The sequence below is a fragment of the Sphingobium xenophagum NBRC 107872 genome, assembly GCF_000367345.1.
GTDB classification, from domain to species: domain Bacteria; phylum Pseudomonadota; class Alphaproteobacteria; order Sphingomonadales; family Sphingomonadaceae; genus Sphingobium; species Sphingobium xenophagum.
In genome coordinates, this window is record NZ_BARE01000014.1 from 1 (window position 1) to 56,847 (window position 56,847).

52 protein-coding genes and 1 pseudogene (1 of these 53 only partly in view) are annotated in these 56,847 nt (G+C 63.8%); 28 read left to right on the forward strand and 25 right to left on the reverse strand.

Annotated elements, in window-relative coordinates; translation table 11 throughout:
- Window positions 1–51 precede the first annotated feature (51 nt).
- The 6 genes from SX1_RS08050 to carA all read right to left on the reverse strand — a co-directional run bounded on the left by SX1_RS08050 (window position 52) and on the right by carA (window position 6,420).
- The gene (locus SX1_RS08050) at window positions 52–690 is read right to left on the reverse strand and encodes a rhomboid family intramembrane serine protease (RefSeq protein ID WP_019052569.1); all 639 of its coding nucleotides are present in this window, start codon (window positions 688–690) and stop codon (window positions 52–54) included.
- 23 nt (window positions 691–713) lie between these two features.
- The gene (greA, locus tag SX1_RS08055) at window positions 714–1,190 is read right to left on the reverse strand and encodes a transcription elongation factor GreA (protein ID WP_017184681.1); all 477 of its coding nucleotides are present in this window, start codon (window positions 1,188–1,190) and stop codon (window positions 714–716) included.
- An 80-nt stretch (window positions 1,191–1,270) separates the two neighbouring features.
- Window positions 1,271–4,606: a carbamoyl-phosphate synthase large subunit gene (gene carB / locus SX1_RS08060; protein WP_019052570.1), complete on the reverse strand. Its 3,336-nt coding sequence runs from the start codon at window positions 4,604–4,606 to the stop codon at window positions 1,271–1,273.
- A complete protein-coding gene (locus SX1_RS22470; protein WP_019052571.1) occupies window positions 4,590–4,859 on the reverse strand; it encodes a hypothetical protein in 270 nt (89 codons plus the stop codon). Before SX1_RS22470 ends, carB begins: the two co-directional genes overlap by 17 nt.
- 17 nt (window positions 4,860–4,876) lie before the next feature.
- A complete protein-coding gene (locus SX1_RS08065; RefSeq protein WP_017184684.1) occupies window positions 4,877–5,245 on the reverse strand; it encodes a ribonuclease E inhibitor RraB in 369 nt (122 codons plus the stop codon).
- Window positions 5,242–6,420, reverse strand: a complete 1,179-nt coding sequence (gene carA / locus SX1_RS08070; protein WP_026149583.1) for a glutamine-hydrolyzing carbamoyl-phosphate synthase small subunit — start codon at window positions 6,418–6,420, stop codon at window positions 5,242–5,244. Before carA ends, SX1_RS08065 begins: the two co-directional genes overlap by 4 nt.
- A gap of 157 nt (window positions 6,421–6,577) precedes the next feature.
- Between carA and SX1_RS08075 the strand changes: the two genes are divergently transcribed.
- From SX1_RS08075 to SX1_RS08125, 9 genes are all read left to right on the forward strand, one after another.
- Window positions 6,578–7,030 (forward strand): GatB/YqeY domain-containing protein, encoded by a 453-nt coding sequence (locus SX1_RS08075; protein WP_026149584.1) that lies wholly within the window; start codon window positions 6,578–6,580, stop codon window positions 7,028–7,030.
- Window positions 7,031–7,151: 121 nt separating this feature from the next.
- Window positions 7,152–7,556, forward strand: coding sequence for a GIY-YIG nuclease family protein (locus SX1_RS08080; protein ID WP_019052574.1), 405 nt, complete (start codon window positions 7,152–7,154; stop codon window positions 7,554–7,556).
- Window positions 7,557–9,458, forward strand: a complete 1,902-nt coding sequence (gene dnaG / locus SX1_RS08085; RefSeq protein WP_019052575.1) for a DNA primase — start codon at window positions 7,557–7,559, stop codon at window positions 9,456–9,458. It begins immediately after the preceding gene.
- A gap of 77 nt (window positions 9,459–9,535) precedes the next feature.
- The gene (gene rpoD, locus SX1_RS08090) at window positions 9,536–11,593 is read left to right on the forward strand and encodes an RNA polymerase sigma factor RpoD (RefSeq protein WP_019052576.1); all 2,058 of its coding nucleotides are present in this window, start codon (window positions 9,536–9,538) and stop codon (window positions 11,591–11,593) included.
- A 596-nt stretch (window positions 11,594–12,189) separates the two neighbouring features.
- Window positions 12,190–12,870 (forward strand): DUF6975 family protein, encoded by a 681-nt coding sequence (locus SX1_RS08105; protein WP_019052578.1) that lies wholly within the window; start codon window positions 12,190–12,192, stop codon window positions 12,868–12,870.
- Window positions 12,871–12,957: 87 nt separating this feature from the next.
- Complete coding sequence (locus SX1_RS08110) at window positions 12,958–13,803, forward strand: AAA family ATPase (RefSeq protein WP_026002685.1); 846 nt, start codon at window positions 12,958–12,960, stop codon at window positions 13,801–13,803.
- A 1-nt stretch (window position 13,804) separates the two neighbouring features.
- A complete protein-coding gene (locus SX1_RS08115; RefSeq protein WP_019052579.1) occupies window positions 13,805–14,218 on the forward strand; it encodes a GFA family protein in 414 nt (137 codons plus the stop codon).
- Between the two features lie 91 nt (window positions 14,219–14,309).
- Window positions 14,310–15,332, forward strand: coding sequence for a hypothetical protein (locus SX1_RS08120; protein ID WP_026149585.1), 1,023 nt, complete (start codon window positions 14,310–14,312; stop codon window positions 15,330–15,332).
- Window positions 15,333–15,511: 179 nt separating this feature from the next.
- Window positions 15,512–17,182 (forward strand): MFS transporter, encoded by a 1,671-nt coding sequence (locus SX1_RS08125; RefSeq protein ID WP_019052581.1) that lies wholly within the window; start codon window positions 15,512–15,514, stop codon window positions 17,180–17,182.
- Between the two features lie 31 nt (window positions 17,183–17,213).
- On the opposite strand, the gene putA is transcribed toward SX1_RS08125, so the two are convergent.
- Entirely contained in the window at window positions 17,214–20,813 is a 3,600-nt protein-coding gene (putA, locus tag SX1_RS08130) for a trifunctional transcriptional regulator/proline dehydrogenase/L-glutamate gamma-semialdehyde dehydrogenase (protein ID WP_026149586.1), read from the reverse strand.
- A gap of 98 nt (window positions 20,814–20,911) precedes the next feature.
- Here putA and SX1_RS08135 point away from each other — a divergent pair, with 98 nt between their 5' ends.
- The gene (locus SX1_RS08135; RefSeq protein WP_019052583.1) at window positions 20,912–21,391 is read left to right on the forward strand and encodes an Lrp/AsnC family transcriptional regulator; all 480 of its coding nucleotides are present in this window, start codon (window positions 20,912–20,914) and stop codon (window positions 21,389–21,391) included.
- 6 nt (window positions 21,392–21,397) lie between these two features.
- On the opposite strand, the gene SX1_RS08140 is transcribed toward SX1_RS08135, so the two are convergent.
- The 3 genes and pseudogenes from SX1_RS08140 to SX1_RS22475 form a co-directional block, all read right to left on the reverse strand.
- On the reverse strand, window positions 21,398–22,867 hold the full coding sequence (locus tag SX1_RS08140) for a mannitol dehydrogenase family protein (protein ID WP_019052584.1): 1,470 nt from the start codon (window positions 22,865–22,867) through the stop codon (window positions 21,398–21,400).
- A complete protein-coding gene (uxaC, locus tag SX1_RS08145) occupies window positions 22,864–24,279 on the reverse strand; it encodes a glucuronate isomerase (RefSeq protein ID WP_019052585.1) in 1,416 nt (471 codons plus the stop codon). Before uxaC ends, SX1_RS08140 begins: the two co-directional genes overlap by 4 nt.
- Window positions 24,280–24,282: 3 nt before the next feature.
- Window positions 24,283–25,569, reverse strand: a pseudogene (locus SX1_RS22475) (MFS transporter).
- Window positions 25,570–26,082: 513 nt separating this feature from the next.
- Between SX1_RS22475 and SX1_RS08155 the strand changes: the two are divergent.
- Window positions 26,083–27,174 carry a LacI family DNA-binding transcriptional regulator gene (locus SX1_RS08155; RefSeq protein ID WP_043145434.1) on the forward strand — a complete coding sequence of 364 codons (1,092 nt, stop codon included), beginning with the start codon at window positions 26,083–26,085 and terminating at the stop codon, window positions 27,172–27,174.
- Window positions 27,175–27,266: 92 nt separating this feature from the next.
- Here the strand turns inward: SX1_RS08155 and purB are convergent, their stop codons facing one another.
- Window positions 27,267–28,583: an adenylosuccinate lyase gene (gene purB / locus SX1_RS08160; protein ID WP_026002687.1), complete on the reverse strand. Its 1,317-nt coding sequence runs from the start codon at window positions 28,581–28,583 to the stop codon at window positions 27,267–27,269.
- A 281-nt stretch (window positions 28,584–28,864) separates the two neighbouring features.
- On the opposite strand from purB, the gene SX1_RS08165 reads away from it, so the two are divergent.
- Window positions 28,865–29,305 (forward strand): EF-hand domain-containing protein, encoded by a 441-nt coding sequence (locus SX1_RS08165; protein WP_017184702.1) that lies wholly within the window; start codon window positions 28,865–28,867, stop codon window positions 29,303–29,305.
- A 117-nt stretch (window positions 29,306–29,422) separates the two neighbouring features.
- Here the strand turns inward: SX1_RS08165 and SX1_RS08170 are convergent, their stop codons facing one another.
- The gene (locus SX1_RS08170; RefSeq protein ID WP_019052590.1) at window positions 29,423–29,617 is read right to left on the reverse strand and encodes a hypothetical protein; all 195 of its coding nucleotides are present in this window, start codon (window positions 29,615–29,617) and stop codon (window positions 29,423–29,425) included.
- A gap of 208 nt (window positions 29,618–29,825) precedes the next feature.
- On the opposite strand from SX1_RS08170, the gene SX1_RS08175 reads away from it, so the two are divergent.
- The 4 genes from SX1_RS08175 (at window position 29,826) to pyrF (ending at window position 33,171) form a co-directional block, all read left to right on the forward strand.
- On the forward strand, window positions 29,826–31,238 hold the full coding sequence (locus SX1_RS08175; protein WP_019052591.1) for a sugar porter family MFS transporter: 1,413 nt from the start codon (window positions 29,826–29,828) through the stop codon (window positions 31,236–31,238).
- Window positions 31,235–32,092, forward strand: a complete 858-nt coding sequence (locus SX1_RS08180) for an aldose 1-epimerase (RefSeq protein ID WP_019052592.1) — start codon at window positions 31,235–31,237, stop codon at window positions 32,090–32,092. Before SX1_RS08175 ends, SX1_RS08180 begins: the two co-directional genes overlap by 4 nt.
- Window positions 32,093–32,161: 69 nt before the next feature.
- Window positions 32,162–32,500, forward strand: coding sequence for a lipopolysaccharide assembly protein LapA domain-containing protein (locus SX1_RS08185; protein WP_026149588.1), 339 nt, complete (start codon window positions 32,162–32,164; stop codon window positions 32,498–32,500).
- Entirely contained in the window at window positions 32,497–33,171 is a 675-nt protein-coding gene (gene pyrF / locus SX1_RS08190) for an orotidine-5'-phosphate decarboxylase (protein WP_017184707.1), read from the forward strand. Before SX1_RS08185 ends, pyrF begins: the two co-directional genes overlap by 4 nt.
- A gap of 82 nt (window positions 33,172–33,253) precedes the next feature.
- On the opposite strand, the gene SX1_RS08195 is transcribed toward pyrF, so the two are convergent.
- The 5 genes from SX1_RS08195 to SX1_RS08215 form a co-directional block, all read right to left on the reverse strand.
- The gene (locus SX1_RS08195) at window positions 33,254–33,907 is read right to left on the reverse strand and encodes an outer membrane protein (protein ID WP_019052594.1); all 654 of its coding nucleotides are present in this window, start codon (window positions 33,905–33,907) and stop codon (window positions 33,254–33,256) included.
- A gap of 209 nt (window positions 33,908–34,116) precedes the next feature.
- Entirely contained in the window at window positions 34,117–38,295 is a 4,179-nt protein-coding gene (locus tag SX1_RS08200; protein ID WP_019052595.1) for a translocation/assembly module TamB domain-containing protein, read from the reverse strand.
- Complete coding sequence (locus SX1_RS08205) at window positions 38,295–40,337, reverse strand: BamA/TamA family outer membrane protein (protein WP_026149589.1); 2,043 nt, start codon at window positions 40,335–40,337, stop codon at window positions 38,295–38,297. Before SX1_RS08205 ends, SX1_RS08200 begins: the two co-directional genes overlap by 1 nt.
- Window positions 40,338–40,414: 77 nt before the next feature.
- Window positions 40,415–40,894, reverse strand: coding sequence for a DUF1465 family protein (locus tag SX1_RS08210; RefSeq protein ID WP_017184711.1), 480 nt, complete (start codon window positions 40,892–40,894; stop codon window positions 40,415–40,417).
- Between the two features lie 121 nt (window positions 40,895–41,015).
- Window positions 41,016–41,195, reverse strand: a complete 180-nt coding sequence (locus SX1_RS08215; RefSeq protein ID WP_017184712.1) for a YdcH family protein — start codon at window positions 41,193–41,195, stop codon at window positions 41,016–41,018.
- A gap of 188 nt (window positions 41,196–41,383) precedes the next feature.
- Between SX1_RS08215 and SX1_RS23745 the strand changes: the two genes are divergently transcribed.
- Window positions 41,384–41,542 (forward strand): YdcH family protein, encoded by a 159-nt coding sequence (locus SX1_RS23745; RefSeq protein ID WP_006966541.1) that lies wholly within the window; start codon window positions 41,384–41,386, stop codon window positions 41,540–41,542.
- A gap of 146 nt (window positions 41,543–41,688) precedes the next feature.
- Here SX1_RS23745 and SX1_RS08225 read toward each other — a convergent pair whose 3' ends face one another.
- The 5 genes from SX1_RS08225 to SX1_RS08245 form a co-directional block, all read right to left on the reverse strand.
- The gene (locus SX1_RS08225; RefSeq protein WP_017184713.1) at window positions 41,689–42,063 is read right to left on the reverse strand and encodes a PilZ domain-containing protein; all 375 of its coding nucleotides are present in this window, start codon (window positions 42,061–42,063) and stop codon (window positions 41,689–41,691) included.
- A gap of 68 nt (window positions 42,064–42,131) precedes the next feature.
- The gene (gene dksA / locus SX1_RS08230; RefSeq protein WP_006966545.1) at window positions 42,132–42,596 is read right to left on the reverse strand and encodes an RNA polymerase-binding protein DksA; all 465 of its coding nucleotides are present in this window, start codon (window positions 42,594–42,596) and stop codon (window positions 42,132–42,134) included.
- A gap of 559 nt (window positions 42,597–43,155) precedes the next feature.
- Window positions 43,156–43,725, reverse strand: coding sequence for a hypothetical protein (locus tag SX1_RS08235; RefSeq protein ID WP_019052597.1), 570 nt, complete (start codon window positions 43,723–43,725; stop codon window positions 43,156–43,158).
- Window positions 43,726–43,749: 24 nt separating this feature from the next.
- Window positions 43,750–44,112 (reverse strand): hypothetical protein, encoded by a 363-nt coding sequence (locus SX1_RS08240; RefSeq protein WP_157410125.1) that lies wholly within the window; start codon window positions 44,110–44,112, stop codon window positions 43,750–43,752.
- Window positions 44,113–44,273: 161 nt separating this feature from the next.
- Window positions 44,274–44,714 carry a host attachment family protein gene (locus tag SX1_RS08245; protein ID WP_017184716.1) on the reverse strand — a complete coding sequence of 147 codons (441 nt, stop codon included), beginning with the start codon at window positions 44,712–44,714 and terminating at the stop codon, window positions 44,274–44,276.
- Window positions 44,715–44,807: 93 nt separating this feature from the next.
- Between SX1_RS08245 and serS the strand changes: the two genes are divergently transcribed.
- From serS to rimO, 5 genes are all read left to right on the forward strand, one after another.
- A complete protein-coding gene (serS, locus tag SX1_RS08250) occupies window positions 44,808–46,088 on the forward strand; it encodes a serine--tRNA ligase (protein ID WP_019052599.1) in 1,281 nt (426 codons plus the stop codon).
- Between the two features lie 110 nt (window positions 46,089–46,198).
- A complete protein-coding gene (gene surE, locus SX1_RS08255) occupies window positions 46,199–46,963 on the forward strand; it encodes a 5'/3'-nucleotidase SurE (RefSeq protein ID WP_026149590.1) in 765 nt (254 codons plus the stop codon).
- 72 nt (window positions 46,964–47,035) lie between these two features.
- Window positions 47,036–48,046: a M23 family metallopeptidase gene (locus SX1_RS08260; RefSeq protein WP_019052601.1), complete on the forward strand. Its 1,011-nt coding sequence runs from the start codon at window positions 47,036–47,038 to the stop codon at window positions 48,044–48,046.
- A 62-nt stretch (window positions 48,047–48,108) separates the two neighbouring features.
- Window positions 48,109–49,098 carry a potassium channel family protein gene (locus SX1_RS08265; RefSeq protein WP_019052602.1) on the forward strand — a complete coding sequence of 330 codons (990 nt, stop codon included), beginning with the start codon at window positions 48,109–48,111 and terminating at the stop codon, window positions 49,096–49,098.
- A gap of 46 nt (window positions 49,099–49,144) precedes the next feature.
- Window positions 49,145–50,527, forward strand: a complete 1,383-nt coding sequence (rimO, locus tag SX1_RS08270; RefSeq protein WP_019052603.1) for a 30S ribosomal protein S12 methylthiotransferase RimO — start codon at window positions 49,145–49,147, stop codon at window positions 50,525–50,527.
- A 225-nt stretch (window positions 50,528–50,752) separates the two neighbouring features.
- Here the strand turns inward: rimO and SX1_RS08275 are convergent, their stop codons facing one another.
- Together SX1_RS08275 and SX1_RS08280 are read right to left on the reverse strand one after the other, a co-directional pair.
- Complete coding sequence (locus SX1_RS08275; protein WP_019052604.1) at window positions 50,753–51,589, reverse strand: PdaC/SigV domain-containing protein; 837 nt, start codon at window positions 51,587–51,589, stop codon at window positions 50,753–50,755.
- Window positions 51,589–51,789 carry a hypothetical protein gene (locus tag SX1_RS08280; protein ID WP_017184723.1) on the reverse strand — a complete coding sequence of 67 codons (201 nt, stop codon included), beginning with the start codon at window positions 51,787–51,789 and terminating at the stop codon, window positions 51,589–51,591. The genes SX1_RS08275 and SX1_RS08280 overlap by 1 nt, the downstream gene beginning before the upstream one ends.
- Before the next feature lie 144 nt (window positions 51,790–51,933).
- On the opposite strand from SX1_RS08280, the gene SX1_RS08290 reads away from it, so the two are divergent.
- The 4 genes from SX1_RS08290 to argC all read left to right on the forward strand — a co-directional run bounded on the left by SX1_RS08290 (window position 51,934) and on the right by argC (window position 55,607).
- Window positions 51,934–53,328 (forward strand): leucyl aminopeptidase family protein, encoded by a 1,395-nt coding sequence (locus SX1_RS08290; RefSeq protein ID WP_019052606.1) that lies wholly within the window; start codon window positions 51,934–51,936, stop codon window positions 53,326–53,328.
- A 62-nt stretch (window positions 53,329–53,390) separates the two neighbouring features.
- Window positions 53,391–53,798 carry a MarR family transcriptional regulator gene (locus SX1_RS08295; protein ID WP_017184726.1) on the forward strand — a complete coding sequence of 136 codons (408 nt, stop codon included), beginning with the start codon at window positions 53,391–53,393 and terminating at the stop codon, window positions 53,796–53,798.
- Window positions 53,758–54,666, forward strand: coding sequence for a C40 family peptidase (locus tag SX1_RS08300; RefSeq protein ID WP_019052607.1), 909 nt, complete (start codon window positions 53,758–53,760; stop codon window positions 54,664–54,666). The genes SX1_RS08295 and SX1_RS08300 overlap by 41 nt, the downstream gene beginning before the upstream one ends.
- Window positions 54,663–55,607 (forward strand): N-acetyl-gamma-glutamyl-phosphate reductase, encoded by a 945-nt coding sequence (gene argC, locus SX1_RS08305; RefSeq protein ID WP_019052608.1) that lies wholly within the window; start codon window positions 54,663–54,665, stop codon window positions 55,605–55,607. The genes SX1_RS08300 and argC overlap by 4 nt, the downstream gene beginning before the upstream one ends.
- 27 nt (window positions 55,608–55,634) lie before the next feature.
- On the opposite strand, the gene SX1_RS08310 is transcribed toward argC, so the two are convergent.
- Window positions 55,635–55,844, reverse strand: a complete 210-nt coding sequence (locus tag SX1_RS08310; protein WP_017184729.1) for a hypothetical protein — start codon at window positions 55,842–55,844, stop codon at window positions 55,635–55,637.
- A 235-nt stretch (window positions 55,845–56,079) separates the two neighbouring features.
- Here SX1_RS08310 and SX1_RS24480 point away from each other — a divergent pair, with 235 nt between their 5' ends.
- Both SX1_RS24480 and SX1_RS08320 read left to right on the forward strand, forming a co-directional pair.
- Entirely contained in the window at window positions 56,080–56,253 is a 174-nt protein-coding gene (locus SX1_RS24480; protein ID WP_019052610.1) for a hypothetical protein, read from the forward strand.
- Between the two features lie 60 nt (window positions 56,254–56,313).
- On the forward strand, window positions 56,314–56,847 hold the beginning of the coding sequence (locus SX1_RS08320) for a PQQ-dependent sugar dehydrogenase (protein ID WP_019052611.1). It continues 792 nt past the right edge of the window; 534 of the gene's 1,326 nt are visible here — the first part of the coding sequence; it begins with the start codon at window positions 56,314–56,316; the stop codon falls past the right edge of the window.

Genomic DNA, 56,847 nt, shown 5'->3' on the forward strand with positions numbered 1-56,847 from the left:
GCCACCTCCCCTGCAAGGGGAGGATGGGTAGCTGCGCAAAGCAAACAGACTTTAATTGAGGGGCTGGGGCGGCTTTCGGAAACGCCAGCGCAACAGCGGGCGCGTCAGCACCAGCCCCACAAGAAAGCCGCCAATATGCGCGGCAATGGCGATCTGGCCAAGCTGCCCCATCCCGCCAGCGGTCGCGATGCCGATCATCAGTTGCAAACCGATCCACGCCGCCGCCAGCCAGAGCAGGCGCACGATATTGGCCGAGATCGGCCCAATGCTGCGAACCGTCTGCTGGCTGTATAGCAGGGCATAGGTCGCCATGATCGCTGAGATCGCGCCGCTGGCGCCCACCATGGGATTGGTCGAACCGGGGTCGATCGCCCATTGCGCGGCGCATGCGCCATAAGCGCCGGTCAGATAGAGGCAGAGCGTACCGCCCTTCCCCAACACCTGTTCGACCTGCCGCCCGCAAAACACCAGCATCAGCAGGTTGAAGCCGATATGCAGCCAGCCTGCGTGGATCAGCGTGCAGCTGAGCGGCGTCAGCCAGGCAGGGACAGCCGCCATGCCATCCAGCAGCGCCGGATCGGCAATGCGCGCAGGAATGAAGCCGCCGATGATGGCCGCATCATCCGTGCGCCCGGTCAGATCAAGCAGCAGAAACGCGACGAAGGTAATCGCCGCGATCCCGTTGGTCATCCTGCCTGCAGGTAATCTCACGATCAGATGAAATCGATTTTTTCGACCTGGTAGAATTTGTCGCCCGACGGGACCGACACTTCCACATCTTCACCGACCGTGCGGCCAATCAGCGCGCGGCCAAGCGGGCTGTTATAGGAAATCATGCCCAGCTTCGCGTCCGCTTCGGCCTGACCCACGATCTGATATTTGACCGGCTTGTCATCCTCGTCCAACAAGGTGACGGTCGCGCCGAACACGATCTTGTCGCCCGACAGGCTTTTGGGATCGATGATCTGCGCGCGCGAAAGCTTGTCCTCCAGATCGGAGATGGTGGCCTCCACCTGACCCTGACGTTCCTTCGCCGCGTGATATTCGGCATTTTCCGACAGGTCGCCATGGGCGCGCGCCTCTTCGATGGCGTCAACGATCAATGGCCGTTCAGCCTTGAGTTCGCGGAGTTGCCCCATGAGCTTGTCATAGCCCACCTGCAACATCGGCATCTTCTCAACGGTCGCCATTATGCAAATCCTTCGTCAAAACTTCCCTTTGGCGGCGACCAACATGGTGCCACCCGCAGCGTGTGTCCTTGTGCAGGGGATCAGGCTTGCGACAGGGGATAATAGGACTGGAGCGACCGCACTTCAAGGGGATGGTCCCGCAAAGCCTCGATTGCATCTGCCGCGGCGACGCTGGCGGCGGCCGTGGTGAAACTGGCAATCTTCGCCCGTAGAGCCGATGTGCGGATCGCCTTGCTGTCCTTCAAGGACTGCCAGCCTTCGGTGGTGTTGAAGATCAGTTGCACGTCGCCGTCGGTGATCCGGTCGACGATGTGCGGACGGCCCTGCGCCACCTTGTTGACGGTTTCGACCGCGATGCCATGGTCGGCCAGGAAGGTCGCGGTGCCGCCGGTCGCGATGATGCGGAAGCCCATATTGGCGAGCTTCTTGGCAGCGGGCAGGATGACCTGCTTGTCGCCGTCCTTCAGCGATATGAACACCGTGCCGCCAGTCGGCAACATGGTGCCAGCGCCGATCTGCGCCTTGGCGAAGGCGGTGGCGAAATCGCTATCGATTCCCATGACTTCGCCGGTGCTCTTCATTTCCGGTGACAGGACCGGATCGACGCCGGGGAAGCGGCCGAAGGGGAATACCGCTTCCTTGACCGCGACATGGTTGATCGCGTTGCGATCGATCGTGGGCAGCGTTTCCAGCATCTCGCCCGCCATCACGCGCGCGGCGATCTTGGCGATGGGGGTGCCTATCGCCTTGGCCACGAAGGGGACGGTGCGGCTGGCACGCGGGTTCACCTCAATGAGGTAAACCGTGCCATCCTTGACCGCGAACTGGATGTTCATCAGCCCGCGCACCGACAGGGCATGGGCCAATATTTCGGTCTGCCGTTCGATTTCCGCGATGATGTCATTGCTCAGGCTATAGGGCGGCAGCGAGCAGGCGCTGTCGCCCGAATGGACGCCGGCTTCCTCGATATGCTGGAGCACGCCAGCCACGACGACATCGGTGCCATCGCACAGGGCATCGACGTCGACCTCTATCGCGTCGCGCAGATACTGGTCGATCAGCACAGGCGATTCGCCCGACACCAGAACGGCGGTCGTGATATATTCTTCCAGCTGGGCCTGCCCGTCGACAATCTCCATCGCCCGGCCCCCCAGAACATAGCTGGGGCGCATGAGGACGGGATAGCCGATGCGGTTGGCGACCGCGATCGCCTCTTCCCGGCTGCGGGCAATGCCGTTGGCGGGCTGACGCAGCTTCAGCTTGTCGATCAGCGCCGCGAAACGCTCGCGGTCTTCGGCCAGGTCAATGGCGTCGGGGGACGTGCCCAGGATCGGGATGCCCGCATCTTCCAGCGCCTGCGCCAGCTTGAGCGGGGTCTGGCCGCCAAACTGGACGATGACGCCCTTGAGCGTCCCTTTCGATTTTTCGATGTCGAGGATTTCCAGCACATCCTCGGCGGTCAGCGGCTCGAAATAGAGGCGATCCGACGTGTCATAGTCGGTGGACACGGTTTCGGGGTTGCAGTTGACCATGATGGTTTCATAGCCAACGTCGCTCAATGCAAAGCAGGCATGGACGCAACAATAGTCGAATTCGATCCCCTGCCCGATCCGGTTCGGCCCGCCGCCCAGAATGACCACCTTCTCGCGATCCGTCGGGGCGGATTCATTTTCCGCTTCCCCAAAGATCGGCGCTTCATAGGTCGAATACATATAGGGCGTTTTCGCCTCGAACTCGGCGGCGCAGGTGTCGATACGCTTGAACACCGGGCGCACGCCAAGCTTGTGGCGCAGCGCGCGCACTTCATCCTCGGTCACACCGCCGGTCATCGCCTTGACCGCTTCGTGGATCAGGCCGGAGCCGCGCGCGATGCCGCGTTCCATGCCGCGCAGATTGGCGGATTTGAGCGCGAGATAGGCCAGCCGCTTGTCGGAAAAGCCCATGGATTTCAGGCGACGCATCCCGTCCGCATCGCGCGGCAGGCCGTTTTCCAGAACCTCGCCTTCCGCATCGATAATTTCCTTGATCCGCTCAAGGAACCAGGGATCGAACTTGGCGATATTGTGGATTTCGGTGACGCTCAGCCCTTCGCGCAATGCCTGGGCCGCGACCAGCAATCGGTCGGGCGTGGGCTGCGACAAGGCGGCGACGATGTCATCCTTGGGCGCGCCGACAAGATGATCGACATCGTTAAAGCCGCACAGGCCGGTTTCCAGTCCGCGCAGCGCCTTCTGCATCGATTCGTGGATGTTGCGGCCGATCGCCATGACTTCGCCGACCGATTTCATCGCGGTGCCAAGCAGCGGTTCTGCGCCCTTGAACTTTTCGAAGGCAAAGCGCGGGATCTTGGTCACGACATAGTCGATGGTCGGCTCGAAGCTCGCTGGCGTCGCGCCGGTAATGTCGTTGGTAATCTCGTCGAGCGTGTAGCCCACGGCCAGCTTGGCCGCGACCTTGGCAATCGGGAAGCCGGTCGCCTTCGACGCGAGGGCCGAGGAGCGCGAGACGCGCGGGTTCATCTCGATCACGATCAGGCGGCCATCCTTGGGATTGACCGCGAACTGTACGTTGGAACCGCCTGTTTCGACGCCGATTTCACGCAGCACCGCAATGGATGCGTTGCGCATGATCTGATATTCCTTGTCGGTCAGCGTCAGCGCCGGGGCGACGGTGATGCTGTCCCCGGTATGGACGCCCATCGGATCGACATTTTCGATCGAGCAGATGATGATGCAATTGTCGTTGCGGTCCCGCACGACCTCCATCTCATATTCTTTCCAGCCGAGCAGCGATTCCTCGATCAGCACTTCGGTGGTGGGCGAAGCGTCCAGGCCACCGCGCACGATGGTCATGAACTCATCGCGATTATAGGCGATGCCGCCGCCGGTGCCGCCCATGGTGAAGCTGGGACGGATGATCGAAGGCAGGCCGGTAAACTCCAGCGCCTCCAGCGCCTCTTCCATCGAGTGGGCGATGCGCGAACGGGCGGATTCAAGGCCGATCTTGTCCATGGCGTCGCGGAACTTGATCCGGTCCTCCGCCTTGTCGATGGCTTCGGCGTCAGCGCCGATCATCTGGACGCCGAACTTTTCCAGCGTGCCGTCATTGAACAGCGCCAGCGCGGTGTTGAGCGCGGTCTGTCCGCCCATCGTCGGCAGCACCGCATCCGGCCGCTCCTTCTCGATGATCTTCGCCACGATTTCGGGCGTGATCGGCTCGACATAGGTGGCGTCGGCAAATTCCGGGTCGGTCATGATCGTGGCCGGGTTGGAATTGACCAGGATGATGCGATAGCCCTCCTCTTTCAACGCCTTCACCGCCTGCGTGCCCGAATAATCGAACTCGCACGCCTGGCCGATGATAATCGGACCAGCGCCGATGATGAGGATGGAGGAGATGTCAGTGCGCTTGGGCATTGGAAGCCTCTTCTTTATAGAGTTCGTTACCAACAAAGCCCATTTTCAATGGATAGTTGGCTTTTTTAAGTTCTTTGAGGATGCAATCGACCGCTTCATATTTTGCGTCCAGTGGCGGCTGGAGTTGAAGCTCGTCCTTGCCCCTCAAATTCAAAGTTGATCGCGGCAAGCCACATTTATCGGAGATCTTATCGAAATCGCTTTGAGAAAATTTGCGATCACTTGCACATCCCGCAAGCGCGATTGCGATCAAAATCCACGGTACTTGCCTCAATGCACCGCCCCCGTCCGCGCCTCACACCCCCAGCCGTCATATTCGACGCCGCAGAGTATTTCGATCTGGAGGCATTTCTTGGTCAGGGCGCGGATCGAGGCTTCGTCGACTGCCTGTTCGCATTCCAGGAACAGGAACAGGTCGCCTTCTTCATCTTCCTCCCGGTCCAGTTCGACCATGCCGAACTGGCTGGCGATGGTCAGAACGCGTTCGAAATCCTTTTCCGATCCGCGAAAGCTTACATCCACCGGGCGCGGGATCATCGCCTTGTCGCCATTGGCGGCGAGGTTGGCGAGGACTTGGCGGTCCGCTTCCCATTCGGCGGCCAGCCGCGCTTCATCGACGGGAGGCAGCTTGATGCTCATGCCGCCACGGCTTTTTTGAGGCCATCGACGAAGCGCTGGAACAGATAGAAGCTGTCCTGCGGGCCGGGCGAGGCTTCGGGGTGATACTGGACCGAGAAGGCATTTTTGTCAGTGAGCGCAATGCCGCAATTGCTGCCGTCGAACAGCGAGACATGGGTGGCGCGGACATTGGCGGGCAGCGTCGCCGCGTCGACCGCGAAGCCATGGTTCATGCTGGTAATCTCGACCAGCCCGTCCTCCAGCCGCTTGACCGGATGGTTCGCGCCGCGGTGGCCCTGATGCATCTTGATGGTCTTTGCGCCGACGGCAAGGCCCAGCAACTGGTGGCCAAGGCAGATGCCGAACACGGGGATGTCCGCGTCCAGCACCTGCCGGATCACCGGCACGGCGTAAGCGCCGGTCGCGGCGGGATCGCCCGGACCGTTGGAGAGGAACACGCCATCGGGCGACAGGGCCGACACCTGATCGAAGGTCGCGGTGGCGGGCAGCACGGTGACGCGCGCGCCAGCCTTTACCAGGTTGCGGAAGATATTGTTCTTCGCGCCATAGTCGATCGCGACGACATGGGGGCGATCAGCGCCCGCCTCGCCATGGCTATAGCCCGCGCCCAGCGTCCAGCCGCCATCGTTCCACAAGCGGCTGTCCTTGCCTGTGACTTCGATGGCCAGGTCCATGCCCTCCAGCCCCGGCCAGGCGGCGGCCTTGGCAGCCAGCGCGGCGATGTCGAACTGACCGTCGGGATCATGGGCGATGACGATGTTGGGCGCGCCCTTTTCGCGGATCATGCGGGTCAGCGCACGGGTATCGACGCCCGACAGGCCAATGCGGCCATGATCGCGCATCCATGCGTCAAATGGCTGGACGTTGCGGAAATTGCTGGGTTCGGTGACGTCCTGCCGCACGACGCAGCCCAGCGCAAAGGGCGTGTCCGCTTCCACATCGTCGGCGTTGGTGCCGACATTGCCGATATGGGGAAAGGTGAAGGTCACGACCTGACCCGCATAGCTGGGGTCGGTCATGATTTCCTGATAGCCGGTGATGGCGGTGTTGAAGCAAAGTTCGCCCACCGCTTCGCCCACCGCGCCGAAGCCACGGCCGAACACGGCGGAACCATCGGCAAAAACCAATACCCCTGTCGCTCCTTTGGGCACAATGAGGGTCTTGGCGTCAGCCATGGTCGGGTGGTCCTTTTTTGCTTTTGCGGGGTCCCGTCTGGTGCGGGTTAAACGGCCGGTCACCTATGCCTGTGCGACGTCGCGGTCAACGCCTGTTAAAAATCTCTTTTGGCGTTATATCTACTTCTTTCCCGATAAGAACAGGATTCGCTTCGCCATGATTCGCGATACCATCAAGAGCGCCCAGATCACAGCCATGAAGGCGGGCGACAAGGAACGTCTGGCCGCCGTGCGCCTGATCCTGGCCAAGCTGAAGGACCGCGACATCGAATTGCGCGTGGCCACCAGCGTGCCCGACGACGATGTGGTGGTGGTCGAAGTGCTGCAAAAGATGGTCAAGCAGCGCCGCGAATCGATCGACATGTTCAAAAATGGCGGGCGCGACGAACTGGCCGCCAAGGAACAGAGCGAGCTGGAGGTAATCGAAAGCTTCCTGCCGCAACAGTTGAGCGAGGATGAGACGAAGGCGGCGATCGAGGGGATCAAGGCCGAAGTCGGCGCGGCGAGCGTCAAGGATATGGGCAAGGTGATGGCGGTGCTGAAGGAACGGCACGGCCAGGTGATCGACATGAGCAAGGCAAGCGCGCTGGTGAAGGCGGCGCTGGGGTGACATTATATAGCCCCTCCCGTCCAAGGGAGGGGTTGCCCACAACCGCCGTTCGTTTCGAGCGAAGTCGAGAAACGCCGGGCATGACGCTCGACTTAAAGGCCGGTTCAGGCATATTCCGCACATGGCTTTCTGGACCTACATGCTGAAATGCTCTGACGGTCGATATTATACCGGCCACACCGACAATCTGGATCACCGCTTGGGCCAGCATCATAATGGTGAAGGCAGTGCGTTTACGCGAAAACGCCGTCCGGTAGCGCTGGTCTGGAGCGAAACGTTCGGCACGCGGATCGAGGCGTTGGAAGCCGAGCAGGTCATTGGCGGCTGGTCGCGCGCCAAGAAAGAGGCGCTGATTGCCGGGAACTGGTCAATGGTATCGCACTTCGACAGACCGCCGCACGAGCGAAATCCGTCCCGCACCCCGTTCGTTTCGAGCGAAGTCGAGAAACCGCAAATGCCGCGTGCGGGTTTCTCGACTGCGCTCGAAACGAACGGCGGTAGTGAAGTGCCGCCGGAGGGGAGTTAAATGTCCCTGACCCCCGCCTTTCTCGATGAATTGCGTGCGCGTACTTCGCTGTCCACGCTGATCGGGCGTACTGTGAAGGTGCAGAAGGCGGGGCGCGAATATAAGGCGTGCTGCCCGTTCCATAACGAAAAAACGCCCAGCTTCACGATCAATGACGAGAAGGGCTTTTATCACTGCTTCGGCTGCGGCGCGCATGGCGACGCGATCCGGTGGATGACGGACCAGCGCGGCCTGCCCTTCATGGAGGCGGTGAAGGAACTGGCGCAGGCGGCGGGGATGGACGTGCCTGCGGCCGATCCGCGCGCGGCGAAACGGGCGGAGGCGGCCAAAGGGCTGCATGACGCGATGGCGGCGGCACAGGGCTTTTTCGAGGAGCAACTGGGCGGGATCGAGGGCGCGGAGGCGCGGGCCTATCTGGGCAAGCGCGGGATCAGCGATGCGACGCGACGAGCGTTCGGCTTTGGCTATTCGCCCGATGGACGCGGGCGGCTGAAAAGCGCGCTCAAGGAATTTGGCGAACCGATGCTGGTCGAGGCTGGCCTCCTGATCGACCCGGACGGTGCCGAGCCGGATGGCGGTAAAACCAGAAAGCGCGACACGTACGATCGTTTCCGCGGGCGGCTGATGCTGCCGATCCGCGACATTCGCGGACGCGTGATTGCGTTTGGCGGGCGGACATTGGGCGCAGGGGAGCCGAAATATCTCAATTCCCCCGACACGCCTTTGTTCGACAAGGGGCGCACCCTCTACAATATCGACCGCGCCTCCCCCGCCAGCCGCAATACCGGCCGGGTGATCGTGGTCGAAGGCTATATGGATGTGGTCGCGCTGGCGCAGGCGGGCTTTGCCGATGCGGTTGCGCCGCTGGGCACGGCGCTGACCGAGCATCAGATCGAACGATTGTGGAAGATGGTCGAGGTGCCGATCCTGTGCTTCGATGGCGATTCGGCGGGGCAGAAGGCGGCGATCCGCGCGGCGATGCGCGCCCTGCCCCTGCTGCGCCCCGGCCATAGCCTGGCCTTTGCGACGCTGCCTGCGGGCAAAGACCCCGACGACCTGATCCGCGCCGAAGGGCCAGCGGCGATGGAGGCGGTGCTGGCCGCCGCGCAGCCGCTGGTCGAACGGCTGTGGAGCCACGAACAGACTGTCGCGCCACTCGATACGCCCGAACAAAAGGCGGCGCTCAAGCAAAGACTGGCCGCCATTACCGAGGCGATCGACCATCCCGACGTGCGCGCCCATTATGCCCATGCGTTCCGCGAGCGCTATGACGCGCTGTTTTTCGCCCGGCCCGCCTTCAACAACGCCCCGCGCGGGCAAGGTGCCAATAATGCTGGCCGTTGGCAGCGCGACAGGAAGGGGAATTGGAAACCGCCGATCGCTCCGGTCGGCCAGGAAGCTCGCGCGATCGGCGCAACCGGCATGGAACAAAGGCTGTTGCGCGCGATTCTGGCCAGTTTGCTGCGCCATCCCGACCAGATTGTTCGCCATCGCGAGACATTGGCGAGCCTGCAAGTGGCGGATCGGGCGCTGGGTCAATTGCTCGCCGCGATGATTGCTGCATCCTTTCGCAAAGAAACAGTTGAAACCGATGGCCTCCTTACCATATTGGGGCCAGGTGAAGTGTATAATATGGCGAAGGGGATGCTTCGGGCCGACACGTTCACATTCACCCCCCACAGGATGACAACCGACGCCGATCGCGTGACCCGCGATCTGGAGGAGGCCATTCGGGTGATGGCGCAGGGACCGGAGCTGGACGCTGCATTGGCGGAGGCGACGAGACGGGCGAGGGAAGACCTCAACGAGGCAAGCTATGCCGAGCAGCAACGGGTCCATCGGCTGAAAATGGACCATGAAAGCCGCTTGGCGGAACTCGCGCAGTCCGACGACATTGAGTGATATGATCGTCCCGTCATGGGACGAGGGATTTGAATGATCGCTCCGGCAAGAAGGAGCGGCGGAGTTAAGGCGAATAAATGGCGACCAAGGCGAACAGCAAAAGTGCGGGTGCGGGTGATGGCGGAGATGAAGGTGGCGATGCCCCGCTGCTCGACCTGAACGAAGCCTCGGTCAAGAAGCTGCTCGCCCGTGCCAAGAAGCGCGGCTACATCACCTATGACGAACTGAACAGCGCCCTGCCCCAGGACCAGATGTCGTCCGAGCAGATCGAGGATGTCATGTCCGCGCTCAACGACATGGGCGTCAACATCGTCGAAAATGAAGAAGCCGGCGATGATGGTGAGGACCAGCAGCGCGAGGATGACAATGACGACGCCAATGAAGTGGCGGAGGACGATGACGGTTCGCCCCGGCTGATCACCGAAAAAAAGAAGGAAACGGTCGATCGCACCGACGATCCCGTTCGCATGTATCTGCGCGAAATGGGCGCGGTGGAACTGCTCAGCCGTGAAGGCGAAATCGCCATCGCCAAGCGGATCGAGGCCGGTCGCGACACCATGATCCTGGGCCTGTGCGAAAGCCCGACGACCTTCAACGCGATCATCGAATGGTCGACGGCGCTCAACAATGGCGAAATGCAACTGCGCGAGATTCTGGATCTCGACGCGATGCTGTCCAAAGACCCTGCGCCTGAAAGCCTGGAAGAAGGCGCCGAGGATGATGATGGCGAAATAAGCGAAAAGACCGCCGGTCCCAGCTTCAAGGAAGAGGAGGAGCCCGAAGAGGAGTCCGCCGACGCCGACGAGGATGAGGATGGTTCGGGCGAGCGCCGCACCCGCCGCGCCGAAGAGGAAGAGGAAGAGGACAACACCCTCTCCCTTGCGCAGATGGAAGAAACGCTCAAGCCGATGGCGCTGGAGAAGTTTGCGACCATCACGGAGATTTTCCGCGCCTTTTCGAGCATCCAGGCCGCGCGCATGCTGGCCATGGGCAATGGCGACGCGCTGAGCCAGTCGGAAGAGGATCGCTATCACGAACTGCGCGAAAGCCTGACCGCCGAGGTCGAAAGCGTGCAGTTCCACCAGCAGAAGATCGAATATCTGGTCGATCAGCTTTATGCCTACAACCGGCGCCTGACCGCGCTGGGCGGCCAGATGCTGCGTCTGGCCGAGCGGCACAAGGTGCCGCGCAAGGACTTTCTCGACCGCTATGTGAACCATGAGCTGGACGATGGCTGGCTGGACCGGGTTGCGGGTATCGACAAGAAATGGACCGCCTTCGTCGCTGCCGAAGGGCGCGCGGTGGAACGCATCCGCACCGAGGTCAGCGAAATCGCGCAGGCGACCGGCATGTCGCTCAGCGAGTTCCGCCGCATCGTCAACATGGTGCAGAAGGGCGAGCGCGAAGCGCGGATCGCCAAGAAGGAAATGGTCGAGGCGAACCTGCGCCTCGTCATCTCCATCGCTAAAAAATATACGAACCGTGGCCTGCAATTCCTTGATCTTATTCAGGAAGGTAATATCGGCCTGATGAAGGCGGTCGATAAGTTCGAATATCGCCGCGGTTACAAGTTCAGCACCTATGCGACCTGGTGGATTCGTCAGGCGATCACCCGGTCGATCGCGGATCAGGCGCGGACCATCCGTATTCCGGTCCATATGATCGAAACGATCAACAAGCTGGTCCGCACCAGCCGCCAGTTCCTGCACGAGCAGGGCCGCGAACCGACCCCGGAGGAGATGGCCGAGCGCCTGTCCATGCCGCTGGAGAAGGTGCGCAAGGTGATGAAGATCGCCAAGGAACCGATCTCCCTCGAAACGCCGATCGGCGACGAGGAAGACAGCCATCTGGGCGACTTCATCGAGGACAAGAATGCGATCATCCCGGTGGATGCCGCGATCCAGGCGAACCTGAAGGAAACCGTCACCCGCGTGCTGGCGTCGCTGACCCCGCGCGAGGAACGCGTGCTGCGGATGCGCTTTGGCATCGGCATGAATACCGACCATACGCTGGAGGAAGTGGGCCAGCAGTTCAGCGTGACCCGCGAACGTATCCGCCAGATCGAGGCAAAGGCGCTGCGCAAGCTCAAACATCCGAGCCGCAGCCGCAAGATGCGCAGTTTCCTCGACCAGTAAGCTGCTGCTTATTGCTAAGTATCAAAGGGCGGTCTGATTGGGCCGCCCTTTTCCATGGCGATCATGTCGTTTGCCGACACGACATTGGCGGATTGAACAAGCTCATCCTCCGTTAGTATCGCATCTGATTTCTCGTCATGACACAACGTCATCCTGAATTTATTTCAGGATCCATTTCCCGTCACAAGCGGTCCGATTCTGACATTTGCTACCTTATGGGATAAGGCGTGTTCAAATGTCAGAATCTTTTCGGACCACTAGCAATCTTTTGATTCTAGTGGATTTTACGATTTTGACATTTGCAGGGCCATCCCAGCCGCCAGGGGATGCAAATGTCAAAATCAATCCACTAGCGGCGACCTGTGGTGCACGATGGATGCTGAAACAAGTTCAGCATGACGATGAAGGAGCAGACAGTTCCCTATGCGATACCCCTTTCCCGCCGGGGGAGGATGAACGCTTTCCAAAACGCCATTAGCGGCTTTGCAAAGATCGTGGTCGCCTTTTTTCTCGTCCGTAAACCGCTCCTTTACCCCGTTCCCGTAGCTTGACCGTCAAATCCCCGCTGGCGGACCGGGGCGAACAGGGAATGGCATATGAGCGAAGCGGCACCACGCTATCAATTTGGCGATATATCGCGGATATTGGAGGCGCTCGTCGCTGCCGATGGCACGGCGGCCCATGCCTATGCCAATCGCGCGGGCGCCAGCGTGGCGCGGGATTCGCTTCTGTCGCTGGGTGATCTGGCGGATGGTGCCTATTATCTGTGCCTGCTGCATGGCCGGCATCCCGGCGTGATCGATCATGCCGCCACGCGATCGGCCGACAATGCCGCGCGTGCATGGTTGATCGAGGCCGCAGATTCCTTCGCATCCGAACGCGCCTATCTGACCCAGGTTTCGGTCGCGGTCGGCCCCGCCCCCAGCACGGCGGGCCAGGCCGATTGCGAAACCACCGTTGGCCAGCAACGCCATGCGCTCGACATGCTGGCCCAGTCCGACCGGCGCGGTTGCGCCATGGGCGCGGCGATGGCGCTGATGCTCGACTGGCGCGCGGTGCGTCACATTCTCGACATGGCGGCGCTTCGTGCCGGCATGGAGCCGCACCGCTGCACCCTGCCCGAACGGGCCGCCACGCTGGAGGTCGCGCGCGCGATCGGCGGGGATGACGTGGTCGACCGGGCCATCCAGTTCGGCGCGCGCCAGTTGCTGAACCAGCATCGCGGCCTGTGGGATCTGCTGGCCGCCCGCGCCGACATCCGCGCGCGCCAGAACTGATCCTGGGGCTATATCGCCCGCGCGGCTTGCGCACCCGCATCGCTTTGCCTAGTCCGGTAGCCATGACAGGCAAGCGGACGAACTATGATGCGTTTTGAAGGCACCCAGGATTATGTCGCCACCGACGACCTGAAGGTCGCGGTCAATGCCGCGGTGCTGCTGCGCCGCCCGCTGCTGGTGAAGGGGGAGCCGGGCACCGGCAAGACCGTGCTGGCGCAGGAGATTGCGACCGCGCTGGGGGCGCCGCTGATCGAATGGAACGTCAAATCGACGACCAAGGCGCATCAGGGGCTTTATGAATATGACGCCGTCGCCCGTCTGCGCGACGGCCAGCTGGGCGACGAGCGCGTCCACGACATTGCCAACTATATCCGCAAGGGCAAGCTGTGGGAGGCATTCACCTCCCCCACCCTGCCCGTGCTGCTGATCGACGAGATCGACAAGGCCGACATCGAATTTCCCAATGACCTGTTGCAGGAACTCGATCGCATGGCGTTCCATGTGTATGAGACTGGCGAGACGATTGCGGCCAAGGATCGCCCGATCGTCATCATCACATCGAACAATGAGAAGGAATTGCCCGACGCCTTCCTGCGTCGCTGCTTCTTCCACTATATCAAATTCCCCGATCGCGACACGATGCAGGCGATCGTCGACGTGCATTTCCCCGGCATCCAGAAAATCCTGGTGTCGAAGGCGATGGATATTTTCTACGACATCCGCGACGTGCCGGGCCTGAAGAAAAAGCCCAGCACCAGCGAGTTGCTCGACTGGCTCAAGCTGCTGCTGAATGAGGATATGCCGCTGGACGTCCTCCAGAACAGCGATCCGACCAAGGCCATCCCGCCGCTTCATGGGGCGCTCCTTAAAAATGAGCAGGATGTGATGATGTTCGAACGGCTGGCCTTCATGGCCCGGCGTCAGGGGCGCTGACATGGCGCATGAAGGCGGATGCCTGTGCGGTGCCGTCCGCATCAGGATCGACGCGGAACCGATGGCGGCGCGGCAATGCTGGTGCCGCCTGTGCCAATATCTGGGCGGCGGGTCCAGCACGGTGAATATCTGCTTCCCCAGCGAGCATGTCATCACCACCGGCGAGGTGCGCTGGCATGACAGTGTCGCCGACAGCGGCAATGCGATGAAGCGCGGCTTCTGCCCGACCTGCGGCACGCCGTTGTTCAGCCTGGCCGAATCGCGTTCGCACCTGACCTTCATCCGCGCTGGCGCGCTGGACGATCCGGCACTCTTGGGTCCGCAGGCCATTATCTGGACCGATGCAGCCCCTGCCTGGGCCTATCATGATCCCGACCTGCCCCATTATCCGGCACAAATCCCGCCTGTCGCCTGATTTAGACTCTTGCGCGCACGCGCTTTGCCTGTAGCCTTTCCTTCACATTCAAGGCCGCGCCAAGACGGTCTGGATCTGGAGAAGGATGCCGATGCCCAAGCGCGCCCTCATCATGGTTTCAGCCGCCCTCTGCCTGGCCGTGCCCTCGCTGGCGCGCGCGGCGGATGACGCGGAAGCATGGACGCCAACCGAAACCGCTATCCGCGCCACGACAGCGGGGATCAGCCTGCCGCAGACCATCGGCGGCCTGTCCCTGACGAAGAGCGGCGAGGCGTCCAATGGCGGGCGCGCGGTCGACAATTATGCGCAATTCCTGTCCGACGACGGCGCGATCCAGGCGACGCTGTACGTCTATCTGCCCACCTATGCCGACGCATCCCTGGCCGCCTATATGACCGACAAGGCGATCATGGAGCGGTTCGGATCACGCACGCGCCGCACCGCCTATGCCAGCGCGCCAGTGGCGGGCAAGGCGGACAGCGCGATCCGCGCCGTCTATGACGATGCCGCCGACGGCGAATTGACGACGGCAGCGGGCTTTGTCCATGCCGGGCGCTGGATCGTCAAAATCCGCGTGACCGGGCCGACGGAACGCCGCGCCGATGTGCTGGCCGGGCTGGACGGCATGCTGGCCGGACTGGCGCTGGACGATCCCGCTTCGTTGCACACTACCGGGCCAGCGCGCTTTGACGCCTGCCCCGCCGCCGACATGCGCGACGCGCAGTTGACCAAGGATGCAGCGACGCCAGCCACGATCCCGCAGGAAGTCCGCATTCCGCGCGATGGCAAGGACATTCTGTGCGTGCGCGGATCGGTGACCACCGCCGATGGCAGCTATGACATGCTTCAGCAGGCCGGGCGCAGCGACGGCGCGATCATCGTGCCGGTGGATGACAGCGGCACGGTGCTGGCCTTCGATCCGGCGGCGGCGGGCAAGGGATATAAGCTGTCGATCCATATGGTCGGGCAGACCGACCTTTATGGCGTCTATGACCGCGTCCCCAGCCCCCGCCAGATCGCCGCGATCCTTGACGGCAAAGACCCCCAGACGGCGCAGGCAGAGGCGACCGCCGCCTATGCCGCCAATGGTGCCGTTACGATGGTGCGGCACTGACGCGCCACAGCAACCGTCCGTAGCGGATTGCGGCATCGCCCATGCGTACCGCACCATCATGCGGCTGTTGATGGCACGATCATTCCGAAGCGCGCCTGACGATGGCATCTGGCCACTGGATTTTCGTCCCGACTGCTGCCATGCAGGAATGATAACGGTAACATTGGGGAAAATGGGTCATGGTGACCGACATTGAGGGCGGCCTGCCCAAGCATCATGGCGCAACCCAGAATGAGAAGCTGGTCATCGCCGCCTCCTCGCTCGGGACGGTGTTCGAATGGTATGATTTCTATCTCTACGGGCTGCTGGCCACCTATATTTCGGCGCAATTCTTCTCCGGCGTGAACGAAACGACCGGCTTCATCTTCGCGCTCGCGGCCTTCGCGGCGGGCTTTGCGGTGCGACCGTTCGGGGCGATCGTGTTCGGGCGGATCGGCGACATGGTCGGGCGCAAGAATACATTTCTGGTAACGATGGGTATCATGGGCCTGTCGACCTTCGCGGTCGGCCTGTTGCCAAGCTATGCGAGCATCGGCATGGCCGCGCCGATCATCCTGCTGGTCATGCGGTTGGCGCAGGGGCTGGCGCTGGGCGGCGAATATGGCGGGGCGGCGACCTATGTGGCCGAACATGCGCCGGAAAATAAGCGCGGCCTCTATACCAGCTGGATTCAGACGACGGCGACCTTCGGCCTGTTCGCTGCGCTGCTGGTCGTGATCGGCTTTCGCTTCGCGCTGGGCGAGGACGCCTTTGCCGCCTGGGGCTGGAGGCTGCCCTTCCTCATTTCCATCCTGCTGCTGGGCGTGTCGATGTGGATACGGCTGCAACTCAACGAAAGCCCGGTCTTTCAAAAGATGAAGGACGAAGGCACGACGTCGAAGGCACCGCTGACCGAGGCGTTCGGGCAATGGGGCAATCTGCGCTGGGTGATCATCGCGCTGCTGGGCGCGGTGATGGGTCAGGCGGTGGTCTGGTACACCGGGCAATTCTATGCGCTTTTCTTTCTGGAAAAGACGATGCGGATGGATGGGGCGACGGCCAACATCCTGATCGCGATCGCGCTGGCGCTGGCGACGCCCTTCTTCATCTTTTTCGGCTGGCTCAGTGACAAGATCGGGCGCAAGCCAATCATCCTGGGTGGCTGCGCGCTGGCGGCGATCAGCTATTTCCCGCTGTTCGGTGCGCTGACCACTGCCGCCAATCCGGCACTGGCGGCGGCGCAGGCGTCGGCCCCCGTAACGATCGTCGCCCATGGCGGCGAATGTTCATTCCAGTTCGATCCGGTCGGCAAGAACCGTTTTGACCAGACAAGCTGCGACGTCGCTAAAGCCTATATGGCCAAGAGCGGGGTGAGCTACGCCAATGTCGAGGCGGCAGCGGGCAGTCCCGCCGTGGTGAAGGTGGGCAGCGTCAGCTTCACCGCGCCCGACGCGGCGACCCTGACCGGCCCCGGCAAGACGGCGGCAATTGGCGCTTTTCAGGACGCGCTAAAGGCCGGGCTGGCGCAGGCCGGCTATCCCGAAAAGGCGGACAATGCGCGGATCGACAAGGTAGCGGTGGTCGCGATTTTGTGGGCGCTGGCGATGCTGGTGACGATGGTTTACGGGCCGATCGCCGCGATGCTGGTCGAACTGTTCCCCAGCCGCATTCGCTATACGTCGATGTCGCTGCCCTATCATATCGGCAATGGCTGGTTCGGCGGGTTCCTGCCCACGACCGCCTTCGCGATGGTCGCGGCGACGGGCAATATCTATTATGGCCTCTGGTACCCGGTGCTGATCGCGGCGGCCACTGTCGTCGTCGGCTTGCTGTTCCTGCCGGAGACGTTCCGGCGCAATATCGACGAGTGAGACAGTGAAGCCGACATGGTGATCGGCCTGCTCAGCCGATCATCATCAGGCTGGCATTGCCACCCGCCGCCGTCGTGTTGATGGAGGTCGACACTTCCTCCATCAGCCAGTCGAGGCAATAGCCATCCGGCCCCGGCGCATGGACCGGGACGATGCGGCCCGGCCAGTCGGCGACGGCCCGCACCATGGCGGAGACTATGTCCGGCTCACCGTCGACCAGCACGGCGGCGACGGGCGTGTCGGCGGGTTTGGCGAAGCGCGCGGTCACATCGGCTGGCAGGCCGGGGGGCAGCGCCATGTCCTGCACCAGCGCGTCGTTGCCGGTAGCGAGGATCGCGGCCATCTGCCGGAACAGGCCCGCGCGGGTTGCGGGGCGCAGCAGCATCGTGCCGCGCGGGTGGAGGCTGTAGAGATTGCGTTCCCCCACCGGGCCGGGCAGCGTCAGTTCCAGCCCCAGCGCGGACCTGTCGCCAATGCGGCGGACCTGGGTGGCGGCCTCGCCCTCCCCTTGCGCGTCGAGCCAGTCCGCAAAGCTGTTGAGCGGGGAGATGAGCGGCGTGACCCGCGTGGCGCTGACCGGGGGCGTGGTGACGAGGCGGCCAAGATAGAGCGGACCGCCCGCCTTTGGCCCGGTGCCCGACAGGCCGCATCCGCCAAAGGGCTGAACCCCGACGATCGCGCCGATGACGTTGCGGTTCACATAGATGTTGCCGACCTTCACGCGGCTCGTGACCCGCGCGATGGTTTCGTCCAGCCGCGTATGCAGGCCGAATGTCAGGCCATAGCCGGTGGCGTTGATCGCATCGACCAGTGCATCGATCCGGTCTCGCCTGAACCGCAGGACGTGGAGGACGGGACCGAAAATCTCCCGATCGAGATCGGCCAGGCTATCGATTTCGATGATGGTCGGCGCGACGAAGGTGCCATGCGCGGTTTCGGGCGGGAGCGCTTGTTGCTCGACCTTGCGGCCCAGTGCGCGCATGGCGTCGATATGCGATGTGATGCCGTCGCGGGCTTCTGCGGTGATGACCGGGCCTATGTCCACCCGCAGCGCGTCGGTGCGGCCAATGCGCAATTCGGCCAGCGCCCCCTTCAACATGGTGAGGGTGCGGTCGGCCACTTCCTCTTGCAGGCACAGGACACGCAAGGCCGAGCAACGCTGGCCCGCACTGTCGAAGGCGGACGCAATGACGTCGGCCACCACCTGCTCGGCCAGTGCGCTGCTGTCCACGATCATCGCATTCTGGCCGCCGGTTTCTGCGATCAGCGGTATGGGATGGCCGGTGGGTGACAGGCGGGTGGCGAGCTGGCGCTGGATCAGGCGGGCGACATCGGTGGAGCCGGTGAACATGACGGCGGCGGTCTGCGGCGCGGCGACCAGCGCGGCGCCGATGCTGCCGTCGCCGGGGACCAGATGAAGCGCGTCTGTCGGCACGCCCGCTTCATGCAGCAGGCGCACGGCTTCAGCGGCGATCAGCGGCGTTTCCTCGGCAGGCTTGGCCAGCACGGCGTTGCCAGCGACCAGCGCGGCGGCGACCTGGCCGGTGAAGATGGCCAGCGGGAAGTTCCACGGGCTGATGCAGGTGACGACGCCCAGCGGCATCTGTTCCGCGCCAAGGCGGGCGCGGGCCTGCTGCGCGTAATAGCGCAGAAAGTCGATCGCCTCGCGCACTTCGGCGATGGCGTTGGGGATGGACTTGCCCGCTTCGCGCACGATGAGGCCGAGCAGGATGGGCATCCGTTCCTGCATGGCGTCCGCCGCCCGTTCCAGCGCGGCGGCGCGATCGGCGACGGGCGTGGTGGGCCATGCGGACGCGGCGGCGCGGATGGCGGCGGCCTGGGCCTCTTGCGCCGTGGCGTCGATGACGGCGCCGACGATGTCGCGATGGTCGGCGGGGTTGCGGACCGGACGCGCCACCCCTGCCCCGCCAGCGGGCGCGGCGCTCCAGTCGAGCGTGGCGCTGTGCTGGAGCGCCTCGGTCAGGCTGGCGAGTGTGGTTTCGTCGCTAAGGTCCAGCCCATCCGCATTGCGGCGGTCGGGATAGATGGCGGCGGGGAGCGCGATGAGATCATGATGCGCGCCCGGTCTTGGCATGGCTTTGACCATATCGACCGGGTCGGCGATCATCTCCTCGACCGAGACGGCGGGATCGGCGATGCGATTGACGAAGCTGCTGTTCGCGCCATTTTCCAGCAGGCGGCGGACGAGATAGGCGAGCAATGTTTCATGCGTGCCGACCGGCGCATAGATGCGGCAGGGGCGGTTCAACCTGGTCGGCCCGACCACCTGTTCGTAAAGCGGTTCGCCCATGCCGTGGAGGCACTGGAATTCGTAGCTGCCGATGCTGAAATCCGGGCCTGCCATCTGGTAGATGGTGGCGAGCGTCTGGGCATTATGGGTGGCGAATTGCGGAAACACCGCATCGGGCGCGGCGAGCAGTTTGCGGGCGCAGGCGATATAGGCGATGTCGGTATGCAGCTTGCGGGTGTAGACCGGAAAGTCGGCTAGGCCATCGACCTGCGCACGCTTGATTTCCGCGTCCCAATAGGCGCCCTTCACCAGCCGCACCATGATCCGGCGGTCGGCGCGGCGCGCGAGGTCGACGATCCAGTCGATGACGAACGGGCAGCGCTTGCCATAGCCCTGCACGACAAAGCCAAGGCCGTTCCAGTCGGTGAGCGCGGGATGAAGCGCCAGGCTTTCGAGCAGGTCGAGCGAAAGCTCCAGCCGGTCGGCCTCCTCCGCGTCGATGTTGAAGCCGATATTATAGCCCTTCGCGAGCGCGGCGAGTTGCTGCACGCGGGGCAGCAATTCGGCCATGACCCGGTCCGCCTGCGCGCGGGCATAGCGGGGATGGAGGGCGGACAGCTTGATAGAGATACCCGGCCCGGCATAGATGCCGCGTCCGCCCGACGCCTTGCCAATGGCGTGGATCGCCCGTTCATAATCGGCATAATAGCGTGCGGCATCGGCCGCGGTGGTCGCCGCTTCGCCCAGCATGTCATAGCTGTAGGCGAACCCCTTGGCCTCCATGATCTTGGCGCGTTTGAGCGCTTCCTTGATGGTTTCGCCCGTGACGAACTGTTCCCCCATCATCCGCATGGCGAGATCCACGCCGCGCCGGATCACCGGCTCGCCCGCGCGGTTGAGCAGGCGGGCCAGCGCCGCGCCCAGCCCGCGATCATCAACGCTGCCGACCAGCTTGCCAGTGACCACCAGACCCCAGGTGGCGGCGTTGACGAACAGCGACCTGTCGGTGCCAAGATGCGATCCCCAGTCGCCATCGGCGATCTTGTCGCGGATCAGCGCGTCGCGGGTCGCGGCATCGGGAATACGCAGCAGAGCTTCGGCCAGGCACATCAGCGCGACCCCTTCCTGACTGGAAAGGGCATATTCCTGCACCAGCCCTTCGACCCCGCTCCCCTTGTGATTGGCGCGCAGCGCGGTGACGAGCGTGCGGGCGGTTTCGCGGGCCGCGGCGCGGGTCGCATCGGGAAGGGTCGCAGCGGCGATCAGCGGCGCAAGCGCCTCTGCCTCGTCCCGGCGATGGGCGGCGGTAATCGCCTGCCGCAGCGGAGATTGCGCGCGGATGGCAGGGGCAAAGGCGGCGAAAGGTGGCTGAGCGGTCATGGCGTGCAGACTATCGCATTTCATCAGGTCAATCCGCCTTTTCATCCGCGCAGTTATGATCGATATGACCTATGATTGAACCATGTCAGGCAATATGAATGGGTAAACCGCCGCAAATAGTCGATCTGGATGATTTCGATCGCCGGATCATCGCCGCGCTGGTGGAGGATGGGCGGATGACCGTGACCGACCTTGCCATGGCGGTCGGGCTGTCCAAGACCCCCTGCCAGGTAAGGCTGCGGCGATTGCAGGAAAGCGGCGTGATCCGGGGGTTCCGGGCGATGGTCGATCCGGCCAAGCTGGGGATGGACCATGTCGCCTTTGCCGAGGTCAAGCTGTCCGACACGCGGGAAAGCGCGCTGACCGAGTTCAACGACGCGGTGCGGCGCATTCCCGAAGTCGAGGAATGCCATATGATCGCCAGCAGCTTCGACTATCTGCTCAAGGTGCGGACGGCGGACATCCGCCGCTATCGCACCGTGCTGGGAGAGAAGATTTCCAGCCTGCCCCATGTCGCCAGCACATCGACCTTCGTGGCGATGGAAACGGTGCTGGAGGCCGGAGGCAGGCGGAAATAGGCAGCGTCAATTGGGGCGAAAAGTCTCCAGCGCGGCGCGCGCGCCATAGGTTTCCAAAATGGTCAGCCAGCGGACCAGTATATCGCGGAACAGCGGATTTGCGCCCAGAGCAGGCGGCACGACCGCGTCGAAGGCGAGGATGGCGGCGACCCGATCCTGCGTCGTCGCTGCCGCGCCCAGCATGGCGGCGATCGGCACGGCCAGCGGATCGTCCACGACATGCAGATTGCCCAGATCGTCATGGCCCACCTGCCAGCGAATCCAGGCGGCGACCGCCAGCGACAGGGCGTCGATACCCTGCCCCGCCTCGATCCGCGCGGCGATGGTGGCAAGCAGACGCTGGGGCAGTTTCTGCGATCCGTCCATCGCGATCTGGTGCGTACGGTGGCGCAGCGTAGGATTGTCGAAGCGGGCCATCAGCTCGCGGCGATAGGCCGCCACGTCGAGTTCCGCCGGGGGCGAAAGGGTCGTTTCTGCCTCGTCCCATAGCGTTTCGACGAAGATGCGGGCTTCGGGCAGGGCTAGGACGTCATGGACATAGTCGATCGCGGCAAGGCCACCCAGATAGGCGATGCCGCTGTGCGCGCCGTTGAGCAGGCGGAGCTTGGCTTCCTCCCACGGGGCGACGGCCGCGGTGATCTGAACGCCTGCGCCAAAATCCGGGCGCGGGCCGCAGAAATCATCCTCGATCACCCATTGGATGAACGGTTCGGTCTTGACCATGGCCTGATCTTCAACGCCCAGACGCATGGTCAGGGCGGCTATGTCGTCGGGCGTGGTCGCAGGAACGATACGATCGACCATGGTTTCAGGGAAAGCGCCTTCCGCCGCGATCCATTCCGCCAGAGCGGCGTCGTGACGACGGGCGAGCGCCAGTACGGCATTGCGCAGGCGGGTGCCGTTATGGGGAAGATTGTCGCAACTGATCGCGGTGAAGGGAGGCAGTCCCGCCACTTTGCGCCGTGCCAGCGCCGCGACGATATAGCCGGGCGCGGTCTGCGGCTGTTCCAGCGACAGGAGGTCGGCGGCAAGTTGCGCGTCATCCTCGATCAGCGCGCCGGTGGCAGGGTCGAGCTTATAGCCTTTTTCCGTGATGGTGAGCGTGACGATATGGGTGTCGGGCGCTGCCATGGCGGCGATGAGCGCCTGCGGCGCCCTGGGCGCGACGATGACGTCCTGCACCGCACCGACGATGCGCGCCTGTTCCGATCCGCCATCGCGCACCAGCATGGTATAAAGGCCGTCCTGCGGCACCATCTGGTTGCGCACGGCAGGCGAACGCAGAGAGGCGGCGGTGATGCCCCAGCGCAGGTCGCCTGCGTTCAGGGCGTCGTCAAACAGCACCGCCTGATGCGCGCGGTGGAACGCGCCGATGCCCAGATGGACGACTCCCGGCTTGACCTGGCTACGGTCATAATTTGGGCGAAGGACGTCGGCGGGAAGCGCCGCGAGCATCTGACTCGACAGGCGGGTCACAGCTTGTAGGCCTGCTTGACGAGGTCATAGGCCAGCGCGCGGGCGACCTCGAACGCTTCATCCTCCTCCATGCGATGTTCGACCACCAGTTGCGCCAGCCAGCCGCAATCCATGCGGCGGGCGACGTCATGGCGCGCCGGGATCGACAGGAAGGCGCGGGTATCATCGTTGAAGCCGACCGTGTTGTAGAAACCGGCGGTTTCCGTCGCGCGCTCGCGAAAGCGGCGCATCCCTTCCGGGCTGTCATGGAACCACCAGGGCGGGCCAAGCTTGAGCGCGGGATAATGGCCGGCCAGCGGCGCCAGTTCGCGCGAATAGACATCTTCGTCAAGGGTGAAGAGAATGAGGGTCAGGCGCGGGTCGGTGCCATAAAGGTCGAGCAAGGGCTTCAACGCGGTGACAAATTCCCCTGCGGTCGGGATGTCGGCGCCCTTGTCCTTGCCAAAGCGCGCCAGCACGGCGGCATTATGGTTGCGATGTACGCCGGGGTGCAACTGCATCACCATGCCGTCCTCAATCGACATGCGCGCCATTTCGGTGAGCATATGGCCGCGGAACAGTTCCGCCGCCGCCGCGCTGACCGGACCGGTGGTGACCCTGGCGTAGAGCGCCTCAATCTCCGCGCGGGGCAGATTGGCGGTGAAGGCGGACGGATGGCCATGATCGGTCGAGGTCGCGCCCGCCGCGCGAAAATCTGCGCGGCGCTTTTCATGGGCGCGCAGATAGCCGGCATAGCTGCCCGCATCCTCGCCCGTCATGGCGCAGAAACGCTGGACATTGGCGATGAACTTGGGATCGTCGGGGTCCAGCACCGGATCGGGACGATAGGCGGTGACGACCTTGCCGCCCCAACCGCTGGCGCGGATCGCGCGGTGATGGTCGAGCGGGTCAAGCGGGCCTTCGGTGGTGGCGATGACTTCGATATTATAGCGATCGAACAGCGCGCGCGGGCGGAATTGCGGCGTTTTGAGCGCGGCGTCGATCAGGTCGTAATAATGATCGGCCGTCTCCGCCTCCAGCCGGACGTCGATGCCGAAGGCCTCGGCAAAGACCCAATCGAGCCACATGCGCGACGGCGTGCCCCGGAAGAGATGATAGTTGGCGGCAAAGATGCGCCAGATGGCGCGCGGATCACTGGCGGTTGCGCTGCCATCGACGGTGGGAACGCCCAGTTCGTCCAGCCTGACGCCCTGGCTGAACAGCATGCGGAACACATAATGGTCAGGGACGATCAGCAAATCCGCCGGGTTGGCGAATGGCTCGTCATAGGCGAACCAGCGCGGGTCGGTGTGGCCGTGGGGCGAGACGATGGGCAGATCCCTGACGCTGGCATACAGCGCGCGGGCGATGTCGCGGGTGCGCGGTTCGGCCGGGAACAGACGATCGGGATGCAGAATGAGAGGCTTAGGCAAGAATCATGCTCCTTCGACGCGGCCTATGCCAGCGGTGGTGACGACCTGATAACGCGGAATGACAAGGTGGATGGCGCATAGCGCGACGAGATAGGCACAGGATGCGACGGCGAAGATCGGTCCGTAGCTGCCGATATTTTCCAGGATCGTTCCGGCAAATTTCGCCATCATCATGCCGCCGATCGCGCCCGCCAGGCCGCCAAGGCCGATGACCGATCCGGCCATCCAGCGCGGAAACACATCACCCGGCAATGCGTAGAGATTGGCGGAAAAGCCCTGATGCCCGGCGCAGGCCAGCCCGATCAGGCCGACCGCAACCCACATGTTGGGCGCGTGGGTCGCAAAGGCGATCGGCACGGCACACAGGGCCGCCAGAAACATCGCGCTCTTGCGCGCGCGGTTGACGCTCCAGCCGCGCCCCATGAAGCGCGAGGATGCCCAGCCGCCAGCGACCGACCCGACATCGGCCAGCAGATAGACCGCGACCAGCGGCGGGCCGAAATCCAGCATCTTGACGCCATATTGCTTGTTGAAGAAGTCCGGCAACCAGAAGAGGAAGGTCCACCAGACCGGGTCAATCAGGAAGCGGCCCAGCATATAGGCCCATGTCTGGCGCAGCCGAAACAGCGCGGTCCATTTGACGGGGCGCTGTTCTTCGACAGGGTCGGTTTCGATCCAGGCCAGCTCCTGCGCGCTCAGGCTCTTTTTCTCGCGCGGGCGACGGTAGAAACCGAGCCAGGCGGCCAGCCAGACCACGCTCAGCAGGCCGGTGAGGATGAAGGCCCAGCGCCAGCCCATGGTGACGGCGATGACCGGCACGATCAACGGAGTCAGGATCGCGCCGACATTGGACCCGGCATTGAAGATACCGATAGCGAGCGCCCGTTCCTTCTTGGGAAACCATTCATTGGTTGCGGCGATCGCGGCGGGGAAGGTTCCCGCTTCGCCCAGCGCGAGCGGGATGCGGGCGATCAGCATGCCCGCGGTCGAGGTGAAAAAGATGTGGGCGACATGGCCGATCGTCCACAGCGTCACCGCCACCGCATAGCCCGCGCGCGCCCCGATCCTGTCGATCAGTCGGCCGAAAAGAACATAGGCGATGCCGTAACCGGCCTGAAACCAGATGGCGAGGTCGGCATAGCCGCGCTCCGTCCAGCCATAACGTTGCTAAAGATCCGGCTTGAGCGTCGGCAGGACGAGCCGATCGATATAGGAGAGCACGACCGCCGCGAACAGCAGGGCACAAACGATCCAGCGTATTTTACCCGATGGCTTTGGGATGTCGGTCATGCAGACGCTCCAGGGAAAATCATTCGTCCTTCCGACGAAGGCGGGGGTACCGATTATGTTTGAGCGTCACGCCCGCTCGACCGGTCATGGGAAGGGTGAGGGCCGGCGTGCAGACCGCCCCCACCCTTCCGCGCCAATGGCGCGCTTTCCCTCCCCCGGCAGGAGAGGAAAACTCTGTTCAGCGTCGCTATCACTCGTTCGCCATGACGGCACCGCCATCGCGGCGGTCACAGGTGACGAAATGCTTGGCCTTAATGTTCTTTGCCATGGAACGGTCCTGCTGCGACGCTTCCGGCGGTGCGATCCGAGTGATGCCGCCGCGCGGTGATGAATAAATGATAGCGGTACCATTGGAACAAGTGCAGCAGGCTTGTCAATCGTGCAGCGCAGCATGAACAACTGGCGCGCAATCGCGCCGGATGCTCGGCCAATTCATGTCTATTGTGGCGTGTCATTTTGCGCTTCGCGATGAACGCCAGATTGCGCTACGAACCTCGCCGTAAAACATTTAGCATGACAAGGCCCAATCCGTTGAGTGACAGCAGAGCATCCCGCCGCCAGCGCAATGCGCCAACGATCAATGACGTGGCCCGCGAGGCCGGGGTGTCTCCGATGACGGTCTCACGCGTCATCAACGGGGAAAAGGCCGTCCGCCCGGCAACCCGCGCCAAGGTGGACGTAGCGATTGCCGCCCTGAATTACGCGCCGAGCGCAGCGGCGCGCAGCCTGGCCGGTGGCGAGGAGATGCGGATCGGCCTGCTCTACAGCAACCCGTCCTCATCCTATCTGAGCGAATTTCTGGTCGGCAGCCTGGAGCAGGCGAGCGGTAGCGGCGTGCATCTGGTGGTCGAGAAATGGGATGAGCAAACCTCCATCAAGGCAGTGATCGACCATCTGCTGCGCGGGCGAATCGATGGGGTGATCCTGCCGCCCCCGCTCTGCGACCTTCAGGACATGGCGCATGCCCTGGTCGCGGCCAATATTCCCGCCGTCGCCGTCGCCACCGGGCGATCGGATGGCGAACTGGCGGCGGTGCGGATCGACGATCGGCAGGCCGCCTATGAAATGACCCGCCACCTCGTCTCGCTGGGGCACAGCCGCATCGGCTTCATCAAGGGCCATCCCAATCAGAGCGCCAGCATCCGGCGGCTGGAAGGCTATGTCGATGCGCTGGATGAAGCAGGCATCGCCGTCCAGAATGATTATATCGCCCAGGGCTATTTCACTTACCGATCCGGGCTGGACGCCGCCGAACATATATTGGCGCTGCCCGATGCGCCGACGGCCATCTTTGCCAGCAATGACGATATGGCGGCCGCAACCGTGGCGATCGCCCATCGGGGCGGACTGGACGTGCCGGGCGACCTGACCGTATGCGGCTTTGACGACACATCGCTGGCGACCACGATCTGGCCCGAACTGACGACGATCCGCCAGCCCATCAGCGCGATGTCGCGCGCGGCGGTGGAGTTGCTGGTCAAAATGCTACGCGCACGGCGCGCGCAGGATGAAGACATGCCCGCGCATCTCGTGCTGGACCATCAGTTGATCCGGCGCCAATCGGACGCTCCGCCGCGGGTGCGGCCAAGGGTAGTCGGGCGGTAGCACCATCGGTTCGTTTCGCACGAAGTCGAGCAACATCCGGCACGGCGCCTTGTGTTTCTCGACTTCGCTCGAAACGAACGACTGTTCGATAGTTATGCTTCGCCGAACACCCGGCGGAAAATGGTGTCGACCTGCTTGAAATGATAATCGAGGTTGAACTTGTCCTCGATCTCGGCAACCGGCAGCGCGGCGGTGACGTCAGCGTCGGCCTTGAGCAGTTCGAGCAGCGAGAGTTGGCCGTCTGATTCCCAGACCTTCATCGCGTTGCGCTGGACATAGCGATAGCTGTCCTCGCGGCTGACGCCCGCCTGGGTGAGAGCCAGCAGCACGCGCTGCGAATGGACAAGCCCGCCCATCTTGTCGAGATTCTTCATCATCCGCTCAGGATAGACCAGCAGCTTGTCGATCACGCCCGTCAGGCGAGCCAGCGCGAAGTCGAGCGTGATGGTCGCGTCGGGACCGAAGAAACGCTCGACCGACGAATGGCTGATGTCGCGTTCGTGCCACAGCGCGACATTTTCCAGCGCGGGCACGACTGCGGCGCGCACGACGCGGGCCAGGCCGGTCAGATTTTCGGTCAGCACCGGATTGCGCTTGTGCGGCATGGCCGACGAACCCTTCTGGCCGGGCGAGAAATATTCCTCCGCCTCCAGCACTTCGGTGCGCTGGAGATGGCGAACCTCGACAGCCAGGCGCTCGATCGAACTGGCGATGACGCCCAGCGTCGCGAAGAACATGGCGTGGCGATCACGCGGGATCACCTGGGTCGAGACAGGCTCGACGGAAAGGCCCAGTTTGGCCGCAACATGCTCTTCAACCGCGGGGTCGATATTGGCGAAGGTGCCGACCGCACCGGAAATGGCGCAGGTCGCGACTTCGGCGCGCGCAGCGATCAGGCGCGCCTTGCAGCGGGTGAATTCGGCATAGGCTTCCGCCATTTTGAGGCCAAAGGTCACCGGCTCGGCATGGATGCCATGGCTGCGGCCAATGGTCGGGGTCAGCTTATGCTCAAACGCCCGGCGCTTGATCACGTCGAGCAGCTTGTCGAGATCCTCGATGAGAATGTCGGACGCGCGCGCCAGTTGCACCGCCAGGCAGGTGTCGAGCACGTCGGAGCTGGTCATGCCCTGATGCATGAAGCGGGCTTCATCGCCCACCTGCTCGGCCACCCAGGTCAGGAAGGCGATGACGTCATGCTTGGTCACCGCCTCGATCGCGTCGATCGCCGCGACGTCGATCACCGGGTTGGTCGCCCACCAGTCCCACAGCGCCTTGGCCGCCGATGGCGGCACGACGCCCAGTTCGCCCAGCTTCTCGGTCGCGTGCGCTTCAATCTCGAACCAGATTTTGAAGCGGGCTTCCGGTTCCCAGAGAGCGGTCATTGCGGGGCGGGCGTAGCGAGGGACCATGGGCGAATCCTGCATAGGAAGGGAAAGGTGCCGCGCGCCTAGCAGCGTCCTTGCGCCGGGGCAAATCGCGCCGGTTGCGCCAAAGAAAATCGAGTTAAACGCTTCGGCTGATCGCAATTGGAACAGCAAAGACAGTCGAATCGAGTATATTCCCAAGACAAGCTGTTAGACATGAACGGATGTTCAGGAACATTACCCGCTTTTGGGTCATTATCCCCTCGTCATTCAATGCTGCACAGATTGTTTTATTCTGTGACGGCCAAGTAACCGAGGAGATTGCCATGATCCGCACGCTTCTAATCACGAGCGCCCTTGCTATCGCCGCTCCCGCCATCGCGCAGGAGACGATGCCATCACAGGGCGCAATGCCCGCGACGCCTGCCCAGCCTGCCATGCCGGGCGATCCGCAGGCGGGCATGCCGCAGGCCGAAACGCCAGCGACTCCCGCAACGCCAGCCAATCCCGGCAATGCAGTCGCATCGATCGTCGACACCGAATTTCCGGCCTATGACGCCAATAGCGACGGCCAACTCGACCAGGCGGAATTTTCCAAATGGATGGTTGCCCTGAAGGATCAGGAAATGAAGGCAACCGGCAAAAGTTTGCCTGCCGAGCAGGTCACGGCATGGGCCAGCGGCGCATTCACCACGGCGGACACTGACAAGAGCGTGTCCATCAGCAAGCCGGAACTGGTCGCCTATCTGAGCGGCGGCGCCGGTTAAAAAGACGCAGAGATCCTCCCCGTCGCGAAGGACGGAGAAGAAGAGCCCGAAAGGGTCGCAACAAATGGGCGGTATGGTGAAAACCATGCCGCCCTTTTTGCGTGGTCAGGATTTGTTCTAGCTGCGTTTCCGCGCGTACAGCAATGCCGCGACGATCGCGGCCGAGCCGATGCCGACAGCCGCGCCGGTCCAGGCGACTTTGCCAGCGGATTTACGCGCCGCGCTGGCAAGGTCGCGCTTGTCGTCGACGGGTTGCACGGGGGTGGCGGATGGAGCGTCGGTGTCCGGCGCAGTCTTTTCGGTTTTGCTCATGACAGGGACAGCTATGCCGCAAAGCGGCGGCGGGGAAAAGATGAAAGGCGGCTACATGACAACTATCCGTCGCAATCCGCCTGTGCCACCATCCTTGTCCAACCTGCCCCTTGACTTCCAAGCAATGACGATGTTGTTAGCGCTATCAGTAACGGTCGCATGGCCGGGGCATGTTGCAACGAGATAAAGATGGGAAGGACGCGAGAGGATGAGTGAGGGTAGCGCGCAGAAGGTCAACATGGCCTTTATCGCGGCGATCGTTGCGGTGGCGACGATCGGCGGTTTCATGTTCGGTTATGACAGCGGGGTCATCAACGGCACGCAGAAGGGGCTGGAAAGCGCCTTTGACCTCGGCAAGCTGGGCATTGGCATCAATGTCGGCGCGATCCTGGTCGGGTCGTCGATCGGTGCCTTTGGCGCGGGACGGATGGCCGACATGATCGGGCGGCGCGGCGTCATGATGCTGGCGGCGATCCTGTTTCTGCTCAGCGCGCTGATGGCGGGGGCCGCCGGTTCTTCCGCCATCTTCATCCTTGCGCGGATCATCGGCGGACTGGGCGTCGGCGCGGCGAGCGTGATTTCGCCGGTCTATATTTCGGAAGTCACCCCGGCTGCCGTGCGCGGGCGGCTGTCGAGCGTCCAGCAGGTCATGATCATTTCCGGCCTGACCGGCGCGTTCGTCGCCAATTTCGTGCTGGCGCGTCATGCCGGCGGATCGACCGCCCCGCTCTGGCTCGATTTCCCGGCATGGCGCTGGATGTTCTGGCTACAGGCTATTCCGGCAGCGATCTATTTGCTCGCCCTGTTGTTCATCCCCGAAAGCCCCCGCTATCTGGTGGCGCGCGGGCGCGAGGACGAGGCGCTGGCGGTATTGACCCGCCTGTTCGGCGCGCAGGAAGCTGCGCGCAAGGTGGTGGAGATTCGCGACAGCCTGGCCGCCGACCATCATCGGCCCAAATTGTCCGACCTCATTGAAAAAAGCAGCGGCAAGATCCGCCCGATCGTGTGGACCGGCATTGGCCTGGCCGTGTTCCAGCAGCTGGTCGGCATCAACGTCGTCTTTTATTATGGCGCGACACTGTGGGAAGCCGTCGGCTTTTCGGAAGATAATGCGTTGCAGATCAATATATTGTCTGGCGTACTCTCGATCGGCGCTTGCCTGGGGTCGATGTTGCTGATCGACCGGATCGGGCGCAAGCCACTGCTGCTGATCGGATCGGCGGGGATGGCGGTGACGCTGGCGATCGTCGCCTATGCCTTTTCCACCGCCATCACCGGCGCGGACGGCGGGGTCACGCTGCCGGGGCATAATGGCCTGATCGCCCTGATCTCGGCAAATCTCTATGTGATCTTCTTCAACATGAGCTGGGGCCCGATCATGTGGGTGATGCTGGGCGAGATGTTCCCCAACCAGATTCGCGGATCGGGTCTGGCGGTCGCGGGTTTTGCCCAATGGATCGCCAATGCGGCCATATCGGTCAGCTTTCCCGCGCTGGCTGTATCGCCGGGGCTGGTCATGACCTATAGCGGCTATGCGCTGTTCGCCGCGATCTCCTACTTCTTCGTGCGCAAGATGGTGCAGGAGACCAAGGGTCGCGAGCTTGAGGAGATGGTTGGTTGAGCAACGGGCCGCTTGTATTGCGGGCGGGGGCGCTGGAAGCGGCGCTTTCCCCCGCTGCGGGCGGATCGCTGCTATGGCTGCGCCACGGGGGCGAGGATGTGCTGCGCCCCGCGCCGGAGGATTGCCACGATCCCCTGGGCATGGCGAGCTTTCCGCTCGTCCCCTATGCCAACCGGATAGCGAATGGGCGGTTCAGCTTTGACGGGCGCGACTATCAGTTGCCGCGCAATTTCGGCGATCATCCGCACAGCATCCATGGCACTGGCTGGCAGGCGGCCTGGACCGTCGCCGATCAGGGGGCGGATGCGGTGCGGCTGGTTCAGGATCATGCGCGCGGCGCGGCATGGCCATGGCCCTATCGCGCCGAGCAGCATGTGGCACTACGCCCCGACGCGATCGACATGCGCCTGACGCTGACCAATATCGGCGATGCGCCGATGCCGGCCGGGCTGGGATTTCACCCCTATTTCCTGGCCGACGCCGGAACGCAGCTGCGCTTCGCAGCGACCAGCCTGTGGCTTTCGACCCCCGACATGCTGCCGGACCGGGAAGTCGCCGCCGACACGCTGGGCGACTGGTCGCGCGGGGCCAGGGTGATGGGCGACACGCTGATCGACAATGCCTATGGCGGATGGGACGGGCACGCGATCATTGCGCGCGGCGATGGCCTGCGCGTCGCCGTGACAGCGAGCGGCGCGGATTGGCTGCATGTCTATCGTCCGCCCAATTCGGCCGATTTCTGTATCGAACCAGTGAGCCACTGTCCCGACGCGATCAATCGGGCGGACGGCATGAGCGTGCTGGCACCGGGTGACGCCACCCAATTGTCGATGACGATCCGCATCGACAAATAGGATGAGACGCTTCCGAAATGTGACGGGATCGCCTAAGCTGCCCCTATTGAGCAGCAAGAGGACATGCCGATGCAATTTTTGCGGACTGCCTTCTGGGTCGTAATCGCGGTCGTCCTGGCCTTTTTCTGCATGGCGAATTATGTGCCCGTGACCGTCCGCCTGTGGGGCGACATGGTGATGGAAACCAAGTTGCCGGTTTTGCTGATCGGTGCATTTCTGCTGGGCGCGCTGCCCTTCTGGATCATGGCGCGCGCGACGCGCTGGCGGTTGAAGCGTCGGCTGGACAGCGCGGAACGCGCGCTGGCCGTCACCGCCGCCGCCACGCCGCCTGCGGTCGTCACCCCGCCTCTGGACGCGGACGTCCCCTCTCCGTCCCTTTCCCCTCTCAATCCTACAGGACCCGTATGAGTAGCCCCCTCTATGTCGCGATCGACACGCCGGACCTCGGCAAGGCGCAAAATCTGGCGCAGCAGGTGCGTCATCATGTCGGCGGGCTGAAACTGGGTCTCGAATTCTTCTGCGCCAATGGTCATCACGGCGTGCATGAGATGATGAAGTTCGGGCTGCCGATCTTTCTGGATCTGAAGCTGCACGACATTCCCAATACGGTGGCCAAGGCGGTGCAGGCATTGCACATGCTGGAACCGGCGATCCTGACCGTCCATGCCGCAGGCGGACGGGCGATGCTGGAGGATGCGAAGGCCGCGGCGGGCATCAAGACCAAGGTGGTGGCGGTTACGGTGCTCACCAGCCTGGACGATGCCGACCTGCTCGACATCGGCGTAGGCGGCAAGGCGGAGGATCAGGTGCGGCGATTGGCGGACCTGGCGCAAAATGCCGGGCTGGACGGCATCGTCTGTTCCGGCGAGGAAGTGGCGATGGTCAAGAAACATTGGCCCGACGGCTTTTTCGTCGTGCCCGGCGTGCGCCCGGCGGGCGGCGCGATGGGGGACCAGAAGCGCGCCGTGACGCCGCGACAGGCGCTGGATCGCGGCGCATCCATCCTGGTCGTCGGGCGGCCGATCAGCCTGGCGGAAAATCCCGATCTCGCCGCGCGCGAGATTGAAGCGACGCTGTAGGGTATAATGCGTTCACGATGATGTTGGACGTTGCATCCTGTAACGAGAAACGGGGCGGGATTTCTCCCGCCCCGCCCTGCTTTTAGAAGCGCCAGCCGACGCTGGCCACGACCTGATGCCGGTCAGTGTCGATGTCGAATTCGCTGCTGGTGGCGCCGTCCATAAAGTCGATATGGGCGCTGTCATATTTGGAGTAGCGATATTCCAGCTTGGCAAAGGTGTTCTGGTTGATGGCGCGCTCCACGCCGCCACCGATGCGCCAGCCGTCGAGCTTGAACGCGGTGTCGGTCGTTTCGTCGGTATCGCCCGCCAGCACGTTGAGCTTGGTGTTGGTGTAGCCGCCTTTCACATAAACCAGCGTATTGGGGCTGGCGAGGATACCGGCGCGCGCGCCGATATAGAGGTCACGGCCCTGGCTCACCCGGCCGAAACCGAACTGGTCGGTCAGGTCGTAACGATCGCTCTTGGCGGTCGAGTCGGTATATTCGCCTTCGACGCCTACGACCGCGCTGCCCAGATTAATGTCGTAGCCAGCGCCTACGCCGTAGAGCAGGCCGTCGATCGACTGATCGTCGCGACCATTATTATTGTCGATATCGCTGCCCGCGCCGACATGGTCATAGCCCAAAATCGCTTCGACGCGCGGGCCGGTAAAGGTCGGGCCGACGTCCTGGGCCAGAGCAGGTGTGGCGACCGCGGTTCCGGCCAGAAAGGTTGCGACCACAAACTTACGCATATGCTTAACTCCAATTGTCATTCACGCCCCGCAGGGGTGAGACGTTGAAGCCGGAACAAAGCCGTTGGTTTCATGAACCTAAGATAAACAAGGACTTATGTTGCCGAATTGGCACAGTTCAGGCCGTTTCGTCCCCGTCCTGAGTGCTGGGAACGACGAGCCGATCGCACGCCGTTCAGCGTTCCACCGCATCGACGGCGTCGATGTGATCAATAATCCTTCGACACGCGCACGTTGGCGCTTTCGCGGCCCAGCGTCGATATGGCGCCAAGCAGCGATAGCCAGCGCGTGACCTGATATTCGATCCGGGTCGCGCTGTATCCCTGCCCGTCGGTGATCAGTTCGACATAGGTTTTGCGGGTCAGATATTTGCCCGCCGCGATCGACGTCCCCTGCCCCTGCGTCGGATCGGCAGCGATGATGCGCAGCCGGTCCAGCCCCGCTGCCTTGCGCACCGCATTGATCGGGTCGAGCCCGCCGCCGCCCTGCAACGAACCGACCGCAGAAGCGAGTTGCAACGCTTCGGGCGCGGACAGGTTGGTGATCGACGTGCCAAAGAGGATGCGGGACAGAAGTTCGTCCTGCGGCAGCGCGGGAACGCTGGTGAAGGTGATTTCGGGCTTCAGGCCGGTACCGCCGACATGGATGGTGGCGGTAAGATCACTGACGTCGGCCTGCGCGTCGATGTCCAGCGTCGGGTTGACGGGGGTCTTGCCGTCAAACTGGATGCGCCCTTCGCGCAGGTCGAACCGGCGCCCGGCAAATTCATAGCCGCCGCGCACCAGTTCCGCCCGGCCCGCGATCGCCGGGTTGGTGACCGTACCGCCAATGTCGAGAATGGCGCGCCATTCGCTGTCGAGGCCAAGGCCGGTGACGGTCAGGCGGTTGCGCGCCCGCGCCTTGATCGCCAGCGCCCAGGGGACGTTGGCGCGCACCCGCTCAACCTCCTCGCCACGCCTGTTGATTTCGGTCACCGCCAGTTCCGGAATCTGCGCCACGGCGGCGGCGCGGCCCAGCGTGAAGCGGCTCTTGTTGAGCGTCAGGTCGCCGCCGATCGTCCCGCCCACACCATCGGAACGCAGGGTGATCGGCCCGGTGACCGTGGCGGCAATATCGTCCCGTTCCAGCAGGGCGGCATTGTCCGCCTGCATCGCAAGGTCCATGCCGACGCCCGCTATGCCGTTGAAGGTGAAGCGCCCGGTGCCGCTTACGCTGCCGCCATTTTGCGCGGTCGCGGCAAAGCTGGAAATGACCAGTTGCGCGCCGGAGAAACGCCCGCGCGCCTTGACATTTTTCAGGCGCATGCCGGTGACGGGGCTGTTGATCGCGGCATTTTCGGTCGCCAGCGATCCGGTGATCTGCGGGTTGCCCAGCGTGCCGCGCATGTCCGCGGAAACATCGACCGGGCCACCGATGTCGACAATTTCCACCCCGGTCAGCCGCCACAGCGTGTCCGCCGTGCCGCCATAGCGCAGCTGCGCGAAGAGTGGCGCGCGGTTGAGCCGTTCGACCAGGCCGCCTTCGCGCCCCAGCGGATTGAGCAACGCCTGCGCCCGGCCGATCGTCTTGCCATCGGCAACGAAGATCATGCGGGTGGCGAGACGATCCGCCGTCAGCGCGGCGTTGACGCCGACATCGACCGGGCGGGAACTCAGGGACAGGCCAGACCGCGACAGGCCACGGATGCGCAGTTCCGCGGTCCCCGTCGGCAGGCCGCCGCCGCGCGGCTGGGCGTAGCTGAGCGAACCTGTCGCGGTGCCGCCCAGACCCAGATTGTCATAGCCAATGTCGAGCAGGGACAGCGGCAGTTTCTGCATCCGCGCCTCGACATGGGTGGACGCGCTGCCCAGTTCGCCCGCCAGCTGCAATGATCCGCCCGCATAGCTGATGGTAGCAGGCGACAGGCGCCAGCCATCATCGGTACGGGTCAGCAGCGCCGCGCGGGTCAGGCGGATGGGACGCTTGTCGACAGTGCCGCCAGCGGTCAGGCGGATTTGCTCGGCATCGACCTGCGCTTCGCCCTGTATGTCGAAGATGCGGCCGCGCTGCCCGGACAGGCTGCCGCGTATCTTGCCCTGACCATCGACCAGATCGGCATTGGCGGCAAAGCGCCCCAGCAGCACCCCGCCGACGCGCAGGCCCCGCGCCTGCGCCGTGGCTGTCAGCGTCGTGCGCGAAGGATCAAGCAACATCGTCGCATCCAGCGTGCCGCGTCGCACCGCGATGACGGTCGGTCCGTCGAAGCTGGCATCGTTGGCGGTCAGTTTGAGCTGGACCTGCTGGATCGCATCCACTGGCTTCAGGCTGATATAGCCCGTCACCGGGCCGTTAACCGCCAATTGGCCGTCCAGCCCGCCGGTCACCGGGCGAATATCACCGCTGGCGGTGACGCCGGACACGTCGATCCGCGCGATGCGGACCACCGCCTGTCCGCCCTGCGGCAGCAGGATGACGCCCCGGCCGGTGAAGGGACCAAGGGTCGATCCGCCCGCAGCGGTATAGCTGTATCCGCTTGCATCGGGGATCAGCTTTGCGCGCACGTCGCGCAGGCCCAGCGCCTTCATCGGGCTGGCCAGCAGCACATCGATGGTCGGGCGGTCGATCCTGCCATCCAGCGTCAGCCTGACCGGACCATATTGGCCATGCCGCCCCTGCCCCTCCAGATGCATCGTGCCGTCGCGATGGCGCAGGCCATTGCCCGTCAGCGTCAGCAGCGGCGCATCAAGCTGCAAATTGGTGAGCGCCAACTGGCCATCGGGGCGCAGCGCGAGCGCGCTGCGAACGGTCGGCAGGCCGCCGCCCAGCGTACGCAGAAATTCATTGTCCAGCCGCCGCACCCGCGCCAGCGCATTGCCGCTCAGGCCAAAGCTGCGATTGGGACCGGGCACTGCGCGCAATTTCGACGTCAGGTCGACGATGCCGAAGCCACGAATGGCCAAACCGACAATCTGGCCATCCAGACCAAAATCATACCGACCTGTCTGGAGGTCGGCGAGCATCAGCAGCTTGCCGCGCAACTTGTCCGACCGCACGTCCATCGGATTGCTGACAATCTGCTGGCCCTTGATCTGGAGCACGCCGTCGAGCGCGAAATTGCGGACGATCCCTTCGACCAGTTCGCCCTGCCCATCGAGCCGCGCGGCGCGCAGGCGTACCGGGACCAGCGCCGGGCCATTTTCCGACCGACGCCCCTTGCCATCCATCCGCACGGTGCTGATCACCGTCTTGTCGAACGCCAGTTGGCGGGCGGTGAGCAGATATTCATAGCCCAGCGTCGCGAATGCACCGTCCAGACGGATTTTCGCCGCGACATCCTGCCCGCGCATAGTCTTGAACAAGGCCTGTGGACGGGCGAGCTTCAACTGCACCAGCATATTGTCGAGCGCATTGTTGCGCAGGTCGATCGCCCCGTCGGCTTCCAGATCGATCGCGGCGGAACGGAGCCAGAGGCGACCGTCAATCACCCGGTCCACCATCGTCCCGTTGGCGCGCACGACCAGGCGCGGCGCGGCAATACGCTGGACAAGGCCATTGCCGACGATCGCGCCGCCCTCGATCGAACCACGGGCCGAATAGGCGCCCTGGCGCGCGGCCAGCACGAAATCGGCGACGGGCTGGGCATCGAGCGTGGCGGACAGGCGACCGTCCCAACGGCTCCAGCCGCCCTTGCCGCCGATGCGCAGATTGGCGTCCTGCTTCAGGCCCGCCATCGCCGCCAGGACGCCGCCCCTTGGCGCATTGACCGTGACGTCCAGGCGGAAACGATCATCGTCGGGGCGACTGTCGAGCGCGATGGTCAGCGCGTCCTGCCCGTCGATCACGCGGGCGGTCAGATCTATGATCGCACGGCCGCCGCGAATGTCCGCGTCGCCCGCCATCGTCGCCTGCTGCGCACGGCCAGTAATGCCCGGCGCGATCGTCAGCCGACCGACCGAAAATTCCATCAGCCGGATGTCGAAACCGGGAAGGATCGGCCCCTGCTTCCGGCTGGGATTGAGCTTGGGCAATTTGTGCAGGGTGGCGCGCGGGATCACCAGCCGGTCGATGTCCAGCCGGTTATAGGCCCAGGCGAAGGGCCACCAGTCCAGTTCGACCCGTGGCGCGTCGAAGAAGCGGCCCGTCGGGTCGGACAGGGTCAGATTGTGGAGAACGGCCTTGTGATAAATGCTGCCATCGATCCGGTCGACCTGGATGCGCAGGCCCGATGGCGGTTTGATCGTCGCGATCCGGCTGATGAGGAAGCGATGGCCGGGCGCCGTGTCGAGCCAGGCCAGCGCGCCAGCGACGATCAGCAGCAAAGTGACGATGATGCCCAGCACCCAGCGCTGCCAGCGTCCATCCCAGGCGCGGCGGCGATGCGGCTTCTCGGCGGGCGCTTCGTCCACCATCAGAAGGCTTGCCCCAGCGACACATAGACGGCGACGCGCGGATCGCCCTTTTGCGGGTTGATCGGCGTACCGACGTCGATGCGGATCGGGCCGAAGTTGCTATAATAGCGCAGCCCAAGCCCGGTGCCGATGCGCAGGTCGCGGAAGCGCGGCAGGAAGGTGGTGGAGATATTGCCTGCATCGATGAAGGGCACGACGCCGAAATTGCCAAAGCGCACCCGCCCCTCCAGCGAGAATTCCGCGAGACTCTTGCCGCCGACCGGGTCGTTGTCCACGCCGAAACGCGGGCCGATCGCCTGATAGCCATAACCGCGAACCGACGCGCCGCCGCCCGCATAGAAGCGCCGCGACGGCGCGATCTGATCGACGGTGGAGCCAAGGATCGTGCCAAAGCGCGCACGGGCCGCGACGACGAGCTTTTCGCCCATCGGCTGATAGATGCTGCCATCCACCTGCACCTTGGCATAACCGAAGGTTTTGTCCTGAAAGGAAAGTTCGGGACTGAACCGGCCACCCAGACGAAAGCCCTTGGTCGGGTTGAGCAGATCATCGCTGCCGTCATAGGTCAGGCTTAACGGAATTGCGCCGATCAGGAAGGTGCGCCGCGCACCGCCGCTGAAGGCATCGGCTTCGTCGGAAGCGATGAGTTCCGCGCCGATGCGCCACACCCAGTCCTTCTGGAACAGGATGTTCGTCTGCCGCTCCAGCCCGCCTGCCAGGGTGATGGTACGCGCGTCATAGGCGTCGCGCCGGATGTTGCTGACCGACAGCAGGCCGGTCAGCACATTGTCGCGGCGGTGGAAATTGTTGCGGCGATAGGTGAAGGACGCGGTCTGTTCCTGCGTGCCGACGACGCCGCGCACCGTTACCGCGCCTTCGGGCGGGAAGAAATTGCGGTGCTGCCAACTGACTTCAGCGCGATAGCCTTCGCCCGTGCCATAACCCAGCTGCCCCGCGATGGTGCGTAGTGGCGCGGGGCGGACATCGACTGCCAGATCGACATGGGAACCATCGCCCGCCTCTTTGGGCGTCAGGTTGACCGAGGAGACAAGCCCGGTTGCGACGATGGCGCGGCGCAGATCCTCGACATCCGACGCCTTGTAGGGATCGCCGGGATGGAAGCGGGCGATTTCCTGAACATGGTGCGCGCTGAACAATTTTTCGTTGTTCATGCGGATCGCGCCAAAGCTGCGATAGCCGCCCGGCGTGATGATGATGTCAAGGTCGCCCTTGCGCTCCTCATGGTCGATCCGCACTTCGGGTTCATCGACCTTGGCAAAGGGGAACCCGGTTTCGGCCAGCACTACGGACAGCGCGTCGCGCCCGGCCAGAATGGCGTCGGCATCGACCGGATCGCCAACCTTGGGCGGGAAGGCGGCGCGCAATTGCGCTTCCTTGTCGCCGGTTTCGGCAAGGCCGGTCAGATCGACCGAATCGAGCAGATATTGCGTGCCGGGGACAATGTCGAAGCTGACGGCCAGGCGATCGCTGCCCGCTGGCGGCGCGGCAACCGCGCCCCGGATGCGCGCGGCATAATAGCCCTTGGCGCGCAGCAGCCGGTCCAGCAGTTCATTATCCTCTTTGATGCGACGATTGATCTGCGCGAGGTTGGCGGGCTTGCCATCGCCCTGCCGCAGCGCCGACAATTCCTCGAAGCGCTGCTTGAAGGTCGCATCGGCAATCGTGTCGATGCCGTTCAGTTGTACGGTGTAGCGCCGCTCCTCCCCCGCGTCAGCAAAGGTCGCGGCTTCCTCGACCGGCTCGACCGGCTGGGCGGCGTCAGGGAGAGCGTCAGGCGTCGCCACCTGGGTATCAGCCGGGTCGGCGGGCAGCGGCTTCACCCTGTCCTCCTGCCCCATGTCCGGCCAGTCCAGGCCGATGTCGGGCATGGTGTCGAGCGACTGGTCCGGCACGGCTTGCGGTGGCGCGACGGACTGCGCCAGCGCCCCGCCCGGACAGGCGAGCAACATAGGAACAAGCAGGAGCCGTGCGGAATGCGGGCGGCCAGGAGGGCGGCGAAAGGTCCGCAAACCATGGGTCATGGCGATGGTCTAGACCAAATATGGGCGAAAGCGCCAGCCTTAGAAGCGGTAGAATGCGGCCAGTTGCCGCGACACGATCAGAAGGCGCTGTGCAGGCGATCGATCAGCGCGCGCGCCGGATTGGCGTCCCTGACCGTGGCCGGACCCAGCATCATGTCCATCCGGTCCTGCAATCGCGCGACGCGATCGTATAATTCCTGGCTCGCATCGATCAGCGACCGCGCCATGAAAGGAAAATCGGCGGCGAGTTCGGGCGGCGTCTGGGTCGCGCGGCCAAGCCGATATTTCTCGTCCGACAGATCGGCATCGCCAATCTCGCCCCGCTGCCAGGCCCGCTGGCTGAGCAGCCAGGCGATGATGTGCATCAGCCGGGTGGTCACTTTCAGCGATTCGCAGGCGAAGGAGACGCGGCGCAGCGGATCGCTCATCCCCTCGTCCAGGCTGTTGCTGCCGTCGAAATAGGACCGTGCCTCGTCAGCCATGACCATGGCTTCGAGATACAGGCCGTCGACCAGCCGCCGGTGAAGGCCACGATCCAGAAAAGCTGCGCTCTGCATGCAGGATGACTGACATATTATCGCAACCTTGTCAGGCCCATCGATGCGCTTTTAGCGGGGGCTGTCCCATTCAGGGCCGGTTAGCGCGACGTTAACCACAAAATCCCGCGCCAGCACCGATTTACGCGATGATGTCGGGCACCAGCCCGTCTTCCAGCTGCGCAATCTCGTCGCGCAGGCGCAGCTTGCGTTTCTTGAACCGGGCAATCTGCATCTGGTCGCCCGCACCCGACTCCATCAGCACGGCAATCGCGCTGTCGAGGTCGCGATGCTCCACCCGCAACAATTCCAGGCGGCGCATAATATCTTCCCTACTCACTGCGCCCCCGATCCGTCACCCACGCTCGTCATGTCCCCTGATACCCTGCCGCCCGGACGCGGGCCATCGCAAATTTTTCTCATTCAGGCGCAGCGTGCGAATCAGCGCGAGACACGATGATTATTTCATGATCTACTTCGTCGTCCATCACCCCTCATCTGGAGAATGTTATGGAAAACAGCCACATTTCAGCTCTTTCTGCCAAGCACGCAGGTATCGACGCCCGAATCAAGGCGGAGACGAGTCGGCCTATGCCCGACGCTATTTTGGTGGCTTCGCTCAAGAAGCAGAAATTGCGGTTGAAGGAAGAACTGGAAGCGCAGCACTAAGCATCAAGCGCGCTACGGGAGGAGGCCGGGACACGGCGGCTACAGGCTGCCGGTCCGGCCCTTCGCCTTCATTCCGCTCCACATTTTCAGACAATAAAAAGCCCCGCAACCAACAGGTAGGCGGGGCTGTTTATTTCCGGACTGGATCAGCGGCGCAGCAAGCCGCGCTGGTGCAGCCGCAGATAATCGGGCACCGTCTGTTGCGCCGCGCCCGTCGAAACAGGCTTGCGCGCCAGTTGCGGGTCGATCGGCTCGTCAAAGGCCAAACCAATCTTGTCCCCGCGCGCCCAGGCGACGGTGCCGGTCATCTTGCCGATGCCGCGCAGTTCAAATTCCACCTTGATGCCCGCCGGAACTCCCCGTTCGCAATCGGCCATCAGGCCGGTGGCCGACAGGTTGCGGACGCGGGCCTTGCCCAGCGGTACGCCTTCGGGCGTCATGAAACTGGTCAGCAGGAACAGGCTGTCACGCGGCGCGGCGCGGGCCGGTCCCCGATCGGAAGATTCCTGTTGGTCGTTCATGCCAAGACCCGCGAATAAAATGCCAGATAATTGGCGGGCACCATAGGCGCGGGGGGATGGAGAAAGGGTTAATCGTCGCGGGAAATCTTCTCTTGCCGCTCATGCCGTTCCTGCGCTTCGACGGTCATGGTCGCGATCGGCCGGGCCTCCAGCCGACCCAGCGAAATCGGTTCGCCGGTGACTTCGCAATAACCATATTCGCCGTCCTCGATCCGGCGGAGCGCCGCCTCGATCTTGGAGATCAGCTTGCGCTGGCGGTCGCGGGTGCGCAGTTCGATCGACCAGTCGGTCTCGCTCGATGCGCGGTCATTCAGGTCGGGTTCGCGAAGCGGCTCATTCTGAAGGACGGCAAGCGTCCCTTCGGCTTCGGCATGGATCTGCTTTTTCCAGTCCCACAAGCGCTGCCGGAAATATTCCAGCTGCAACGGGTTCATGAATTCCTCATCGGCGGAAGGCCGGTAGTCTGCAGGAAGTTCGACAGTCGATTTGGGCGGCTTGTCGCCGTCTTTATCGGAATTCAGGACCGATGCCATCTGGCTCTCCGACTCGGAGGACGCCGGCGCTTAACGACCGGGCGCCCATGACTTTTCATTGAAGGCGCGTCATAGCGACGGGCGAAGGGCGACACAAGCAGGCAATATTGCTGCGGTTCGTTTTCATCGGGGCTTGACGCCGGCGCAGCCGAGTCCCGCGCGCAAGGCAAATCGGCGAAACGCATCAAGCGATTTTTACCTGGCTCGCGACAGTCGTTCCATAGTGGGACGTTAACCATTTCCCTTTGGAAGAAGGTAGGATTTTCCTCGACTTGAATATCACATTCAGGGTTAACAGCGTTGCAGTTAACGCTTTCTTTTGCGTTCTTACGCATAGGAAGTTCCTACCAGCCCATCATTGGAAAAAGCCAATGCCGGGTCAGGGGGCAACAAAGTAAAGAGTGGATCCTATGTCGGTACGGATGGCATTGGCTAAGTTATGCGCCTGCACTTGCGGCGGAGCGATCATTGGCGGTGGCGCGGTGCATGTCGCCGAAAATGCGCGGCCGGCAGTGGTTCATAGCAGCAAGAGCACGAAGGCGGCAGCGCCGCGCAAACGCTATGCCGTGCGGACAGTGAAGCGCAAGGTGGTGCGTACGGTGAAAACCAGCACGCCGCGCACCGTCACGGTCGTCACGCAACAGGCTCCCATTCCCCTGCCTGCGCCGATGCCGATGGCCGAAATGCCGGTCATGTCCGGCGGCGGTGGCGCGGTTCCTGTCGTCATGGGCGGTGGCGGCGGCTTTGGCGGCGGCGGCTTCATCGGCGGCTTTTTCGGCGGCGGTGGCGGCGGCAGCGGCGGCGGGTCGGTGGTGATCTCCTCGACCAGCAGCTCGACCGGCGGCATCAGCAGCTCGACCAGCTCGACCACTGGCGGCGTATCGACATCGACCGGCGGGGTTTCGACTTCCACCGGCGGCGTGTCCACGTCAACGGGTGGCGTGTCCACCTCCAGCGGCAATGTGTCGACATCGAGCGGCGTTTCGACGTCGAGCGGTAATGTCTCCACGTCGAGCGGCAATGTCAGCAGCAGCTCGTCCTCGTCCAGCTCCAGCTCGTCATCCTCCTCCTCCTCGTCCAGTTCTTCATCGAGCAGTTCGGGCGGATCGAGCGGCGGCAAGCCCGGCAAGCCCGGCCATGGTCATGGCCATGATCACGGGTCGAGTGGCTCCAGCGGCAGTTCGGGATCGAGCGGCAGCAGCGGTTCGTCGGGCAGTTCCGGGTCGAGCGGCAGCAGTTCGTCGTCCTCTTCTTCGTCATCCTCGTCGAGCAGTTCCTCCTCGTCGGGCGGATCGTCCAGCTTCGGCAGCACGGGCAGCAGCGGATCGAGCGGCAGTTCGGGGTCGAGCAGTTCCTCCTCGTCGAGCAGCAGCAGCTCTTCTTCCTCGTCCAGCAGCTCCAGCGGTGGATCGAGCAGCAGCAGCGGCGGCACGGACGTCCCTGCCCCGCCGATGATCCTGCTGTTCGGCGCAGCCGCGGTCGCACTGGTCGCCCGCCGTCGCTTTGCCGATCGCAAGGCCGACAAGGCCGCCTGACCCGTCAGGCGATGACATGAAAAAGGGCGGCTCCCGGTATCGGGGGCCGCCCTTTTTCGTTTGATGCTGATGCGCTTTTGCAAAACCCGTTACCGGAACGGTCCTCCCCTTGCAGGGGAGGATGGGCGCAAAGGGCACAGGATCAATTGTCGGCAATGATCCGTTCAATGTCCGCGATCGGATGATTGACCAGATCCTTGGCGATCTCGCCTGCCAGGCGGCTTTCGACTTCCTTGTGATAATGTTTGCGCATTTCGCCCAGCGTGCCGGGCGGGGCGACGATGATCAACTTTTCATAATCATTGGCGAAGGCGCGATGCTTGAGGATGTCGGCGGCCTGCGCGGCAAAGCGATCCTCCTCCAGATCGTGAAAATTGGTTTCCGACATGGCGCTGCGATGGCCGCCCACCGAATTGAACGCGCGGCCGGGCGTGTCGCTGCCCTGTTCGCGATCGGCCGGGTTATCCTGCTTCTCGACCTGCTCGGTTTCCAGGCTGGGAATGGCGGCGTCGCCCTTGTTCCGGAAAAACAGCATCTTGCGGCCGTCAGCTACCAATATGAGCGCGTCCTGTTCTATCTGCATCGCCTGGTCCTTTTCATTTTAACGGATGCCTGTTCAACGATCGGCAGCGCGCAGGGTTGCGTGGCTCGTCGCACGACGGCATAGGACTGGCCCATGCACGACATCCGTTTCATCCGCGAAAATCCCGCCGCTTTCGACGCTGGCCTGGCCCGGCGCGGGCTGGCCCCCTTGTCCGCCGAGATATTGGCGCTGGACGAGCAAAGCCGGGCGATCAAGACGCAGTTGCAGGTCGGACAGGCCCGCCGCAATGAGGCGAGCAAGCTGATCGGCCAGGCCATGGGCGCGGGCGACAAGGACAAGGCGGAAGCGCTGAAGGCCGAAGTCGCGGCGATCAAGGAAAGCACCCCCGCTCTGGAAGCGCAGGACCGGGAAGTCGGCGACGCGCTGGGCGCGATGCTGGCCGCCATCCCCAACCTGCCCGCCGACGATGTGCCGCAGGGCGACGATGAAGCCGACAATGTGGAAGTCAGCCGGTGGGGCACGCCCCGCGACTTCGACTTTGCGCCGCAGGACCATGCCGATTTCGGCCCGGCGCTGGGGCTGGATTTTGAGGGCGGCGCGGCCCTGTCCGGCGCGCGGTTCACTGCGCTGCGCGGCCAGATGGCGCGGCTGCACCGGGCGCTGGCGCAATTCATGCTGGACCGGCAGACGGCCGAGAATGGCTATGAGGAGGTCAACCCGCCGCTGCTGGTGCGTGACGAGGCTTTGTTCGGCACCGGGCAATTGCCCAAATTCGCCGAGGATCTGTTCAGGACCACCGATGGTCGCTGGCTGATCCCGACCGCCGAAGTCAGCCTCACCAATCTGGTCGCGAACCAGATCGTGCCGCTCTCTGACCTGCCCGTCCGGCTGACGGCGCTGACCCCCTGTTTCCGTTCCGAAGCCGGGTCCGCCGGGCGCGACACGCGCGGCTTCATCCGCCAGCACCAGTTCGAGAAGGTCGAGCTTGTCGCGATCTGCGCGCCCGACGAGTCAGAGGCGGAGCATGAACGCATGTGCGCGGCGGCGGAGGGTATCCTTCAGGCGCTTGGGCTTCCCTATCGCAAGATGCTGCTCTGCACCGGCGACATGGGCTTTGGCGCGCGCAAGACATGGGATCTGGAAGTCTGGCTGCCCAGCCAGAACACCTATCGCGAGATCAGCTCTGTTTCCAACTGCGGCGATTTTCAGGCGCGGCGGATGAACGCGCGCTACAAGCCGGAGGGAGAGAAGCAGACCCGTTTCCTTCACACGTTGAACGGATCGGGTCTGGCCGTGGGCCGCACATTGGTAGCGGTGCTGGAAAATTACCAGCAGGCCGACGGCAGCGTGATCGTGCCGGAGGCGCTGGCGCCCTATATGGGTGGGGTGACGCGCCTGACGCCAAAGGCTTAGCCGTTCGCCCTGAGCGAAGTCGAAGGGCCATGCCGAGCGCTAGCGAGGCGGCTTCGCTTCGCTCAGCGGAAGGCTTCGACAAGCTCAGCCCGAACGGAGTTGTTTATTCCATGCGTATCCTGCTCACCAATGACGATGGCGTTCACGCGCCCGGCCTCAAAGTGCTGGAAGCCATCGCCCGCCAATTTTCCGACGATATCTGGATCGTCGCGCCGAGCGAGGAACAGTCGGGCGCGGGGCATAGCCTGACGCTCACCCGGCCCCTGCGCATCCGCAAGCATGGCGCGCAGCATTACAGCGTCACCGGCACGCCGACCGACGCAGTGATGATGGCCGTGGGGCATTTGATGAAGGACGCGCGGCCGGACCTCATCCTGTCGGGCGTCAATCGCGGCGCCAACCTGGCGGAGGATGTGACCTATTCGGGCACCGTCGCCGCCGCGATGGAAGGGGCGATTTCGGGGATCAGGTCGATTGCGCTGAGCCAGGTCTATGCGCGTGAGGGGATGGGCGACACGGTGCCCTTTGCCGCTGCGCAGGCATGGGGCGCAAAAGCCATCGCCCCGCTGATCGCCATGCCGCCTTCGCGCCGGATGCTGTTCAACGTCAACTTCCCGGCGATAGAACCCGACGCGGTCAAGGGCATCCGCGTCGTGCGGCAGGGCTTTCACGATGTCGATCGCACGAAGATCATCGAAGGGACCGACCCGCGCGGCTACCGCTATTACTGGTTCAGCCTGGGCAGCAGCGATGCAGTGCCGGAGGGGAGCGATCTGGCGGCGATCGCGCAGGACTATGTCACCGTTACGCCCCTCCATTACGACCTGACGCAGGACAGCGCCATGGCGGCGACTGCAGCGGCGTTCGGGCAATAGCGGCAGGGGGTGGCAAGCGCGGCGCGATGCGATAGACAGGCGGCGATGTCACGTCCGCTTCTTCCATCCGCCATGTTGCTCGCGCCGCTGATACTGGCCGCCTGTATCCCCATGGAGGCCCGCAACGAAACGCCCCCGCCCCGGTTGAATGCCGACGCGGCCACTGTCGAACTGGTGGAAGCCGAGCCGGTATGGACCGCGCAGCAGGTGGTCGCCAATGCGCAAACGGTGGCGACGTCCACCTATGTCGTCCAGCCCGGCGACACGCTGCGCGGCATCGGCAATCGCACCGGCGCGGGATCGGAAGCGATTGCGCGCGCCAATGGGCTGACACCGCCCTTTGCCATCCGCATCGGCCAGAAACTCACTATTCCCGGCGGTCGCTATCATCTGGTGGCGGAAGGGGAGACGGGCATCGCCATCGCGTCCGCCTATGGCGTGGCGTGGAGCCGCATCGTTGCCGCCAACGGCCTGACGGAACCGTTCATGCTGCGGCGCGGACAACGGCTGCTGTTGCCGGGCGAGGCTCCGGCGACGGCCCCCAGCCTGGAGCAGCGCGCCGCCGCGTTCCATATCGACATTGATGATGTGCTGACCGGCGGCCAGCCAGCGGCGGCAGAAAATGCGCCGGTGGCGGTCGCTTCGTCGCAGCCGCGCCCGCTGCCAAGCAACGTGCCGATCGCCCAGCCCGGCAGCTTTGCGGGGCGTTTCGACTGGCCGGTCAAGGGCAAGCTGCTATCGCGCTTTGGCCCCGGCGAAAGCGGCGCGAAGAATAATGGCATCGATATTGGCGTCCCCGCCGGCACGCCGATCCGTGCGGCGGCGGACGGCGTTGTCGCCTATGCGGGCGACCGGGTGGCGGTGTTTGGCGGGCTGGTGCTGATCAACCATGGCAGCGGCTGGGTCAGCGCCTATGGCCATGCCAGCCGCGTGGATGTGGTGCGCGGCCAGAAAATCACGCGCGGCCAGACCATCGGCCTGACCGGCGACACCGGCTATGCCAGCCAGCCCAAGCTGCATTTCGAATTGCGCAAGGACCGGGTGCCGGTAAATCCCGTTACGCATCTGCCGACCGCGCCATGAGGATAAACCGGGGATCATCGCGGACTACCGAAGGCTTTTTGCGGCGGCGCTCCTCCCTGCCGATGTGGATGGACCTGAGCTGGCGCGTCGGCCTGGTATTCGCGCTGATCGCAGTGGTGCTGCTGCTCCACTGGGTCGGGCGGGACGGGCTGAAGGACAATCTCGACAATCATATCAGCTTTGTCGATGTGCTCTATTTCACGACCGTCACCGTGACGACGGTGGGCTATGGCGACATTGTCCCGGTCACACCCGAAGCGCGATTGTTCGAATCGCTGTTCGTCACGCCGATCCGGCTGTTCGTGTGGCTCATTTTCCTCGGCACAGCCTATTCGCTTTTCCTCCGCAACATCCTCTACAGGTGGCGCATGGCCCGCATACAAGCCGATCTGCACAATCACATCATCGTCACCGGCTTTGGCACCAGCGGGCAGGAAGCGGTGCATGAACTGCTGGCGCGCGGCACCGACCCGCGTGAGATCGTCGTGATCGACGGCAGCGAAGCCGCGCTGGAACTGGCCGAGGCGCAGGGGTGCAATATATTGTGCGGGGATTCGACCCGCGACCGGACGTTGAAGGATGTCGCGATCCACCGCGCGCGCAGCATGATCGTATCGGCCGGGCGCGACGATACGTCGATCCTGATCACGCTGTCCGCCCGCCACCTCGCCCCGCGCCTGCCGATCAGCATCGTCGTGCGGAACGAGGATAACGAACTGCCCGCGCGGCAGGCAGGCGCGACCACGGTGATCAACCCGGTCAGCTTTGCCGGGCTGCTGCTGGCGGGCAGCACCAGCGGCAAGCATATTGCCGACTATATGGCCGATCTGGCGGCGTCTGGCGGACGGGTGAAGCTGAACGAGCGCTTCGTTAGCCCGCAGGAAATTGGCGGGCCGCTGTCCGCCATCACCACCGGCCTTGGCGTGCGCATCTATCGCGACGATAGGCCGATCGGTTTCTGGGAGCCGGGCGCGCAGCAGCTTCAGACCGGCGACCTGATCATCGAGATTGTCGAGAGCGACGGTCTGGGGACAGGCGGCGAACCGGCCTGAAAGAGCGCGCCAATCGCGCGGCGTGACATTCCGCGCAAAAATCCCTATGTGCGCGGCCATCATGGCAACCAAATTTCCTGACGCGCCGAAAATCGGCATGGTTTCGCTCGGCTGTCCCAAAAACCTGGTGGACAGCGAACGCATCCTGACGAAGCTGCGCTCCGACGGCTATCAGATGTCCGCCGACTATGCCGGCGCCGACGTCGTGCTGGTCAATACGTGCGGCTTTCTCGATTCGGCTAAGGAGGAATCGCTGGAAGCGATCGGCGAGGCGATGGCCGAAAATGGCCGCGTCATCGTGACGGGCTGCATGGGGGATGAGGCAGACCTGATCCGCGCGAAATTCCCGCAAGTGCTGGCCGTCACCGGCGCGCATCAATATGAGCAGGTCGTCAATGCGGTGCATGACGCATCGCCGCCCGTCCCCAACGCCTTTGTCGACCTGGTGCCCGAAGGCGGGCTGAAACTGACGCCGCGCCATTACAGCTATCTGAAGATTTCCGAAGGCTGCAACCATCGCTGTTCCTTCTGCATCATCCCCTCGATCCGGGGCGATCTGGTGTCGCGGCGGATCGACGCGGTGCTGCGCGAGGCGGAGAAGCTGGTCGCGGCGGGGACCAGGGAATTGCTGGTGATCAGCCAGGATACGTCGGCCTATGGCGTCGATACGCGGCATGAGGCGCGGTCGTGGAAAGGCCGCGACGTGCGCGCGCACATGACCGACATGGCGCGCGAACTGGGGCAGCTGCGTACCGCCGAAGGGCGCGCGCCCTGGGTACGGCTGCACTATGTCTACCCCTACCCCCATGTCGATCAGGTCATCCCGTTGATGGCCGACGGGCTGCTGACGCCCTATCTCGACATTCCCTTCCAGCACGCCGCCCCCAGCGTATTGAAGGCGATGAAACGCCCGGCCAATGAAGCCAAGGTGCTGGACCGCATCCATAAATGGCGCAGCATCTGCCCGGACATCACCATCCGCTCGACCTTCGTGGTCGGCTTTCCCGGTGAGACGGAGGCGGATTTCCAATATCTGCTCGACTGGCTGGATGAAGCGCAACTCGACCGTGTCGGCGCGTTCCGCTTCGAGCCGGTCGAGGGTGCGGCGGCCAACGCCCTGCCCGGCGCGGTGCCCGACGAGGTCAAGGAAGAACGCTATCAGCGGATCATGGAAAAGACCGCCGCGATCAGCGCCGCCAAGCTCTCGGCCAAGGTCGGCCGCGTGCTGCCGGTAATCGTCGATGAAGTGGGCGAACCGGACGAAGAGGACGGCTCGATCGGCGCGACTGCGCGCTCACAGGCCGACGCGCCGGAAATCGACGGCAATGTTTTCCTGCGCGATGTCGGCGAAGGACGGAAGGCTGGCGACATGATCGACGTCACAATCGAGGATGCCGACGAGCATGATCTCTATGGGGTGCCGGTTTAACATTCATCCTCCCCTGCAAGGGGAGGACTAACGCGCATGACTTTTCGTTATTCCTCCAACGTCATCCTGAATTTATTTCAGGATCCATCATGCGCCAAAAGCCGCCGCTGGGGACGAGAAATGGATGCTGAAACAAGTTCAGCATGACGATGAAGATAGGGGCAGCAGTTCCATTTGCGATAACTCTGCCTTCGAGGGTAGGATGGGAAAGCAGGGCAAATCACCTTACCCTGCCACGAACCCGTCCTGATATTCCGTCTTGATCGCCTTGCGCATCGTCGCATCGACCGGCAGCGCGACCTCATATGTCCCTTCCGCATAAGGCCCGGCGCTGTAGGGGCCGACCACGACGGTCACGCCGTCGATCAGCTTGCCGTCCTTGGACGTCAGCACCAGCACCTGTTCCATCGGATCGATGCACTGGCTGAATTCATCGGCGTCCCGCACCACCGGCGCACCGCGTTTTTCCGCGCGTTGCTTGTCGAGTTCGGCGCAGAAGCGGTCGCGGATGGCGGCGGCGAAGGCGGCGGGCGTGGTCATCACCGCCTTGACACTGGTTTCGCGGCTGCGCGCCTTGTCCCATAGCAGGCTGTCATAGCCGGTCATGCCGTGCGCGCCGCCGGTAAAGACGTAGGTTTGCGACTGGAGCGCCAGGAAGCGCGGGGTATCGGCCGACACGCTCCATTCCGTTTCCAGGCTGTGCGCGCGAAACGGATAGCCGGCCTGCTTGGCGGACGCGCTGTCATCCTTCGCCATTTTGAGCGCATCGGCCTTGGACGTCGTCAATTGCTTGTCGAACTTGTCGACCAGCGCGGGGATGGCCGCCGCCTGCGCCGGATAGGCATAGGCGAATTCCAGCAGCGCGCTCTTGTCCGTCTGCTTGAAGGGTTTGGCCGGGGGAGCCGGTGGCGGCGTTCCCGCCATCCTGTCGGCAAAGCGCGTCGCCGCGACATTGGCCGCATCATTGCCGCCCGCCTCCTCGTGCGAGGGGCTGCAAGCAACCAGCAGCATCGCGGCGACACCCAAAAGCCCCGCCGACCGGGCCAGTTCCCCCTGCCGCATCAGTGCGCCCGCGCAGCGCGGCAGCGTTCGCCGATCGCCTTGCGCGCATAGTCGCTTTGCAGCGCCTGCCCTGCATTGGGCCAACCCTCGGCGATCAGCGCCTGTTCGACGGCATGGCCATTTTCAAAACGGCCGCTTTCCGCCAGCACATAGGCACGGGCGCGGGCGGCCTGGAGGCCGCGGTCATCGGAATGAATCATCGTCTCTCTCCTTGGCATTTTGCGATGCGGATGAAGCTAGGCCTCAGCGGCGCGGGACGCAAATGGGGAAAGGGCGACATGTGCGATGCGGGCGATGAAATTTCGCGCTTTCCATCCCTTGCGCCTTTCTCCTAAACCGACCCCATGACCGATTATTCAGCCCTGCTTAAAGCCGACAACGACCAGCCCGCCCGTTCGATCCACCTTGTCGAGGCGGCGGGCTATGACGACTGGCTGGCGGCCCAGCCGGATCGGGTCCGTGCGATCGCGGCGGCGCAGAAATTTCAGGGGAAGCCGGGTGAACTGGCGATCGTGCCGGGCGAAGCCGCAGGCGACTGGTGGGTGGTGGCGGGCATCGCCAACAAGGCCGCGCCCGGCCCTTGGTGCCTCGCGAAACTCGCCGAAACCCTGCCCGAAGGCATGTATCGACTGGCCGAAGGATCGCCCGATGCGGCGGCCCTTGGCTGGCTGACGGCGCATTACCGGTTCGATCGCTACCGCAAGGACGAAAACCCGGTCGCGCCCCGCGTGCTGCTGACCAGCGACGTGGCACGGATCGAATCGACGGTGCAGCTGGCGCAGGCGATCGCGCTGGTGCGCGACCTGGTCAACACGCCTGCCGCCGACATGGGGCCGCCCGATCTGGAAGCCGCCGTGACGCAACTGGGCAAGACGTTCGGCGCCAGCGTCAGCACGACCCGCGGCGATGCCCTGGAACAGGGCTATCCGATGATCCATGCAGTGGGCAAGGCTGCGGACAAGAGCTTCGCGCCGCGCCTCATCGAACTGACATGGGGCGATCCGGCAGCGCCCCGCATCGCGATCATCGGCAAGGGCATCTGCTTCGACAGTGGCGGGCTGGACATCAAGCCTTCGTCGGGCATGCGCCTGATGAAGAAGGATATGGGCGGCGCGGCCCATGCCCTTGCGCTGGCGCAACTGATCATGGGGGCGCGTCTGCCGGTGCGGCTGCACCTGCTGATCCCGGCGGCGGAAAATGCCATCAGCGGCAACGCCTTCCGCCCCGGCGACATATTGCGCACCCGCAAGGGGCTGACGGTCGAGATCGGCAATACCGATGCCGAAGGAAGGCTGGTGCTGGGCGACGCGCTGACCCGCGCTGGCGAGGAGAAGCCGGAACTCATCATCGACTATGCCACGCTGACCGGCGCGGCGCGGGTCGCGGTGGGACCGGACCTGCCCGCGCTGTTCGCCAATGACGATGCGCTGGCGACGGAGATGGCGGCGGCTGGCACGGCGGTAGATGACCCGACCTGGCGGCTGCCCCTGTGGGACGGCTATGCCGACATGCTGAAGTCCGACATTGCCGACATCAACAATGCGGGCGAAGGCGGATTTGCCGGGGCGATCACCGCCGCGCTCTTCCTCAAACGCTTCGTGCCGGACGATGTGCCCTGGCTGCATCTCGACACGTTCGCCTGGCGACCGAGCGCGAAACCGGGCCGGGCGAAGGGTGGCGAAGCATTGGGATTACGCGCGGTTTTCCGACTGTTGCAACAGCGATACGGGCGTGATTGATATTGCACGAGAATGTCGGCGTCCGTTACGCAACCGGATTGTGCATCGTGCGTTAAGGCCACATGAACGCTCATCCCGCCACCGATCTTTCGCCCGCAATCGACCGGCCCGGCCTGCTGCCGCTGACCCACTGGATGCGCACCCTTGTTGACTATGTCCGGTCGGGCAAGCCCGATCTGACCAACCGGCAGATGGCGCTGATGCTGACCGTCTATATTGCCGCCGGGCCACATACGGTAAGGGGTCTGGCCGAGGCGCTGCATGTGTCAAAGCCCGTAATCACCCGCGCGCTCAACAAATTGTCGGCCCTTGGCTATCTGCGCCGCGAACGCGATGTCAGCGACCGGCGCAATATTTTTATCACCCGGACCACCAAAGGGGCGGAATTTCTTGACGCCTTTCACCTTTTCATCGCAGGAACCGCGCGCGATGACAGGTACGAACAACCCCGCGCGGAACGAACCGCCTGAAAGAACCCGTTTCAAGCTCGACGGGCGTTCCGTCGCGCTCGACCGCCGCGTTCATGCGGCGCGGGGTGACCTGGCCGATCTGGCGCTGGCGGGGACGTTATTTTCCGCCCATTACGCCCGCGCCGTCCCGCTCACCTGCGTCGCGCCCGGCTCGCCAATCCTGACCGCGCCATCGGCGACGGGCGAAGCCGTCAGCGAATTGCTGCGCGGCGAGACATTTCATGCGCTGGACGTGATGACCGACTGGGCCTGGGGCTTTTGCGGGCATGACGGTTATGTCGGCTATATCCGTCGGGAAGCGCTGGACGTGCTGGAACCAGTGAGCCACCGGATCACCGTCAACACCGCTCCGCTGTTCAGCGCGCCGGACATCAAGGCGCCGATCGCTGACTACTGGCCGGGCGGCGCGCTGTTTTCGGGTGAGGCGGAGGATGGCTTCATCGCCTGCGCCGAAGGCTTCATCCATATCCGTCATGCCACCCCGCTCGACACGATCGCCGCCGATTGGGTCGCCGTGGCGGAGCGCTATCTGGGCCAGCCCTATGTCTGGGGCGGGCGCGGGCATCGCGGCATCGACTGTTCGGGGCTGGTGCAGGTCGCGCTCGGCCAGTGCGGCATATCCGTACCGCGCGACACGGACCTGCAATGCGAAGGGATCGGCAATCCGATCGACAGCGAGGCCGTGTTGCAGCGGGGCGACATCCTCTTCTTCCCCCGCCATGTCGGCATCATGATCGACGGCAAGACCCTGCTGCACGCCAATGCACACTGGATGGCGGTGGTCGCGGAACCCCTGGCCGACGTGGTCGCGCGGCTGGCCGGGGATCATGCCCAACCCATCATCGCGCGGCGGAGGATCGGCGCATGACGACACAGGTTTTCATCGACGGCGGCGTCGGCACCACCGGCATCGAAATCGCCGACCGGCTGGCCGGACGCCCCGAATTGTCGCTGATCCGTCTGGACGAGAAGGATCGCAAGGATGCGCGCGCGCGCCGCGATGCACTGAACGCGGCTGACGTCGTGATCCTGTGCCTGCCCGACGATGCTGCGCGCGAAGCCGTGGCGCTGATCGACAATGACCGCACCTGCGTTATCGACGCATCGACCGCGCATCGGGTGGCGGATGGCTGGACCTATGGCTTTCCCGAACTGGAACCGGGGCATCGCGAGAAGCTGGCCGCCAGCCGCTTCGTCGCCAATCCGGGCTGCTGGCCGACCGGCTTTCTGGCGCTGGTGCGGCCGCTGACGCTGGCCGGTCTCCTGCCGGCCGACTGGCCCGTCACCGTGTCGGGCGCGTCGGGCTATTCGGGCGGCGGCAAGGCGATGATCGCGGAATATGAAGGGGCCAACGGCGCGCCGACCGCTCTGCGCGCCTATGGCCTTGGCCTAGCGCACAAGCATGTGCCGGAAATGACCCGCTATTCCGGGCTGGCTCACGCGCCGCTGTTCGCGCCCGCCGTCGCCAACGCCTATCGCGGGATGCTGGTGGAAGTGCCGTTGCAATTGCGCGCGATGCCCGGATCGCCCACGCTGGCGGACGTCCATGCGGCTTTGGCGTCGGCCTATGCCGGATCGCCGATCGTGAGCGTCGCCGCGCTGGCCGACAGCGACGCCATGGGCAAGATCGATCTGGAACAGGTTGGCGCGACCGACCGTCTGCAACTGTTCGTGTTCGGCAACGCTGCCGCCGGTCAGGCGCGGCTGGTCGCGGCGCTCGACAATCTGGGCAAGGGCGCGGCGGGCGCGGCGGTGCAGAATCTCAACATATTGGCGGGACTGCCCGAAACCGCCGGATTGCGCCTCTAGGACTTCAAACCCGTCGCGGGTCGACCGTCAGTGAATCGTGCCCAGCGGCTGATCATGGGTCAGCAGCACGATCAGGCGTTCGATCTGCCGCCAGTGGCAAAAATGGATATGGTTGCCCACGTCCAGGCTGCGGTCGGCGCGGGCAGCGGCTTCATAACCGGCATTTTCGCCGAACAGCGCCATCAGTTCGGCGGCGTCCTCATAGCTCTTTCGGCCCGAAAGATATGGCAACTGCATTGCGACCCCCATTATATTTCCGGCGACACCCATTGGTTCGCTCCCTTGTTCAATCCCCGTGCCATTTCAACGCTTTGACGGGGTTGGCGGCATGCGAGGGTGAACAGGTCATTAGCCAAGTCCCACGATGGGACAAACATCCCGCAACGGCACGGCCAGTCCCGAAACGACGCCCGTGGCCCTGTGACAGCAAAGCCGCTGGCCTTGTCGCATCGTCCATGGCAAGGGGCTGCGCATGAGCAATGACAGGAAAGAACCGACCGGCGCGGGCGCGATCATCGCCCTCCTCATCCTGGGGGGGGCGATCATTGGCGGGATGATGGGCCAGCCCAGCATCGGCCTGCTGGCGGGCGTGGCCGCTGGCGTGCTGATCGCCGTGCTGTTGTGGCTGCGCGACCGGCGCAAATAAGCGTCGAAACTGCCGCCCATCCACCTTGCCCGATGCGGCACGGCGACATAGATGTGGGGGATGAACAAGCATCTGATCGCCCTCCCCCTCGTCGTCCTCACGCTGGCCGGCGGCGCATTCCTCTATCTTGCGCAAGGGGACACGGCCCAGTTGCCACCCGGCGCGGACACGGGGCGCGAACCGGTATTCACCGGACCGCGCAGCGAGATGATCCCGACGGTCAATATCGCCGAAGTAAAGCCCTGGACCGCTGGCGAAGCGCCGGTGCCCGCCAAGGGGCTGGCCGTCGCCCGTTTTGCCGACGGACTGTCCCATCCCCGCTCCATGCTGCGCCTGCCCAATGGCGATGTGCTGGTGGCCGAAACCAACAGCCCGCCCCGCCCGACCGGCGGCATCGTCAACCGGGTGATGAATTATTTGATGAACAAGGCGGGCGCTGGCGATCCATCGCCAAACCGCATCTCGCTGCTGCGCGACGCCGATGGCGACGGGCGGGCCGAAACCAGGACAGCCTTCCTGACCGGGTTGAATTCGCCCTATGGCATGGCGCTGCTGGGCAATACGCTGTTCGTGGCCAACACGAACGCGCTGATG

What these genes read in the sequence shown, in the direction of transcription:
- purB (WP_026002687.1), bottom strand. Translation starts at nt 28,583, where the DNA reads ATGGTCCCTCGCTACGCCCGCCCCGCAATGACCGCTCTCTGGGAACCG.
- rpoD (WP_019052576.1), top strand. Translation starts at nt 9,536, where the DNA reads ATGGCGACCAAGGCGAACAGCAAAAGTGCGGGTGCGGGTGATGGCGGA.
- SX1_RS08260 (WP_019052601.1), top strand. Translation starts at nt 47,036, where the DNA reads ATGTTGCTCGCGCCGCTGATACTGGCCGCCTGTATCCCCATGGAGGCC.
- SX1_RS08050 (WP_019052569.1), bottom strand. Translation starts at nt 690, where the DNA reads ATGACCAACGGGATCGCGGCGATTACCTTCGTCGCGTTTCTGCTGCTT.
- putA (WP_026149586.1), bottom strand. Translation starts at nt 20,813, where the DNA reads ATGACCGCTCAGCCACCTTTCGCCGCCTTTGCCCCTGCCATCCGCGCG.
- SX1_RS08155 (WP_043145434.1), top strand. Translation starts at nt 26,083, where the DNA reads ATGACAAGGCCCAATCCGTTGAGTGACAGCAGAGCATCCCGCCGCCAG.
- SX1_RS08290 (WP_019052606.1), top strand. Translation starts at nt 51,934, where the DNA reads ATGACCGATTATTCAGCCCTGCTTAAAGCCGACAACGACCAGCCCGCC.
- SX1_RS08135 (WP_019052583.1), top strand. Translation starts at nt 20,912, where the DNA reads ATGGGTAAACCGCCGCAAATAGTCGATCTGGATGATTTCGATCGCCGG.
- SX1_RS08115 (WP_019052579.1), top strand. Translation starts at nt 13,805, where the DNA reads ATGGCGCATGAAGGCGGATGCCTGTGCGGTGCCGTCCGCATCAGGATC.
- SX1_RS08065 (WP_017184684.1), bottom strand. Translation starts at nt 5,245, where the DNA reads ATGAGCATCAAGCTGCCTCCCGTCGATGAAGCGCGGCTGGCCGCCGAA.
- SX1_RS08225 (WP_017184713.1), bottom strand. Translation starts at nt 42,063, where the DNA reads ATGAACGACCAACAGGAATCTTCCGATCGGGGACCGGCCCGCGCCGCG.
- SX1_RS08265 (WP_019052602.1), top strand. Translation starts at nt 48,109, where the DNA reads ATGTGGATGGACCTGAGCTGGCGCGTCGGCCTGGTATTCGCGCTGATC.
- carB (WP_019052570.1), bottom strand. Translation starts at nt 4,606, where the DNA reads ATGCCCAAGCGCACTGACATCTCCTCCATCCTCATCATCGGCGCTGGT.
- SX1_RS08175 (WP_019052591.1), top strand. Translation starts at nt 29,826, where the DNA reads ATGAGTGAGGGTAGCGCGCAGAAGGTCAACATGGCCTTTATCGCGGCG.
- SX1_RS08295 (WP_017184726.1), top strand. Translation starts at nt 53,391, where the DNA reads ATGAACGCTCATCCCGCCACCGATCTTTCGCCCGCAATCGACCGGCCC.
- SX1_RS08110 (WP_026002685.1), top strand. Translation starts at nt 12,958, where the DNA reads ATGCGTTTTGAAGGCACCCAGGATTATGTCGCCACCGACGACCTGAAG.
- SX1_RS08080 (WP_019052574.1), top strand. Translation starts at nt 7,152, where the DNA reads ATGGCTTTCTGGACCTACATGCTGAAATGCTCTGACGGTCGATATTAT.
- rimO (WP_019052603.1), top strand. Translation starts at nt 49,145, where the DNA reads ATGTGCGCGGCCATCATGGCAACCAAATTTCCTGACGCGCCGAAAATC.
- SX1_RS08275 (WP_019052604.1), bottom strand. Translation starts at nt 51,589, where the DNA reads ATGCGGCAGGGGGAACTGGCCCGGTCGGCGGGGCTTTTGGGTGTCGCC.
- SX1_RS08210 (WP_017184711.1), bottom strand. Translation starts at nt 40,894, where the DNA reads ATGCAGAGCGCAGCTTTTCTGGATCGTGGCCTTCACCGGCGGCTGGTC.
- surE (WP_026149590.1), top strand. Translation starts at nt 46,199, where the DNA reads ATGCGTATCCTGCTCACCAATGACGATGGCGTTCACGCGCCCGGCCTC.
- SX1_RS08075 (WP_026149584.1), top strand. Translation starts at nt 6,578, where the DNA reads ATGATTCGCGATACCATCAAGAGCGCCCAGATCACAGCCATGAAGGCG.
- SX1_RS23745 (WP_006966541.1), top strand. Translation starts at nt 41,384, where the DNA reads ATGGAAAACAGCCACATTTCAGCTCTTTCTGCCAAGCACGCAGGTATC.
- SX1_RS08170 (WP_019052590.1), bottom strand. Translation starts at nt 29,617, where the DNA reads ATGAGCAAAACCGAAAAGACTGCGCCGGACACCGACGCTCCATCCGCC.
- dksA (WP_006966545.1), bottom strand. Translation starts at nt 42,596, where the DNA reads ATGGCATCGGTCCTGAATTCCGATAAAGACGGCGACAAGCCGCCCAAA.
- SX1_RS08200 (WP_019052595.1), bottom strand. Translation starts at nt 38,295, where the DNA reads ATGGTGGACGAAGCGCCCGCCGAGAAGCCGCATCGCCGCCGCGCCTGG.
- greA (WP_017184681.1), bottom strand. Translation starts at nt 1,190, where the DNA reads ATGGCGACCGTTGAGAAGATGCCGATGTTGCAGGTGGGCTATGACAAG.
- SX1_RS08120 (WP_026149585.1), top strand. Translation starts at nt 14,310, where the DNA reads ATGCCCAAGCGCGCCCTCATCATGGTTTCAGCCGCCCTCTGCCTGGCC.
- SX1_RS08215 (WP_017184712.1), bottom strand. Translation starts at nt 41,195, where the DNA reads ATGCGCCGCCTGGAATTGTTGCGGGTGGAGCATCGCGACCTCGACAGC.
- SX1_RS08300 (WP_019052607.1), top strand. Translation starts at nt 53,758, where the DNA reads ATGACAGGTACGAACAACCCCGCGCGGAACGAACCGCCTGAAAGAACC.
- carA (WP_026149583.1), bottom strand. Translation starts at nt 6,420, where the DNA reads ATGGCTGACGCCAAGACCCTCATTGTGCCCAAAGGAGCGACAGGGGTA.
- SX1_RS08185 (WP_026149588.1), top strand. Translation starts at nt 32,162, where the DNA reads ATGCAATTTTTGCGGACTGCCTTCTGGGTCGTAATCGCGGTCGTCCTG.
- pyrF (WP_017184707.1), top strand. Translation starts at nt 32,497, where the DNA reads ATGAGTAGCCCCCTCTATGTCGCGATCGACACGCCGGACCTCGGCAAG.
- SX1_RS08245 (WP_017184716.1), bottom strand. Translation starts at nt 44,714, where the DNA reads ATGCAGATAGAACAGGACGCGCTCATATTGGTAGCTGACGGCCGCAAG.
- SX1_RS08105 (WP_019052578.1), top strand. Translation starts at nt 12,190, where the DNA reads ATGAGCGAAGCGGCACCACGCTATCAATTTGGCGATATATCGCGGATA.
- SX1_RS08195 (WP_019052594.1), bottom strand. Translation starts at nt 33,907, where the DNA reads ATGCGTAAGTTTGTGGTCGCAACCTTTCTGGCCGGAACCGCGGTCGCC.
- SX1_RS08310 (WP_017184729.1), bottom strand. Translation starts at nt 55,844, where the DNA reads ATGCAGTTGCCATATCTTTCGGGCCGAAAGAGCTATGAGGACGCCGCC.
- SX1_RS08280 (WP_017184723.1), bottom strand. Translation starts at nt 51,789, where the DNA reads ATGATTCATTCCGATGACCGCGGCCTCCAGGCCGCCCGCGCCCGTGCC.
- SX1_RS24480 (WP_019052610.1), top strand. Translation starts at nt 56,080, where the DNA reads ATGAGCAATGACAGGAAAGAACCGACCGGCGCGGGCGCGATCATCGCC.
- argC (WP_019052608.1), top strand. Translation starts at nt 54,663, where the DNA reads ATGACGACACAGGTTTTCATCGACGGCGGCGTCGGCACCACCGGCATC.
- SX1_RS08125 (WP_019052581.1), top strand. Translation starts at nt 15,512, where the DNA reads ATGGTGACCGACATTGAGGGCGGCCTGCCCAAGCATCATGGCGCAACC.
- serS (WP_019052599.1), top strand. Translation starts at nt 44,808, where the DNA reads ATGCACGACATCCGTTTCATCCGCGAAAATCCCGCCGCTTTCGACGCT.
- dnaG (WP_019052575.1), top strand. Translation starts at nt 7,557, where the DNA reads ATGTCCCTGACCCCCGCCTTTCTCGATGAATTGCGTGCGCGTACTTCG.
- SX1_RS08205 (WP_026149589.1), bottom strand. Translation starts at nt 40,337, where the DNA reads ATGACCCATGGTTTGCGGACCTTTCGCCGCCCTCCTGGCCGCCCGCAT.
- SX1_RS08165 (WP_017184702.1), top strand. Translation starts at nt 28,865, where the DNA reads ATGATCCGCACGCTTCTAATCACGAGCGCCCTTGCTATCGCCGCTCCC.